Here is a 54,456-nt window from a genome sequence, read left to right on the forward strand (position 1 = left end):
AAGTTCAAGGCGGTAAACCACTCAGCAAAGCCGAGATTGCCAGTCGCCTAGACGAACTTTTGGGCGAGCTCCAAATTAGCCATCTGCGTAACAACCCAGCCCTCTCGCTCTCCGGAGGGGAGCGTAGACGGGTGGAGATTGCTAGAGCCCTGGCATCCCAGCCAAAATTTATCTTGCTAGACGAACCTTTTGCTGGTGTTGACCCTATTGCCGTTGGGGAAATTCAGAGGATTGTGCGCTTCCTGAGAGACCGCCAGATTGGCGTCCTCATTACTGACCACAACGTCCGAGAAACCCTAGGCATCTGTGACCATGCCTACATCATCAGCGAAGGTAGCGTATTAGCCGAAGGGAAACCAGATCAGATTATTCAAAACGATGCCGTTAGAAGAGTCTATCTGGGCGAAAACTTCCGGATGTAAGCTGGGTAAGGCTTCCCGCTTTTAAAGTAATAAAAATGCATTTCCCTCTTGGTTTTCAGCAAATTCGCTGATACGCTGGAGGCTCATGGTTTATTTTTCCAAAAAAAACAGCACAAAAAAATTTCAGGGGCTTGCTGCGCACCCCGGGCATGACTATGCGCACGCATCTATAGCATCTATAAAAGGAGTCGCTAATGAATTTGAAAATTAATAGCCGTCATGTGGAAGTTACCCCTGCCATGCGCTCTCATCTCGAGGCGGGCCTAGCCAAAATTCGTAAGCACTTCGATCACGTCATTGATGCCTCAGCTTTTTTAGTGGTTGATAAAGCCAAAGAAAAGGATTTACGCCAAAGTGCTGAGATCACTATTCACCTGAAAGGTAAGGACTTGTTCGCTGAAGCACATAACGCTGACCTCTACCACGCTATGGACGCGGTGGTGGATAAACTTGAGCGCCAGGTCGTCAAGCACAAAGAAAAGATCCAAGATCATCATCACGAAAAACATTTTGAGTGATCCAGTTCGTCGGGACACCTATAATCAATTCACATGAATGCCCTGACCAATCTTTTTACTCCCGACTGCATTGCATTAGATGTCCCCGCCAAAAGCAGGGCTGATGCATTTGCAGCCGCTGGAGAACTATTCTCCAAACAGACTGGCATTGAAGCAAGCTCTGTAGTTGAGTTCCTCAATGCTCGTGAAAATTTAGGATCTACCGCACTCGGTGCCGGTGTAGCGATTCCGCATGGTCGCGTAAAGGGCTTAAAACAGCCTAGCGCGGCCTTTATGCGCCTGGAAGATCCGATTGAGTTTGCAGCCCCAGATGGCGAAGCAGTATCCATCCTTATTTTCTTGTTGGTACCCGAAAAGGCTACGCAACAACATTTAGAAATTTTGTCTTCAATTGCTCAACTCCTGTCTGATGCAGATGCTCGTCAGACTTTATCGTCTGCAGCGGACTCTGCAACAGTTTCTAAGCTCTTACAACACTGGGGTACAGCAAAATGACTCAGCCCTTACTCCTAGATGGAGTAACTGCTCAGCAGATTTTTGATGACAATGTTTCAGATTTAAAACTATCCTGGATCGGCGGTCTTGAAGGTGCTGACCGCACTTTCCCACCAGAGGCTGTCAAGGCAGCGGCTGCTAGCTCAGACTTGGTAGGCCACTTAAACCTCATCCACCCAAGCCGCATTCAGATCTTTGGCGAGCAAGAGATCGACTATCACGCAGCCCTCGAGCCAAAACAAAGGCAAGAGCAAATTGCCAACCTCATCTCTAAGACGCCGCCTTGCGTCATTGTGGCGGACGGCAAGAGTGCGGATCCAGACTTACAGCTGTTCTGTCAGCGCTCTTCCACACCTCTATTCACTACTGCAATTTCTGCAGCAGAAGTAATCGATCATTTACGCACTTACTTGACCAAAATCGGTGCACCTCAAATTACGATGCACGGTGTCTTTATGGACATCCTTGGTTTGGGAGTGCTCCTCACCGGCGAATCTGGTTTGGGCAAAAGTGAATTAGGTCTTGAGTTGATTTCTCGCGGGCACGGCCTTGTAGCAGATGATGCTGTTGACTTTGCACGCCTTGGGCCTGACTACATAGAAGGCCGCTGCCCCGTGATTCTGCGCAACCTTCTTGAGGTGCGCGGATTGGGCTTACTAGATATTCGTACGATCTTTGGTGAAACGGCAGTACGCCGTAAGCTAAAGCTCCGCCTCATCGTTCAGCTCGTTCGCAGAAATGATGGTGAATTCGAGCGGCTACCCCTAGAAGCCCAGCATATTGATGTTTTGGGCATTCCCATTCGCACTGTCAAAATTCAGGTGGCTGCAGGTCGCAACTTAGCAGTACTGGTTGAAGCTGCTGTACGCAATACTATTTTGCAATTGCGCGGTATCGATACTTTAAAAGAATTTATTGAGCGTCAACGCATTCAAATGAATGCCGAAGCTGATGCAACTAAGTCACAAGGGCGCCTGCTCTAAGTCATGCAAATTAATCTGATTACCGGAATCTCAGGCTCAGGTAAATCAGTGGCCCTGAGGGCTTTTGAAGATGCAGGCTATGACTGTGTAGACAACCTTCCCGTTTCTCTTTTAGAAAACCTCATCTCCACCCTTGAAAAAGAGCAGTGTGAGCGCGTTGCAGTAGCCATAGATGCTCGACGTGGACAATCTATTGCGGAGCTACCCTCCATTCTGGAGAACTTACGCAAACAGCATCAAGTCAGGGTTGTTTTCTTAAACGCAGACACCAATACTTTGGTGCAACGCTTTTCAGAGACACGTCGTCGCCACCCACTATCAACCAATGCCAAGCAATCTCAATCAGCAACCCTGATTGAGGCAATTGATAAAGAACGTAATTTGTTGGAGCCTTTGCGCACTCAGGCTCACAGTATCGATACCAGCAGCCTGCCAGCTCACGCACTGCGCTCCTGGATCCAAGACCTACTTAAAGACAAGCCTGTCGGCCTCACAGTCGTATTTGAATCCTTTGGCTTTAAAAAGGGCGTTCCTAGCGAGGCAGATTTGGTGTTTGATGTGCGCTGCTTACCAAACCCGCACTATGACAAAGTATTGAGGCCGCTCACTGGCAATGACAAACCCGTTAAAGAATTTCTGGAAAAAATTCCTGAAGTGGTGAGCATGGAAACAGACATCACCCAATTTATTAATAAATGGTTACCCCATTACATCGCGGATGGTCGCAGCTATTTAACCGTTGCTATTGGCTGCACTGGTGGACAACATCGCTCCGTCTACTTAGTAAACCGCCTGAGCGAGCACTTTCGCGCCCAGAAGGATCTCATCGATCTGCAGCTGAATTTTTTAGATCGTCACCGCGAGTTAGACTCAATCCCTGCAGCAAAATCTTAATCGGTTGCGGTAGGCCATAGCGCCCCAACTGAGATAAGGGCACCCACTTCAGATCTGGATTTACAAAGCTCAACTCTTTTGGGGAACTTGTCTGCCAAATCTGCATCCATAAGCGGCGATGCGTAAAGACATGCTTTATTTCGTGACTCTGATTGACGGATTTACAGGCCTTATTCAGTGCTGCAAACTTTTCATCTGGCAATGTGGCTGCAAATAATTCCTGTGGGCTTATTTCGACGCCTTTTGTTCTAGATACCCTAGCGGTCCATGACCCTTCAGGCAAAGACCAGAGGCCACCCCAAATGGCTTTGCTTGGGCGCTTTTGCAAAAGAACAGAATTACCCGAGCGCATTAACAATATATTGCAATCGAATTCAGGCGATTTTGTCTTCTTGGTTTTTTGCGGAAGCAAAAGAACTTGATCGCTTAAATTTGCCTGGCAATCTTTCGTAAATGGGCACTTTTTTTCAGAGCCCAAACACACCGGCTTACGGGAGGTGCACCAGGTTGCTCCAAAATCCATCAGGGCTTGGGTATACACAGGCATATCAGCAGGATTGCTTGGCAATAAATCCGTTGCTAACTGCCAAAGCTGATCGTTCACCGCTTTATCCTGAATCGCACCTTCAATCGCAAACAGGCGCGCCAAAATGCGTTTGACATTGGCATCCAAAATGGGCGCTCGCTCATGAAAAGCAAAGGCAGCTATTGCGCCAGCAGTAGATCGTCCAATACCTTTCAATTGCTCGAGCAAAATGGGATCACTTGGAAACTTTCCACCGAACTCCGTCATCACTTGTTTAGCGCAAGCATGTAGATTTCTGGCGCGGGAGTAATAACCCAAACCAGCCCACTCAGCTAAAACCTCATCAACATCAGCAGAGGCTAATTTTTTAACCGTCGGGAAGCGCTTCATGAAGCGCGGATAACGCTCAAGGACCGTAGCCACTTGCGTTTGCTGCAACATGATCTCTGAAACCCACACTGCATAGGCATCCCGGTTACCCTGCCACGGTAAGCCTGAGCGCCCGCTGACGCCATGCCAAGCAATCAACTTTTGCGCAAAAGTTTTGATCAACGTTTTTGACATTGGGGGCAGAAGTAAGTGGAACGTTGACCCTGCACTATTTGACTAATTGGTGTTTTGCAAACCTTACAGGGCAGACCCTTGCGGTCATAAACCTTAGTTTGAACCATGAAGTGGCCAGGATCACCATCGCTATTCACAAAATCTTTCAATGAACTACCACCAGCATCAATGGCTTTTTTCAAAATCGATCTAACCGCTTTTGCCAAACGAGAGCATTGTGGCCGCGTGAGCTTGCCCGCAGCCTTAGCCGGATGAATGCCCGCCTCAAATAAACTTTCTGAGCAATAAATATTGCCAACACCCACTACCGCCTGTCCAGCCAAGAGAAACTGCTTAACAGCAACACTGCGTTTGCGGGAAGTTTGATACAGAATTTCTGTACCGAGCTCACCAGAAAACTCCGGAGAAAATGGCTCTACCCCAAGTTTCTGTAACAGCGTAAATTTTTCAATTGGCCCCTTTGATTTAGGGTGCCATAAGACCGCGCCAAATTTTCTGGGATCGTGCAAGCGCAAACTTAATTTGCCAAACTCCAAGGTCACTCGATCATGGGTCTTGAGGGGGTCCGAACTTGGGAGTACACGCAAGGTACCTGTCATCCCTAAATGAATCAACAAGTAGCCTGTATCCATTTCTAATAAAAGGTACTTACCGCGCCTCTCAATCGTATGCACTTTTTGGCCAGGCAAAGTTTTAGGGAGGCCAACGGGCACAGGCCAACGCAAGCGTCCGTCAATAATTTTCACGGCGCTGACTTTATGCCCCTCCAGATGGGGGGCGATTCCTAATCGAGTGACTTCTACTTCCGGAAGTTCTGGCATAAATGGATTGTAGATTCGCGGATTAGAATGTGCTTATGAGTACATTCAAACTGAAACCTCTGTTAACCGGCTTATTCCTGGCAACCTTGACTGGTGGAGTCATTTCATCGGCTCACGCCCAAATCCAGGCGACTGGATTGCAAACCGGTGAGGCCGTCTTTGAGGTGCTCGCTTCTGAAATCGCCCTGCAGCGAGGTGAAGCTGGCTTGGCCTACAACACCTACCTGGAGATGGCCCGGCAATACAAAGATCCCAGATTGGCTCAAAGGGCCATGGAAATAGCAATTGCAGGGGGCTCTCCAGATTTGGCCATGCAAGCCGCAAAAACCTGGGATGAGCTTTCCCCGGCCGCCGACTCAAAACCAAAAGAAGTCTTGGTAACACTCTTGGTGCTAAGTAATCGCTGGTCCGATGCAGTGAAGCCAGCTATTGCCTTATTACAGCAACAAACTCCTGCGCAACAAGAAAATACTCTTTTGCAATTACAGGCATTGCTTGCTAAAGCAAAAGACGAGTCTGATGCCTTGCGTGCTTTTTATGAAATTGCATCTACTGTCAAGATTGCGCCTAAAGACCCTGGCCTTCTTTACACCTATGCCATGTCTGCTGAAAAAGTGGGTCGCATTGATGTGATGGAAAAAACTTTGCGTGATATTTTGCGCAAGAATCCAAATGATGTGAATTCTTTAAACGCACTCGGCTACTCGCTAGCAGATCGAAATGTGAAGTTGCCAGAGGCATTTGCACTTATTAGCAAGGCACATCAACTCTCACCAAAAGATAGCTTCATTTTGGACAGCTTAGGTTGGGTGAACTTTCGTCTTGGTAAAAATGAGCTTGCTTTAGAACAACTACAGCAAGCATTTGCTATGAAGCCAGAAGCAGATATTGCAGCCCATACCGGTGAAGTGTTGTGGGTTATGAATCGCCGATCCGAAGCGGAAGATATGTGGCGCCAAGGACAAAAGTTGGACGCTAACAATCCGACTCTCAAAGAAACTTTAAAGCGCCTTAAACCTGACTGGACTAGAGATGATCAAGCCGCCAAGGGCTCATGGGATGGACGCTTTGCCGTGAAAGTGATTGGCTTAACAGAGTCACAAAACCAAGGCGGCTCGGGTGGCTTTACCTTGACCCAAGAGGCATTAAAGGATGTCTTAGAGATTCGCAACCCGATGGGTGGATCTATTGCAAAAATTATTATCACGCCAGGCGAAGCTACACTTGAAAGCGATGGCAAAGTAGTAACAGCAGTTGATGCAGACACATTAGTGCAAAACACTTTAGGACTTCCGTTACCTGCACGCGGTTTATCAAATTGGTTAAGAGGTGAAGTACGCCCTGGAAGTGAAGCAAGTATTGATAGAAATTCTAAAGGGCAAGTCATTAAAATTAGTCAAGATGGCTGGGACCTGGTATATACATGGAGCAATACCAATCGTCTTGAAAAACTGATCATGACCCGCAGCTCAAATATTGGATCGATTGATATTCGTCTCGTATTTGATCGCCCGAATGAATAAACAATGCAACGATGGCGAACTCTGAACAATTAACGCTTCGTTCGCCCGCTAAGCTCAATCTCTTTCTGCATATCGTTGGTCGCAGAGACGATGGCTACCATCTTCTTCAGTCTGTTTTCCAACTCATTGATTGGTGCGACACACTTTATTTAAAACGAATTTCTGAAAATGCAGTGCGCAGAATTAATCCAATTCCGGGAGTTCCCCCTGAACAAGATTTAGTTGTGCGTGCAGCAAACTTACTGAAAGATTTTTGCAAGGTTGATGTAGGCGTAGAAATTGATCTTAAGAAAGAAATTCCGATGGGCGCCGGCATGGGAGGTGGGTCTTCCGACGCAGCAACGACATTAATCGGCCTGAATGCTCTTTGGGATCTCAAACTTTCCAAGGAAACGCTCTGCACCCTCGGATTAAAGCTTGGAGCAGATGTTCCCTTCTTCATTTTTGGCCAAAATGCTTTTGTTGAAGGAATTGGAGAGAAAATTCAGAAAATTTCTCTCCAAACCCCTGATTTTTTGGTGATCTTCCCCAACCAGGGCATCGCAACCGTTAGCATTTTTCAAGACCCGGAATTGACCCGAGATCACGCTCAGATTACAATTGATGGCTTTCTTGCATCGCCATTGTTGTACCAATCGAATGATTGTCAGGCTATAGCGATGCGGATTTGCCCAGAAGTGAAGCAAGCTTTGGATTGGATTACCCAGGCAGTACCGGGCTCACAGCCCCGAATGTCTGGCTCTGGAAGTAGCGTTTTTGCTGTCTTAGACCCTAAGACGGATACCGCAAAACTAGAAAATCTTCTTCAAAATCTTCCTAAAGGGTGGGTAGGTCGGGTTGTTCGGGGGCTAAATAAAAATCCCGCTTACAATTTGATTTCTTCAGATTGACCTGTAGGGGAATCGCCAAGCTGGTTAAGGCACTGGATTTTGATTCCAGCATGCGAAGGTTCGAATCCTTCTTCCCCTGCCAAATACTGTAGAAACGACAAAAAAACCTTTTGACCTCACAAAACCCTTAAGACTATGTCCTCCATAAACGCAGATTTATTGACTCTTTTCACAGGCAACGCAAATCCCGTTTTGGCTGAGGCAGTAGCCAAAGAACTCAATCTCCCGATGGGAAAAGCCTTTGTTGGCCGCTTCTCTGATGGTGAGATCCAAGTAGAAATTCAAGAAAACGTCCGCGGCAAAAATGTTGTGGTGATCCAATCAACCTGTGCGCCTACAAACGACAGCTTGATGGAACTCATGATCATGATTGATGCCCTCAAGCGCGCATCTGCAAGCCGCATAACCGCAGTGATCCCTTACTTCGGTTACGCTCGCCAAGACCGTCGCCCCCGTTCTGCACGCGTTGCAATCTCTGCTCGCATTGTGGCCAATATGCTTCAGTCAGTTGCTGGCATTGAGCGCGTTTTGACAATGGACCTTCATGCCGATCAAATTCAGGGTTTCTTTGACATTCCGGTAGACAACATCTATGCCTCACCAGTCCTATTGGCTGACCTTCAGGCACAGAAGACCCAAAAAGACCTCATCATCGTATCTCCAGATATCGGCGGCGTTGTGCGTGCCCGTGCGATGGCCAAGCAATTAGGTACCGATTTGGCGATTATTGATAAACGTCGTCCAAAAGCAAACGTCTCTGAGGTGATGCACCTCATTGGCGAAGTAGAAGGCCGTCACTGCGTCATCATGGATGACATCATCGATACCGGTGGAACCCTCTGTAAAGCCGCTGAAGCGCTTAAAGAGCGTGGCGCTAAGGGTGTTACCGCCTACTGTACTCACGCCGTGCTATCAGGCGGTGCTGTAGCCCGTATTGCGGCCTCTGAATTGGATGAGTTGGTTGTTACCGACACCATCCCCCTGACCCCAGAAGCAATGAAAGTATCCAAAATTCGCCAATTGAGCGTTGCTCCGATCCTCGCTGAAACCCTTTCCCGTATTAGCAAAGGTGATTCAGTGATGTCGATGTTTGCTGAATAAGCCAAAAATCACTGTTTACCCCGGTTTTTGGCAGTTTTAAGCCTTATGTAGGCAAAAAACTCCTTTCCCACGATATAATCGAAGGCTTTTCTGTTTGGTCGCGAACGGAAATTAACCTTAACTAGGAAAATCATTATGAAAGTAGTTGCCTTTGAAAGAAGCGTACAGGGAACGGGTGCGAGCCGCCGTCTGCGCAATTCCGGAAAAACTCCAGGAATCGTTTACGGTAGTAAAGATCCAGCCTTGGTCATCGAGTTAGACCACAACGCGTTGTTCCATGCTCTCCGCAAGGAAGCATTCCACTCATCCATTTTGGATTTGGAAATTGGTGGCAAGACACAGAAAGTGTTGTTGCGCGATTACCAAATGCATCCATTCAAGCCATTGGTATTGCATATTGACTTCCAGCGCGTATCCGCATCTGAGAAAGTACATATGCGCGTTCCATTGCACTTCACCAATGCTGACACTTCAGCTGCTGTGAAATTGCAAGGTGCCGTTATTAGCCACATCCTTACTGAACTCGAAGTTTCTTGCTTGCCAGCAGACTTGCCAGAGTTCATCGAAGTGGACTTGGCAAAAATTGAAGTTGGTCACGGTATTCATGCTAAAGATCTCGCATTGCCAAAAGGCGTTACCTTGGTATTGCATGTTGAGCAAGAAAACCCAGTGCTTGCTAACGCACGTATCCCAGCAGTTAAAGCTGCTGAGCCTACAGATGCGCCTGCTGCACCAGCAGCGGCAGCTCCTGCAGCTGAAGCAAAGGATAAAGCTTAATCACTTAGCTTAATCGCTTGTACAAGAAGGCCTGCGCAAGCGGGTCTTTTTTTATTGCCCTAAGTTTTCATTCTTTTTTTTGGCTAAATACTTTTATATCTTTAAACTCTCAACATGACTAAATTAATTGTTGGCCTAGGCAACCCTGGGGATGAGCACGAAGAAGATCGGCACAATGCTGGCTTCTGGTTTGTTGACGCCTTAGCAAAACAATTAAACGTACGCTTTGAATCCGAAAAACGCTTTCATGGAAAAGTAGCGAAAGCAAAATGGGATGGTGAAGATCTTTACCTTCTGAAGCCAAACACTTATATGAATCTGAGCGGTCAATCGGTTGGCGCACTGTGTCGCTTTCATAAAATTACGCCGGCAGATATTTTGGTAGTGCAAGATGAGTTAGATCTCAAACCAGGCACTGCACGCTTAAAACTTGGTGGAGGCACTGGCGGCCACAATGGCCTTAAAGATATCCAGGCGCATTTAAGTACCCCTGACTACTGGCGCTTGCGCCTCGGCATTGGTCACCCCAGAGACTTGGCAGGCGATGGACGCCCTATGGATGTTGCAGATTATGTTTTACATAGGCCGCAACTCGCCGAACAGAAGCTGATTGATACCAGCATCGAAAATGGCTTGCAGATTTTGTTGTTTTTTTTAAAGGGCGATACCCAAACCGCCATGATGGAGCTGCACTCCAAAGGTTAAGAAGCTTAAGTTGAGCTGGCTTTTTTGGCAGCAGTCAAAATATTGAACTTCACCATCAATTGCTCTTGGGTTTCGGTGTGCTCAGGGTTAAATGGAATGCAATCTACTGGGCATACCTGGCGACACTGAGGAGCATCGTAGTGGCCTACGCATTCAGTACATTTATCGGGATTGATTTCATAAATCTCTAGACCCATATAAATCGCATCATTCGGACATTCTGGCTCGCATACATCGCAGTTGATGCATTCGTCCGTAATCATTAAGGCCATGATTTACTCAGCGATCTCACCCTTGTCACTCTTTATTCTGAGTGCCAGAAGCAATTTTTTTGACTAGCCATTTTTCTACCGATGGGAATACAAACTTACTTACATCACCGCCCATCGAGGCAATTTCACGCACAAAGGTGCCAGAGATAAATTGATATTGATCGGATGGAGTTAGGAACAAGGTTTCAACATCGGGCAACAGATAGCGATTCATGCCTGCCATTTGGAACTCATACTCAAAATCGGATACCGCACGTAAACCGCGCACAATGACACGCGCTTGATGCTCGCGTGCAAAATCTTTTAATAAACCTGTAAAGCCAACGACCTTTACGTTCGGGTAGTGGCCAAGCACTTCCTTGGCAATATCAATGCGCTCTTGCAAAGTAAAGAATGGGCGCTTGCTACGACTATCAGCAACGCCCACAATCAACTCTGTAAAAATGCTGGATGCGCGGCGCACCAAGTCCTCGTGACCACGAGTAAATGGATCAAATGTTCCAGGGTATACAGCTACAGTCATAAGGTTCCTAAGGCTTTATCGGCTACAGGCAAGAGTTTAGCCTCTTCCACCCCGAAATAGACAAGCTTTTACCTGTCCGGCCTCTAAGTATTTTCCACAATGCCAGTCTGGCAGCAGGGCCTCTAGCTCCTCACGCTGACGGCTAGAGGGAAATTCGACATAAATACCACCACCAGCGGAGTCATCACACACCCGACCGGCTTCAATAACTGCGCGATCCAATAGATTTGAGTCCTGAAATGGCGGATCAATAAAAATTAAATTACTAGAGCGATCTGCCTGCTGTTTCATAAATTCAAGACTATCTCGCTGCAAGATTTCTAATACTCCAGTAGCGGGAGATGACTGCAATAAAGCAAAATTTGCCAATAAATTTGTGCAAGCCTTTTTATCTTTTTCTAGCAAGATAACCAGTGCAGCACCTCTTGAGGCGGCCTCAAAACCCAAAGCACCAGTACCAGCAAAAAGATCTAAGCAACGTAAACCGGTTAAGTCTTGTCCAAGCCAATTAAATAGCGTTTCGCGAATACGATCTGTTGTCGGGCGTAAGCCAGGCAGATCTAGGACCGTCAACAAGCGACTACGCCAGTTGCCTCCAATGATCCGAACCTTCTTCGGCGGCTCAGTCTTTAGAGGCTTGCTTGCTTTATTGGGCTTATTTATTTTTTGCTCCCAGCACAACAATCTTCATGCGATCCATCGCAAGGTATTTTTGGAACGCTGCTTTTACTTGATCCAAGGTAACCGCATCAACTTGTTTAGTCCAGACATCCATCGTGTCGAGCGGCAAGTCATTCCATGCAATGGAAGATACGTTGTCTAATAATTTACGGTTGTTATCAATACGCAGAGGATAACCATTCACCAAATTTGCTTTGGCCGCAACCAACTCAGATGAAGTAGGTCCGTCAGAAATAAATTGACCAATCGTTGAACTCATTACCTCCAAGGCCTGAGAAGCTTGATCATTTTTGGTTTGTAGGCCCGCCTGAAAAATGCCATTCTCTTTTCCGGGGGCAAAATAACTAAACACGCTATAGGCAAGGCCGCGCTTTTCGCGAACCTCAGACATCAAGCGAGATACAAAACCACCGCCACCCAAAATGTAATTACCCACGAGCAAAGGGAAGTAATCTGGGTTGCTACGCGCTACAGCTGTCATCCCCATTGCAATATGAGCCTGCTGTGAATCAAATGGAATTTGAATTTCTCTTTGCGTTAAGGGTTCTACGGGAGAGCGTTGTAATTCAGGCAACTTCGCAATTGACGGACCTGATTGTGGAATCTGCTTTAACAAAGACTGGACAATTTCATTGGCTTCTGCACGGTCAACATCACCAACAATACTCACAATCATGCGATCGCCACGATAAAACTGTTGATGAAATTGCTTCAAATCGGAAGAGCTTATGGTTGCTACTGATTTCACGGTAGGCGAATCAGCCAAGGGGTAGTCACCATAAACTGATTTCTTAAAACGACGCTCAAGGAGATACTCAGGCTTAGTTTCGGCCTCTTGCAAACTCGTGATGGTTCTTTGTTTCTCGCGCTCCACTATTTTTGGATCGTAAGTTGGCGCACTTAACATCGCCGCTGCCAATTTCACAGCCCTGTCCCGCAAGTCTTTTCTACTTAGACTACGAATTCTCAAGATGGCGCGCTCACCACCCACTGACAGGCCAATATTGGCACCCAAATCTGCAATCTCATCAGCAATTTGAGCCTCAGTAAGAACGCCTTTATCGCCCTTTACCCCATAATTCATAAGGCCCGCGGTCATATCTGCTAGGCCACTCTTGCCACCAGGGTCATAACGATCGCCAGCATCAATGCTGACCTCGATATCCACCATCGGCAAAGCTTTTGTTTGCACTAAATAGGCTTTGGCACCCTTATAAGAATCTAGCTTGTCGATAGGCAAAATGGCATTCGCATTGCCAAGCAAGCCAAAGGTAAAGAGGCAAATAGAAACACTTCTTATAAAGAGATTCATTACTTAACCTCCTTCTCTGCAGATTGACGAGCCTGTGGATCCAATACTGCAATCGTCAAACCCTCATCAACCAGATATTTTTTAGCGACCGCTTGAACTTGCTCGGGCGTAATGGTTTGCATTTTCTCCAGCATGTAATCAATGTCTTTCCAGGAGAAGCCAGCCATCTCCGTACTGCCAATTTCCATTGCCTGGCCAAAGATAGAATCACGCTTATAGATTTGCTCCGACAAAATACGTACCTTAATTCTCTTAAGCTCAGACTCTAGAATTCCTTTTTGTTTTAGCTCATCAAGCGCTTTCCGAATGCTTGTCTGTGCCTGCGCAACCGTCTTACCCTTAGCCATTGTTGTGCTAATCAGAAACAGCTCTGGTCCACGCGAGATCATGTCGTACCCCACGCCGACATCATTCACTACTTTTTCCTGCTTAACGAGAACCCGATTTAAACGGGCATTGTCATAACCATCGAGCACAGCCGTGAGGAGCTCCAAGGCATAAGGCTCAGGGTCATCCAGCTTGCAAGGCTCTAATCGAGGTACCTTCCAAGCCATAGTCAACTGTGCGCTATCTGCCGGGGCTTTGACCTGAACCTGCTTGATGCCTTTTTGAACAGTTTCAATTTGAGGCTTACGCACTGGCAACTGATGCGTAGCTGCTAAGCCGTAATACCGCTCGACCATAGCCAGTACTTTTTTTGTATCCACATCGCCCGCAATCACAACTGTTGCATTATTAGGCGCATACCAACTGCGATACCAATCACGCGCGTCAGAGGCTTTCATATTCTGCAAGTCATTCATCCAACCAACCACAGGATGACGATAAGGAGAGCTCATATAAGCAGTCGCCATTAATGACTCATTTAGCAAGCTACTTGGATTGTCTTCTGTACGTAAGCGACGCTCTTCCATTACCACTTGGATTTCTTTCAAGAACTCTGCGTCATCAAAATTGAGATTTGACATGCGATCCGCCTCAAGCTTAATGACATCTTCCAGCTTTGATTTCTCCACTTGCTGAAAGTAAGCGGTGTAATCACGTGAAGTGAATGCATTTTCGCGCCCGCCTACAGCAGCCACCAAGCGAGAGAATTCCCCTGCCTTCACCTTGTCAGTACCTTTAAACATCATGTGCTCCAACACATGAGCAACACCTGTCTTGCCGTTGACCTCATCCATTGAGCCGGCTCGATACCAAACCATGTGAGCCACCGTTGGCGCACGATGATCCTCCCTCACAATCAGCTTCAGGCCATTACTTAACTGATATTCATTTGTATCTGCTGATTCAGGACCCGCAGCCCAACTAAGCTGAGCAAATATGATGAATAGAAAGGAAATTCGAAGTAAATTAGAAAGCATCTGCTAAATCACCATACCCTAAGAATTAAATTGATAAGATGCATGTTTTAAATTGTATCGATTATGTTCGGCTTACGTAAAACCCTCGGATCTCTTTTCAAATCAAGCAAAGTTGATGAATCTTGGTTTGAAACTTTAGAAGAGTCACTCATTCAAAGTGATGTGGGTCTACCTACGACCGAACAACTCATCAGCAAACTCCGTAAAGCAGCTAAATCAGAAAAAGCTTCTAGCCCAGAGGAGTTACAAGTCCTTCTCATCCAAGAAGTCAGCGCATTACTGACTGCCATTGAGCCCTCACCAAATCCACTATTTACAAGTGATAAGCCTAACACTCCAGAGGTATGGCTAGTTGTAGGGGTAAATGGCGCAGGAAAGACTACGACTATTGGCAAGCTTTGCCGGCTCTTCCAGTCTCAAGGCAAATCGGTTCTCTTAGCCGCTGGAGACACCTTTAGAGCGGCTGCCCGCAACCAACTTCAAGAATGGGGCGGACGCAATCAGGTGGATGTCATTACTCAAGAGGGCGGCGATGCAGCTGCCGTCGCTCATGATGCTATTCATGCAGCCATCTCTCGCAAGAATGACATTCTGATTATTGATACTGCAGGTCGCCTTGCCACTCAGGATAATCTGATGGAAGAGTTGAAAAAAGTGAAGCGCGTCATTGGCAAAGCCCTACTGGGAGCGCCTCACCACACCCTGCTCGTCTTAGATGGCAATACTGGACAGAATGGCTTAAGCCAGGTCAAAGCCTTTCATGCTGCTCTAGGCCTTACCGGAATCATCGTCACGAAACTGGATGGCACTGCCAAGGGTGGAGTGATCTGCGCGCTAGCCCATACCCTACAAGACGGCCCAAAACCCGCTGTATTAGCCCTAGGCAAGGGTGAAGGAATCGATGATTTAGCCCCCTTCACAGCAGGGCAATATTCATCCGAATTATTCAATTAAATCAATAGCTTATAAGGCATTAAAACTGCCTAAAAACCATTAGCACTCTCTTGACAAGAGTGCTAAAATAGACTTCTATTAACACCTCATATTTATAAGAAAAAATGGTTCAAAAGAAATCTGACAAACCGAATTTGCAAACACTGCCAGTCGCGCAGACTGCGGCGGCGTCTGCTTTTCCAATACTGCCAACACTTGGGGTTGGCACTCTCGATTCTTACATTGCGTACGTTAATCGCGTACCTATGCTTAGCGCTGCGGATGAGTTACATCTTGCGCAGGAATTTCGTCGCACAGAAAATGTCGATGCTGCTAAAACTTTAGTGCTCTCACATTTGCGCTTAGTTGTTTCTGTTGCTCGTCAATATCTTGGCTATGGGATTCCACATGCTGACTTAATTCAAGAAGGCAATATTGGCTTGATGAAAGCGGTGAAACGCTACGACCCAAACAATGGCGCACGTCTTGTGTCTTATGCAATCCACTGGATCAAAGCAGAGATTCATGAGTACATTCTCAAAAATTGGCGTTTAGTTAAAACCGCAACTACAAAAGCACAACGCAAACTGTTCTTTAACTTACGCAGTAATAAACCAACTTTAAGCGCCCTTACTCCTAGCGAAGTAGATGCCTTGGCTAAAGCACTTGATGTCAAAGGCTCTGACGTTAAAGAAATGGAAATGCGTCTTGCTGGTGGAGATGTTGCCTTAGAAGGTGATGACAGTGATGATGAGTCCGCTTACGCACCGATTCAATGGCTTGCAGACAACTCTCAAGAGCCTACTGCACGCATTGCCAGCGCTGAAGCAGATGCACTTCAAGGCCCTAAGCTAGATCAAGCACTCATGGCTTTAGACGAGCGTAGTCGCAATATCGTGCAATCTCGTTGGTTGGCAATGGATGCTGAAGGTAATGGCACAAAGACATTACATGATCTTGCAGATGAATATGGCATCTCTGCGGAACGCGTTCGCCAAATTGAAACGGCTGCCCTTAAAAAGATGCGTGGACTACTCCAGGCAGCCTAAATAAAAAAGGGTTCGATTAAGAACCCTTTTCATTTTTTACTTCAGCAGTTCTTTCAAGTCATGCGCCAAGGTCTCTGGACCTTGAGCGTGTTTAATATATAAACGCAAACGACCCTCAGGATCAAAGGCATAGCTTCCTGCTGTGTGATCCATCGTATAAGAGCCCGGCTTGGTACCTGGCACTTTCTTGTAATAGATCTTAAAGTCCTTAGTCACTTTTTCTAAAGCAGCTTCATCCGCAGGGCGCAATCCCAAGAAGCGTGGATCAAATGCAGGCACATATTGCTTGAGAATCTCAGCAGTATCTCGCTCAGGATCGACGGTTACAAAAAGTACCTGAACCTTATCTGACTGGGCGCCCAGCAGGGTCATGACCTGCTGCATCTCTGTTAATGTCGTTGGGCAGATATCTGGGCACTGGGTATAACCAAAGAACATCACTACTACTTTGCCCTTGAAGTCTGCCAAGGTTCTCACCTTGCCGTCAGGATCTACCAAACTAAAGTCTTTGCCAAACGCTGTGCTGCCAGTGATATCAATATTTTTGAATTCCGGTTTAGGGCTGCATGCAGTCAATACGAAACAAAGGATTGCCAAAAAACAGACGCGAAGAAAATTCATATTGATCTTAGAGGAAGTAATGATCTACCAGGAGCGCCGCAAAGAGTAGCGAAAGATAGGTAATTGAAAAGCGGAAAGTTTTCTTAGCCAACGCATCGCTATAAGAAATAAATAGCGCAATCACATAAGCTAAGAACAATAAACCGAGAATGATGGCTGAGATTAAATACACCATACCGCTCATCCCGTAGATGTAAGGCAGCATCGTAGCCGCAATCAAGATCAGGGTGTAGAGCACGATATTAAGCAGCGTAAAGCGCTCTCCGTGAGTTACTGGCAACATCGGCAAGCCAGACTGCACATAGTCATCGCGACGATATAAAGCCAATGCCCAGAAATGCGGGGGTGTCCATACAAAAATGATCAAGACTAAGAGCCATGCTTCTGCAGAAAGCGTGTTGGTTACAGCCGCCCAGCCCAGCGCAGGAGGCATAGCGCCCGATAAACCACCAATCACAATGTTTTGTGGCGTGGCGGGTTTTAGGAGCCAGGTATAGATCACTGCATAGCCAACGAAGGTAGCGAGTGTTAGCCACATTGTTAAAGGATTGCAGAAGTTCCACAAAATAATCATTCCAAGTGAACCCAAAATGATTGAGAAAATAATGATGTGGAAAGGTGTCACCTCCCCCGTTGCCGATGGACGCCAAGCGGTACGTTTCATCTTGGCATCGACTGCTTGTTCGATTAAGCAGTTCACTGCAAATGCCGCGCCCGCCAAAAGCCAGATACCTACAATGCCCCCGAAGAGTACCGGGTAAGGAACCATCCCAGGAGTTGCCAAAAACATTCCGATGACCGCACAAAAAACGGCGAGCTGAGTCACTCTAGGTTTGGTTAAAACCCAATATTGACGCCAACGTGGCATGGCCACTGGTGCGCTTGTTTTAGAGTCGCTCATATTTATACAATTTTCTTTTGAATGAAAGGCTTCCAAGAAGCCCAATAACTCATTCTGACCAAACAGAATACCAAAGCAGCAGAGCCAGCAGTATGTAATAGGGCGGCCAATAAGGGCCACTGAAATACCACATTAGAAATGCCTGTAATCAACTGCAAGAGAAGCAGTCCAAGCAGCAGCTTGGCTACCTGGCCAAGACCCGATAAGACGGGGGTTGCCAGCTGTACACCCCTCCACCCTAAAGTACCTAGCACCACCAATACCAGCATTGCAAAAAGGCGATGTGCCCAATGAATGGTCTGCAATGCAACAGGGGAAATGAATTCTCCCTGGGCATTTAGGCCAAGCTGACGCCATAGCGTAAAGCCTTCGGCCCAATTCGTTTCCGGCCAAGCAGCTCCCATGCAAGTTGGAAAATCGGGGCATGCTAACACAGCGTAATTCGTACTTACCCAAGCACCTAAGAAAACTTGAATAAATAAAACTATGAAAGAAAGAGTAAGCAATTGTGCTGAAAGTGGCCGAATGCGAATGGTTCGAACGGAAGAAGACTTGCTCTCCCATGACTGTTGCGCATAAGCAGTTAAGCATGCCAGCAACACTAAAGCTAACATCAAGTGAACGGTAACAATAATTGGCTGCAACTTCAAAGTAACTGTCCAAGCGCCAAAAGTGCCTTGCATACAGACCAATAAGAGTAATCCCAAGCTACCGAATAAAGGATTTTTTCCTAAGGACTTCAACTTAGTAAAAGCGATTCCTACTTGCACCAAAATCAATGCGCCAACCGTCATTGCCAAGTAGCGATGAATCATCTCGATCCAGGCTTTAATAATAGTAACCGGCCCAGTAGGCCAAGCGCTCTCAGCTTGCTGTATATCCGTTAGCGCGTGAAAAGGATTTGATACTCCATAGCATCCAGGCCAATCGGGGCAACCCAAACCAGAGTCCGTAAGGCGTGTAAACGCACCAAACACAATCAGATCAAAAGTCATAAAGACTAATACCCAATTGAGCTTTTGAAAAAAACTATAGCCTGGTTTTTTCCAAAGATAGAAGAGTGGTAAGCCCGCAAAAATAATGGCAATGGCGGCCAACTCTAGAAACAAAAACACGCTTTGCATTACAAATTCTCACCCTTGTGATTTAACTTCAAGAGTTTTTCCAAGTCTTTTTTCATGCTTGAGAATTCTTTAGGAGAATTTGTTACCGGGAAATACATCATCTTGGCAGGACTTGGATCAATGAGTTGTATCTGTTGACCAGCGCCTTCTTTATTCAACCAGGCATCGAATTGCCCTCTGAGTTTGGGATCAGCCGGGAGCGAAACTACCTTTAGACCCGCTGTCTTTTCGTCATAAATCTTGATCACTTCAGGGTCTACAGGCTTGCCGTCTGTATTGACCCAAATGAGCTGTAAGCGGCCACTTTCCCTGCCCATAGCGACCCTTGTCTGACGCATCAAAAATAAAGCCTCAATACATTTCTCATCCTTGATTTGGCACTCGCCAGCTGGACGAGCAATCAAAAGGGTCCACTTGCCTTTTATTGGCGCCTCAAGCCATGCGGTATCGAAGTCTTGCGCTGGATAAACGAGCGTTCCCAGATTCGTTTTACCGCCTGCGGGCTTAATCACGTAGTAAGCAAAATAGGAAGCAATCACTGGAGATGCGCAAGCTAGCAATAGGAGCAGCATCTGAATACGACCGCGACGAGTACGCGCATTAATCGCTGCAGAATCTACCTGTGATGCCGGAATTAATAACTCTTTATCACTCACCCTTGATCCCCATTCATCAATCTTTGACCCTTACTTTTACCTATGCCCTGACTTTTATATTGCCGTAGACCGCTTAATAACCAAAATACAAATCCAGCAAAAGCCAATGCAAACCACTGGAATGCATAAGCATAATGGCGATCGACACCGCTTGTCAGCGGCGCCCAGTCACGCAATAGACCGTCTTCAGCCCCTGCCTCAGTTTCGCGCAATATAAAAGGACGTTGATTCCAATCGCGCAGCTTTCCTTCGGCCACCAAATCAAAGTTTTGCTCGATTCTAGGTTTGCTGATGTCAGCAGAGTTCTTACCGCTCCCCAACTCATAGACTTTGCCTGGATGAGCAAATACGATACCCTCAATATTGACCGTCTTATTAAGCGTTTTAACAGGCGGTAGCGTCTCGCGATTTTCATTGTTACGCGGTGCCCAACCTCGGTTGATCCACAGCACCTCATCCCTACCCTCAAGCTTCAAAGGCATCATTAGATAGAAGCCAGACTGTGCGTTAGTAGCGCCAGCCGGAGGAATAGGTCTTGGCCGGTTATCCAGCCAGATGGCTGCCTCAGGAATATATTGCCCGCGAGCTATCATGCGTCGCTCACTTGCCTCCTCTAAGGTCCAAGAACCTATATTCGCGTTCAAGATAGGCATTTGTTGTCGAGCCAGCAAATTAGCTGCCAAGGCAATCTTGGTATCGGCCCTACCCAGCTGCCAAATACCAGCGCCACAGCCGATCGCAATCACCAGCAAGGCTGATACAGTAGCAACTATGCGCTTAGCGATGAGGGCAGTTAAAAGACTATTCAAAAGAATTAAATATAAGGATTTGAGATGAAGTGGCTTATTCCGATTGTCCTACTAATGATTGTTTTTAGCTTAGGATCAGCCTTGTATTACATGATGAAAGATAGGGGCAATAGCTCGCGCATGGTTTATTCGCTCATGCTGCGTATTGGCTTATCTATCGCCTTATTCCTGGGTATTCTTCTGGCCCACTACTTTGGCCTGATTGAAGCCACCGGAATTAAAGTGGGCACCAACTAATTAGAGCCTCAATAAACAGGCTACTAAAAACAAATCGGGGCTTTAGGCCCCGATTTTTATTCTTACTTACATCCAGTAAACAGCGATGTACAGACCGAGCCAGACAACGTCAACGAAGTGCCAGTACCAGGCAGCACCTTCAAAGGCAAAGTGATGCTTAGAGGTAAAGTCGCCGCGAATCATGCGACGCAACACAATCGCCAACATAGTGCCGCCAAGGAACACGTGGAAGCCATGGAAACCAGTCAACATGAAGAAAGTGGAGCCATAGATACCTGAAGTCAATTTCAAGTTCAACTCATGGTATGCATGGTAGTACTCGTAGCCTTGGAAGCACAAGAAGATAAAGCCTAAGCCAACCGTTGCAGCCAAGCCAATGATGGCTTTTTTCATGTGGTTCTCTACTAATGCATGGTGAGCAATAGTAATCGTCACTCCAGAGCTCAACAACAACAATGTGTTGATGGTTGGAATTGGCCAAGGACCCATGGTGGTGAACTTCTCTACCAAACCAGCAGGACCATCATTTGGCCATACGGCCTGAAAATTAGGCCATAGTAATTTGCTCTCGACATCACCCATCCAAGGCATTGCAATATTGCGTGCATAGAAAAGGGCAGCAAAGAATGCGCCGAAGAACATAATTTCAGAGAAGATGAACCATGCCATTGACCAGCGATAAGAGATATCTACGTTGATACCATTCTTGCCTGCATTTGATTCTGCAATCGTGTCACCAAACCAGTTATAGAGCACATAGAGAACGAAAGCTACGCCAGTAAGGCAGAGGGGGCCGCCCCATGAAGCATGATTTACCCACCCAGAGATACCGAAGGCAAAAGCAATTAAGCCAAATGCGGCCATTGCTGGATGTCTAGATAGTCCAGGGACGAAATAGTATGGGGTTGAATTGGATGACATCTTATTCTCTCTATTCAATCAAAAAATAATCAATGGGACACAACTGCTTTCACTATCAAGAGCAGGACAGCCATAAAAATTAAGGCCCCAACAACACCCGCAATGATAATGTGCACAAAACTTAATGACGCTACATCTTCCTGCAAACCTGATTTTTTACGCACCCCTAAAAAGCCCCACATCACGGCTTTCATAGACTGCATAAAACTACTTTTCTTTTTCATGAAGCCATCCTTGTTTTTGGGGCTGGAGGAGTGCCGCCTAAGCCCAGTTCAAAGAAGGTATATGACAAAGTAATTGTTTTTACATCATCCGGTAAACCTGCATCAATCACAAAGACTACCGGCATCTTTTTTGTTTCATTTGCTGCTAGCGTTTGTTCCTGAAAACAAAAGCACTCTAATTTCGTAAAAAACTCTGTTGCACTTTTAGGTGCATAACTTGGGATTGCCTGTGCTCTTACTGAGCGGTTCTGATTGTTTGTTACCTCATAAACAATCTCGGTCATTTCACCAGGGTGCACTTCTAAAAAATTCTTTACTGGCTTAAACGTAAACGGGCCACGGCTATTCGAATCAAACTCAATCGTTACTGTGCGAGCATAGTTAACCTGGGTATTGCCAACCCTATTAGGGCTAAAGGCTCTAACGCCGTAATCATTCTTGCTCGTCACTACATTAATTCCAGTGACCTCACACAAGGCCTTGTACATTGGAACCAAAGCGTAACCAAAACCAAACATCATTACTGCTGCAATTAAGAGCTTTAATAAAATTTGGCGATTGAGTGATTGAGTTGAAACCATTGTCAGCGACGGGATTAACCCAACATACTCCGTTTAATCACAATACCAATAAAAAAAGTTACTACAACGCTCAAGAGAATGAAGCCCATCCTGCGATTATTCGCAGTAAGGGCTTGCTTCTCTGAAGACTTAAATTCCGGCTTCACGCATTTGCTCTGCACTAGGCGGAGTTTCAAAAGTGTGGTGTGGTGCTGGTGAGGGTACTGTCCACTCAAGACCTTTGGCGCCATCCCATGGCTTCATCGGTGCTTTTTCACCTTGGCCACGGTATGCAGGAAGCACAACGAAGAACAAGAAATAAACCTGCGACAAGCCAAAGCCCAATGCGCCGATTGAAGCAACCATATTGAAATCAGCGAACTGCGTTGGGTAGTCAGCGTAACGACGTGGCATACCTGCCAAGCCCAAGAAGTGCATGGGGAAGAAGGTCACGTTAAAGAAAATCATGGAAGTCCAGAAATGGATCTTGCCGCGAGTTTCATTGGCCATGCGACCAGTCCACTTAGGACACCAGTAGTAGAAGCCAGCAAACATCGCAAACAATGAACCTGCTACTAATACATAGTGGAAGTGAGCAACAACGTAGTAAGTATCCTGAACGCCGATGTCAATTGGAGCCATCGCTAAGATCAAACCAGTAAAGCCACCCATAGTGAAAACGAAGATGAAACCAATAGCCCACAACATTGGAGTTTCAAAGGTCATGGAACCTTTCCACATGGTTGCGACCCAGTTAAAAATCTTCACACCAGTTGGAACAGCAATCAACATGGTTGCGTACATGAAGAACAATTGACCAGTTACTGGCATACCAGTTGCAAACATGTGGTGAGCCCAAACGATGAATGACAAAATCGCAATCGATGCGGTTGCATAAACCATTGAGCTGTAGCCAAACAATGTTTTTCTGGAGAAAGCAGGAACGATTTCACTGATGATTCCGAACGCTGGAAGAATCATGATGTAAACCTCTGGATGACCAAAGAACCAGAAAATATGCTGGAACATAATTGGGTCACCGCCGCCAACAGCGGAGAAGAATGAAGTACCGAAATGACGATCAGTCAGCACCATGGTGATTGCGCCGGCCAATACAGGCATCACAGCAATCAACAAGTAAGCAGTAATCAACCAAGTCCAGCAGAACATTGGCATCTTCATCAATGTCATGCCAGGAGCGCGCATATTCAAGATAGTCACGATGATGTTGATCGAACCCATGATGGATGAAGCACCCAACAAGTGAAGAGCAAAAATCGCCATGTCCATGCCAGGGCCCATTTGTGAAGTCAATGGAGCATAGATAGTCCAGCCACCTGATGGAGCACCACCAGGAACTAGGAATGAGCTGAGCAACAATGTCGCTGCTACTGGAAGAATCCAGAAGCTAAAGTTGTTCATACGTGCGAATGCCATATCGGAGGCACCGATTTGCAATGGCACCATCCAGTTAGCAAAACCAACGAAGGCTGGCATGATCGCACCGAACACCATCACCAAACCGTGCATGGTAGTCAATTGATTGAAGAACTCTGGGCGCAAGAACTGCAAACCAGGCTGGAACAACTCTAGACGAATTCCCAGGGCCATCGTGCCGCCAGCTAATAAGCTAACAAACGAGAATATCAAATACATCGTGCCGATGTCTTTGTGGTTAGTTGCAAACAACCAACGACGCCAGCCGTGTGGCGTGTGATCATCATGCGCGTGATCGTGTGCGTGGTCGTGGGTAGTAGAGACTGTGCTCATGGATTACTCCGGTTTCGTTTTATCTGTATTAGTTAATCTGAATTACTGGCCGCGTGCAGTAATAATTTCCTGCGTCTGAATCACTTCGCCCGTTTTATTACCCCATGAATTACGGGTATAGGTAATCACGGCTGCAATATCTCCATCGGAAAGTACGCCTGCCCACTTCGGCATTGCATTTTTACCATTCAGCAAAATATTGAACTGGCCAGCTTTAGGTCCGTTAACCACTTTGCTGCCGTCCAATGCTGGGAATGCACCGGCACCTTTACCATTAGGCTGGTGACATGCTGCGCAATTAGCTGCATATACTTTCGCACCGCGCTCCTTTTGCTCTTCCAAGGTGTAAACCTTAGATGGATCATCGCCGCCAGCACCCATTGCTTTTTTCTTCTCAGCAACCCAAGCGGTGTAATCCTCTTGTGAAACTACTCTTACAACGATAGGCATGAAGGCATGCTCTGCACCGCAAAGCTCAGAACACTGACCGCGGAATGTACCAATCCTGTCCGCTCTAAACCATGTGTCACGAACGAAGCCTGGGATTGCATCTTGCTTAACGCCAAACGCTGGGATAGTCCAAGCGTGAATAACGTCATTAGCTGTAGTGATCAAACGAATTTTCTTGCCGACCGGTACAACCATTTCATTGTCAACTTCCATCAAATACGTATTTGATTTAGGTGCCAAGTTATTGATTGCTTCGCGGGAAGTGGACAAGGTAGACAAGAAACTAATGCCTTCGCCTTCGCCTTTGATGTAGTCGTAACCCCACTTCCACTGGTAACCAGTGGTCTTAATAGTGATGTCAGAATTAGTAGTGTCTTTCATTGCCACAACAGTTTTTGTTGCAGGCAATGCCATACCGATAACGATGAGCAATGGAATTACTGTCCAAATAATCTCAACAGTAGTGCTCTCGTGGAAAGAAGCTGATTTATGACCTAATGATTTACGGTGTTTCAAAATGGAATAGAACATCACTCCAAAAACACCGATAAAAATCAATGCGCAAATAACCAACATCATCCAATGCAACCAATGAATCTCTTGCATGATTTTGGTAGCAGGAGGCGCAAAATTCAGCTGATTAACAGCTGGGCCACCAGGCATATTCTCTGCTGCATGAGCAAAAGCAGTGCCAAAAGCTACTGCGAAATAGAGCGAAGCCCTAGTGACTTTTCCAAATAAATTCATCTTATTCTCTGTTTATTGTCGTGAGCAAAGCAGCAAAAATGCCACAAAATGCCCAAAAAACGGTCTCAAGCCAATACATCCTGCCGTGATTATAGGGTTAATTAGGCGCAACAACAAACCGGGATAACCCAGCCTGATCCAATCTTGGCGAAGGTTTAAATGATAGTAAGCACTTACACTTAAGCAGAATCTGGCCTAGTCTTGCGTCCAATTTGATTTAGATCAATATAAGCAACGTTGTCCTGGGCCTTTGCAAGGTCCTTTCCGAGGGCCCACGCGTGCCCATAAACTACTTCTAGGGTCATTTTTTGAGGCAAAACATCTATTTGGGGGATTTCAAGAGAGTCCAAATGGGCCAATTTCAGGGCGCGGATATCAGCCAGCAATAGAGCCTGTTTTTCATAGTCCAGAGTTAGGTACTCCATGTCCATTACCGGGTCAGAAAAGCGTTCAGCCACTAAAGCATCCCCCATGTCGTGCATATCCCAAGGACTCATTAAATTCTGCAGCCTTAGTTCAGGAAGACCTAAAGGGCGCAATTCTTTTCCAGTATCGGGCCCAAGATAACTAAATGAGATTAAGCCGCCCTCGCGCAGAACGCGCCAACACTCTTGTAAAAAATGTTTTGGGTCTTCCAGGTCCTGCAATAGGAGATCGCTAATCACCAAATCAACAGAATTATCAGGAATACCAAATCTTCCTGATGGGGTGCAATCAGATAAGGCGCCTGTTTTGCCAGAGAATAAAGATCGCCAATTACTCATAGCTTTGGCACGCCACATCTGAAATCCTGAAACACCTTCTTCAGGAATGCTAAAAATATGCGCCTTTGGATAACGCTGAGCAAGCAACCCTAGATGTTTGCCGGGAAAATCAGGAACGATCAAGACATCTTTTACATCGAGCTTAACGATGTCTAATTTCTGCAGCATACGATCTGCAATTTCGTCTTGTAACCATCTGATGGGCTGGGTCATTGGCTCAGTATACTCAGCGCCCCATGCGATTTCCAGAGAAGATTTTTCAAACTATTTGCGAGCATCTCTTGCCAACTGCCTGCATTACTTGTCAAGAGTTTCAAAAATTCTCAATATGTAATGAGTGTCTCAATTCATTGAAGGGCAATGCTCTATTGAATTACCAATGCTGTTATCAATGCGGGATTGCGCTTCAGGCCCCCGAATTAAATGAGCAGCGATGCGCCCCCTGCCAAAGCACTCAACCCTACTTTGATGAAACCTATTGCTTAGATCGCTATGAAGGAGTGCTTCAAACCCCTCTGCATGAATTGAAATACCAAAAACGAATTGCTTTTGCGAATGCGCTTGGCAATACGTGGAACTTGCTCATGGCTGAGGAGTTAGAAAATACGCCTGCAGATTACTTGCTACCTGTTCCGCTGAGTACTCAAAAGCTAGCGCAGCGTGGTTTTAATCAAAGTTGGGAATTAGCCAAACGCATTGAGTGCAGCAGGCACATCCAAAAATCACCCCACATACTTCAGCGCCACCATTATTCCGGTCACCAAGCAGGAAGCTCGCTGGATAGTCGTCGCTCAGCCATTCAGGACATGTTTTATATCGAGGCAAAATACATTGAAAGTCTTAGAGGTCAGACTGTTGTTATTTTTGATGACGTAATGACTAGCGGAGCCACGCTCAATGAAATTGCGCGCGTTCTGAAGCACAATGGCGTATCTCGCGTAATTAATTGGGTAGTACTCAGAGCTGCGCGACCAATTTAAAGAGTGGCACATGTTTAATATTGTTTTATTCGAACCAGAAATTCCACCAAATACCGGGAACATCATTCGCCTGTGTGCGAATACCGGAGCCAAGCTTCATCTCATTGAGCCGCTTGGATTTCCGATGGAGGATGCCAAGTTACGCAGAGCAGGCTTGGACTATCACGAGTTTGCCAGAGTCAAGGTTCACAAAAATTGGGCGCAATTTTTAAAAGATGAAGAGCCTGATCCTCAGCACCTTTTTGCATTGACCACCAAAGGCTCAGGTAAGTTTCATGAAGGCCAGTATTCACCCAACGATTACTTTATTTTTGGATCTGAGACCAAAGGCATCACTGATGAAGTGAGGGATTCCATTCCAGCGGCTAATCGCATGCGTCTTGCAATGCAAGACAGTAGTCGGAGTCTGAACTTATCCAATACCGTAGCAATTGTTGTGTATGAAGCTTGGCGCCAAAATGGCCTTGAAGGCGGTCAGTAAGAAGCCGCCGTATATCACTTTTTTACGACTCGATTTTTGGGTCGCGCCCCATGAGCTTCTTAACCGCATCATGCGGTTTCAACTTTCCAGATAAGACTTCACCCATCATGGCAGTAATCGGCATCTCAACACCTAAACGTTTTGCCAAATCGCCCACTGCTGCCGCACAAAGCACGCCCTCAGCAACGTGACCGAGACTTGCCAAAATCTCTGGCAAAGATTTACCAGCAGCAAGCTCAAGACCCACTCGACGATTGCGAGAGAGATCCCCAGTAGCTGTCAAGATTAAATCTCCAACACCGGTTAGCCCCATACAAGTTTCAGATTTACCGCCAGCCGCTTTAACCAGGCGCATCATCTCTGCCAAGCCTCGCGTAAGAACTGCAGCGCGGGCATTAAGACCCAAGTCAAGACCATCGCCAATACCTGCAGCGATCGCCAAGACATTCTTAATTGCCCCACCCAATTCAACACCGATGAGGTCATCGCTTGAATACACACGCATATTGCCGTGGTGAAACGCGACCTGAACCGTCTCACACAGTTTTGTAGATTTGCTGACAACTGTTAAAGCACACGGCATCCCTGCGCCAACCTCACGAGCAAAGCTTGGGCCAGATAAAGCGCCATACGAATGGGCTAAGCCATGAGAATGAATCTTGCTTTCGCGCTCCACAACTTGATGGGGCAATAAAGCGGTATTGGGCTCAAGACCCTTGCACAACCAAATGATGTTGAGTGGATGCTCGGCAATCTTTAAGGCTTGAGCAATTGTTTCGGAAAGGCCCGACATTGGTGTAGCGATAACCAAGAGGTCATCGCTAGAGAGTCTTTTGATTGCAGTAGAAAAATCACTCTCAAACTTCAGGCCTTTAGGCAACTTAATCCCCGAAAGATAAGTCTGATTTTCACTACTTTTTTGAATATCTTCTAATTGCTGTTTGCTGCGCGACCACAAACAAACGTCACCCTCTTGGAGGTGGCGAGCGGCTTGTGCCGCCATCGCCGTTCCCCAAGCGCCAGCACCAAGCAGTGTCACTTTCATGATCTGTGGGCTCGCTCGTTGAGCTTAGTGAGGCTTGCTCTCTGAGGCTGCCCCATCCCTAGCGGCAGCTTCTTGTTGAGCCTGCATCAAGCGATGCTCATACATACCGTGGAAGTTAATCTCATTCAAATGAATTGGCTGGAAGCCTGCACGACTAATAATGTCGGCGATGTTTGAGCGCAGGTAAGGATACAAAATCGTTGGGCAACCAATACCGAGCATTGGATCCATTTGCTCAACAGGGATATTGCTTAGCTCAAAAATGCCAGCTTGTTTTGCCTCAACCAAGAACAATACTTTTGAATCAACCTTAGCGGTAACCGTTGAACTCAATGCAACCTCAAAGATTCCTTCGCTCAGCGGAGCAACAGCAATGTCAATCTCAACTTGTACTTGCGGCTCAGAAGCAACCAACAAAATCTGCGGAGAGTTTGGCTGCTCAAGGGATACATCTTTTAAGTAAATTCTCTGAATACGAAATCCAGGCTCTTTAGATTGCTCAGGGCTTGCTTGAGGTGCAGAAGTTTGTTCGGTCATTGCTAACTTTCTTTAGGTGTTTATCTTTTAAGTTAATAAAGGATCGAGTTTTCCAGCGCGATCCAATGCCACTAAATCGTCATAGCCGCCCACATGGGTATCACCAATGTAAATCTGAGGAACTGTACGGCGACCAGTACGTGTCATCATGATTTCACGTTGGGATGGGTCGCGATCAATCAAAATCTTTTCTAAATTGGCCACGCCTTTTTTAAGCAATAGCTTTTCAGCCATAACGCAGTATGGGCATACCTGAGTGCTATACATCGTTACTGGAGGCATTGATTTCTCCTTACTTCACCAAAGGTAGTGCAGCAGCTTTCCAAGCCTGAACACCGCCATCTAAGGCACCTACTTCGGCAAAGCCCAGTTTTTGGGCTTCTACAACGAGTTTGCGTGATTGGGCACCAGTTTCGCAAACCAAGACTACTGGGTGCTTACGGTCTAACTTAAGCTTTTCAATGGCTGCAGTTAAACCGGCAGCATTAACGAATTTGGCACCAGGCAAATGGCCCGCTCTGAAGGCTTCTTCAGAGCGCAAGTCCAAGACATGTGCTTTGCGTCGATTAATCCAAATCGTCGCTTCGGTAGGCGATAAGCCTTTTCCGCCAATAAGCGTAGATAATGTAGGTAGGAAAAGCGCTACGCCTGAAACCAACAGAAGGGCGATAAGCGCTAAATTATCAATTTGCGTGAGAAAGTTCATCATCGGATTATAGAATGGCTCTATGAAACAACTTGTCCTTATTCGTCATGGCGAATCCGCCTGGAACCTTGAAAACCGCTTCACTGGCTGGGCGGACGTTGACTTAACCCCTAAAGGCGCAGAACAAGCCCTGGCAGCAGGTGAAAACCTACGTAAAGCCGGCTATGAATTTGATGTCGCATACACCTCCGTTTTAAGGCGTGCCATTCGTACTCTTTGGCATGTGCAAGACACCATGGATTTAATGTGGCTTCCTGTTGTGCATAGCTGGCGCCTCAATGAGCGTCACTATGGCGCGCTAACTGGACTCAATAAAGCAGAAACTGCAACCAAATATGGCGATGAGCAAGTTCACATTTGGCGTCGCTCATACGATGTGCGTCCACCTTTACTTGAAAACGAAGATGAGCGAAATCCTAAGAATGATCCTCGTTACTCAAAACTGAATCCTTCTGATATTCCATTGGGTGAGTGTTTAAAAGATAACGTTGAGCGCGTATTACCGTTGTGGAATGAATCCATTGCACCTGCACTCAAAGCTGGAAAGCGTGTTTTGTTAGTTGCACACGGCAATAGCATTCGCTCATTAATTAAGTATCTAGATCAAATGTCAGATGAAGCCATCATGGAAGTAAACGTTCCAAATGGTGTGCCACTAGTTTATGAGTTAGATGACAACCTCAAACCTATTCAACACTTTTACTTGGATTAAAGCAAAAGAGATATGCGCCAATTTCTAAAGAATTTTGCCCTGATTGCCGTTGGTCTTATCGCTGGTGTGGCGGCCACTATCCAGCTCTCCGCGACCGCCCAGCAAGGCGCGCAGCTACCACTGGACGAGCTACGCACTCTATCTAATGTTTTTGCGCAAATTAAGCGTGAATATGTTGAACCTATTGAAGATAAGCAGTTATTGACTGATGCTGTGAAGGGAATGGTCAGCAGCCTGGATCCGCACTCCACCTTCCTCGACAAAAAAGATTTTGCAGAAATGCAAGAGATGACTTCCGGAAAATTTGCCGGCCTTGGAATTGAAATCACTTCCGAAGATGGCGTAGTAAAAGTATTAAACCCTATTGAGGATAGCCCTGCTGCTCGTGCTGGCCTACAAGCAGGAGATTTAATTACTCGCTTGGATGACAAACCAGTACGCGGCATGTCATTAGATAAAGCTGTTCGCACTATGCGCGGCACACCTGGAACCAAAATTACTTTGACTGTATTTCGTAAAAGTGAAGAGCGCAGCTTTCCAGTAACCATCACCCGCGCTGAAATTAAAGTTCAATCAGTAAAAACCAAAATTCTTGATAACGATATTGCCTGGGTGCGAATCACTAGCTTTCAAGAACGTACCGTTCCAGATCTAGCCAAAAAACTCACTGAAATTGCGAACCAAGATCCAAAGCTCAAAGGCATCATTCTTGACTTGCGAAACAATGGCGGTGGTTTATTACAAGGCGCCGTAGGAGTTGCTGCTGCATTCCTGCCAGCCGATGCAATCATTGTCTCTACCAAAGGCCAATCCCCTGACTCAAAACAGGTATTCAATGCCACGCCAGCGATGTACCGCCTAAATGAGCCTGGCGACCCCTTGGCGGGCGTGCCAGCCATCTTTAAAAAGCTTCCGATGGTAGTTTTGGTAAACGCTTACTCTGCATCTGCTTCTGAGATTGTGGCTGGCGCACTTCAGGACTACAAACGCGCAACCATTATTGGAAAAACAACTTTTGGTAAAGGTTCCGTACAAACTGTTCGTCCCCTCACCAATGATTCGGCACTCAAGATCACCACTGCTTACTACTACACGCCAAGTGGTAAGTCGATTCAGGCCTTTGGAGTTAAGCCGGATATTCCTGTCGATCAAAATAAAGATGGCGATCCAGATGACGTACTAATTACCCGCGAAATTGATAGCGAGAAACACCTGCGCAATAAGCAATCCGCCGAAGACAAACTCATTAAAGATCGTGAGCAACGTCGCCTTGAAGAGTTACAACGCATTGAAGAAAAAAATGCTAAGAAGACTCCCGAGGAAAAAGAGAAAGAGAAAAATAAAAAGCCTCCTGAGCTGGGTAGCGCAGATGACTTCATGCTTTCTCAAGCGGTGGCCTTTATTAATGGTCAGCCTGTGAAGCGCTCCTCATCTAAGCTCGAATAATCCTAAACACTGCAGCCGGCATATGAATGACGAGCAGTTACTTCGATACTCCAGGCATTTATTGCTTGAAGAAATTGATGTTGCCGGCCAAGAGCAGCTTCTCAAGTCACACGTATTAGTTATCGGGGCTGGTGGCCTAGGGAGCGCAGCAGCGCCCTACCTTGCTGCTGCAGGTGTTGGCCATCTCACCTTGGTAGATCATGATGAAGTGGAGCTTACCAATTTACAGCGCCAAATCATGCACACTGAAAGCAGTATTGGTAAAAGCAAAGTGGCTTCTGGAAAAGAATTTCTGCAGCAGCTTAATTCCAGTATTCAGATTGAAACCATTCAAGCTAAAGCCACGACTTCATTGTTAGATGAGTTATTGCCAAGCGTTGATATTGTTTTGGATTGCACGGATAACTTTTTAACCAGACACCTGATTAATACCGCCTGCGTTAAGCATAAGGTTCCATTGGTTTCGGGATCAGCCCTCAAGTTCGATGGTCAAGTGAGCGTCTTTAATCCATGTAATTCCAACTCCCCTTGCTATGCGTGCATCTTTTCTCCAGATGAGCAATTTGAAGAAGTCAGCTGCTCTAGTATGGGCATCTTCTCGCCTCTAGTGGGCATCATTGGTGCCATGCAAGCAGCCCAAGCACTACAAGTATTAATTGGTTTTGGAGAGCCTTTAGTGGGGCGAATGTTGCTTTGGAACGGGCGCACTACCCAAATTGACGAAATACGTATTAGCCGTAATGCCGAGTGCTCAGTATGTGGCTCGGCCCACTAAAAACTCACCAAGCAATTAAGACAGCAGTCGCTCTAAAGCCTTTGCTTGCTCCTCAGGCTCGTATGCTCTCAAGACTCTGGCCACACGGGCTTTTAATAAACCTACATTAGCTTGCAGGATCTCGCGCTTGACTAACAGTAGCTGACTAAAGTGCATTGAAAAGTCAGTTAATCCTAACGCCAGTAATAACCTAGTTAGCGCAGGATCACCCGCCATCTCCCCGCAAACAGCAACAGGCACATTTGCGCGCTTAGCTTGCTCAATAATGTTTGCCAACAAATTTAATATCGCGGGATGCAGAGGGTCATACAGATGTGCAACTGCGTGATCTGCTCGATCAATCGCTAATGTGTACTGAATTAAGTCATTCGTTCCAATGGAAAGAAAATCGAAGCGATTGATAAACAAAGGCAAGACCAAAGCGGCGGCCGGAATTTCAATCATGGCACCAACTTGAATATTCGGGTTAAAGGCTTTGCCACGTTGATGTAATTGCTGCTTCGCTTTTTCAATCAATCTAAATGTTTCATCGATTTCTTTAGCATGTGCCAACATGGGGATCATGATGCGTGCCTGACCATGGGCAGAAGCACGCAAGATTGCCCTGAGCTGAGTTAAAAAGATTTCAGGTTCAGTTAAAGACCAGCGAATCGCGCGCAATCCCAATGGCGATGTGCCTGTTTGTGAAATATCGCCACCACCGCCCAGCGCCTTATCCGCGCCAACGTCAATCGTTCTGATGTTCACAGGCAAGCCATGCATCAAATCTACTACACGACGATATTCCTGATACTGCTGCTCTTCATCGGGTAAGGCCTGCTTGCGGTCCATAAATAAAAACTCGGAGCGGAATAAACCAACGCCGACAGCGCCGAGCTTAACCGCCTGAATGGCATCTTCCGGCAACTCAATATTGGCAAATAATTCAATCTCAACACGATCAGCTGTTTCAGTTTTGGCGTGCTTTAACTGCTGAAGCTTACGAGCCTCTTTTAGGACTTGAGTTTGCAGCTTTCGGTATTCGGCTAGCAGCTGCTCATCCGGAGCAACCACCACAACTCCTCGCTCACCATCCAACACCAACCAATCGCCATGACGAATCATTTCGCTTGCATGTCGCACGCCTACTACCGCAGGAATCTCCATGCTGCGAGCCACAATAGCGGTATGGGAGGTCTTGCCTCCAAGGTCTGTTACAAAACCAGTAAAGGCATGCTCTTTAAAACGTAGCATGTCGTGCGGAGCAATATCGTGAGCAACAATAATTGACTCAACTCCGATATCGCTCGTAGGTAAAAAATCAGAGTCGTTTAAAGGATCTTTTTTCTGCGCATTTAAGGCTTTAATGACACGCTCAGCAACCTGCCGAATATCATTGGCACGCTCTTTTAAATATGCATCCTCAATATCGGCAAATTGCTCTAAGAGATCGTTGAGCTCAGTTGTTAAGGCCCAAGCTGCATTTAACCGTTGCGTCCGAATTAATTTAATCGGCTTCTCAGCCAACGCTGGATCAGCCAAGATCATGCCATGCACATCCAAGAAGGCCGCCATCTCTTGTGGCGCATCCTTTGGCAACCCTTGGCGCAACTGCTCAAGCTCTAAACGAACCTGACCAAACGCATCTAATAACTTTTGAGTTTCTACCTCTTCTTTGCCTGGCTCAACCAAATAGTGACTAACTTCTAATGCAGCACGCGAAATCAGTACGGCTTTGCCAATGGCAATGCCTTTTGATACTGGGATTCCGTGCAACGCAAAGGTCATGCTATTTACTCGCCTTCACCAAAGCGATCATTAATTAATGCGGTAAGAGCCTCCATTGCTTCATCCGCTTTCTCTCCTACCGTTTCCAGAGTTACAGTGCTGCCTATTCCCGCGGCTAGCATCATTACACCCATAATGCTCTTAGCATTAATTTGACGCCCATTTCGTGACAAGAATATTTCACAAGGAAACTGCGCAGCCAACTGAGAAAGCTTTGCAGATGCACGGGCATGCAAACCTAATTTATTAATAATTTCAATTTCTGCAGAAGGCATTGTCTTCTAACCCTTAGTTATTCTTGGTTTACTTTACTACCTAGGCGCAAGATGCCATTCTGCCCACCAGCAAGTGCTTTTTGCGCCAACTCCTCTAGACCCTCTCCGCGATGAGAGATGCAACGCATCAACATTGGTAGATTTAATCCCGCCAAAACGATCACAGGTGCATTCAGGCCGGATAAGGGGCCTAAGGCTTCCAGCTTAGAAGCCACATTAGCAGGGGTGGCCCCCATTACGTCAGTTAATATAAGAACACCATTACCTGTATTTACGCCATATGCAGCCTTGAGGACTCGATCAAAGCTTGCCTTAGTATCTTCATGCGGCGGAATATCAACAGCTCGAACCCGCTCAGGCACTACGCCAAATGTATGTTCAGCAAAACCCAGCATTGCGCTAGCAACTGGTGTATGAGCAACGATGACAATTCCAACCATTTTTATGCCAATGCTTTCTCTAGTGCTGCCAACCAAAATTGCGGGACATTGAAGTCAGTTTGATTGGTGATTTCAACAAAACAAGTTGGGCTCGTCACATTAATTTCGGTGAGATAACCGCCAATTAAATCGAGTCCAACCAAGAATAATCCACGCTGGTTTAGAACGGGGGCTAATTGTTCAGCAACCTTCTTTTCTGTATCAGTTAAAGGCATAGCAACACCTTTGCCGCCAGCCGCCAAATTTCCCCGAATTTCACTGCCCTGCGGAATACGCGCCAGAGCAAACGGCACGACCTCTCCACCAATTAACAGTACCCGCTTATCGCCCTGAGCAATTTCAGGCAAGAAGCGCTGAACCATAAGTGTTCTTGCGCCATTCTCGCCAAGTGTTTCAACGATGCTAGCAAGATTGAGGCCGTCAGGTCCCACCCTAAACACACCCATACCACCCATGCCATCCAGGGGCTTAATCACAATATCGTGATGGATTTGATGAAAACGCTCTACCGCAGCCAGTTCACGGGTGACTAAGGTAGGAGGAATGAGTTCTGGGAATTCTGTGATCGATAGTTTTTCAGAGTGATCGCGAACTGCGCCGGGCTCGTTAAATACTTTAGCTCCCTGACGTACTGCAGCTGATAGCAACCAAGTGGTATTGAGGTATTCAATATCAAATGGCGGATCAGTACGCATCAGCACAGCAGAAAAAGATTTAAGTGACCGAGACTCCGTATCGCCTAACTCAAACCAAGTTGTAGAACTCGGCTTAATTACTAAAGACTGACAATCAGCAACTACCAGATCATCTTTCCATAAAACATTTTTGCTTTGACAAAACCACAAATGATGTCCCGCCTCTTGAGCTACTCGCATCATCGCGAACGTGGAATCTTTTTGAATCTTGAAAGACTCAAGGGGGTCTGCAATAAAAAGAAGGTCCATTTTTCTATTGAGCGATAAGCAATTTATTTATGCAACTTCTGCATTGGGGTCGGTACGCTCTAACTCTAGTGATGCGGCAAGCAGGGCTAAACGAGCAACCACGCCATAAAGGTAGAACCGGTTAGGAGCAGCGCTGCCTGGCTTAGCCCCTAGATCGGGCATGGAGTTTTGCTCAAAGGCCAAAGGCACAAAGTGCATCCCTGGTGCATTCAGATTCTCATCAGGACCACGATCAGTATGAACGCGATAGAAGCCACCAATGACATAGCGGTCAATCATATACACCACTGGCTCAGCAACCGCTTCATTTACCTTCTCAAAGGTATAGACGCCTTCTTGAATTAATACATCACTAACTTCAAGACCTTCCTTGACCACACTCATCTTGTTGCGGTCTTTACGATTCAAACCCTTAAGCTGCGCGGGATCATTTACGACCATCACACCCATGCCGTAAGTACCTGCATCGGCCTTTACAACAACATATGGTTTTTCTTTAATGCCATACTCGCGATATTTTTTCGCAGTCTTCTTTAAGACTTGCTCTACTGCGGTTTGCAGCTCATCCTCACCTTTACGCTCATGGAAATTAATATTCGAGCAACTGGTGAAGTAGGGGTTGATCATCCATGGGTCGATATCAACCACTTTAGCAAACTTCTTAGCCACTTCTTCATAAGCGGCAAAGTGATTTGATTTGCGGCGTACATGCCAACCAGCGTGCAAGCCAGGCAACAAGTACTGCTCATAGATATTTTCCAGAATCGGCGGTATACCTGCAGACAAGTCGTTATTTAATAAGATTGAGCAAGGGTCAAAGTCTTTTAAACCTAAACGCTGCTTTTTTAAACCCAATCGTGAAAGCGGCTCCATTAGCAATCGGTTTCCATCTGGTAGCTCAATCCAGGTTGGCTTTTTAATTTCTTCAGAGAAAGTGCCTAAGCGAACATTCAAGCCTGCCTGACGCAATATTGAAGACAGGCGTGCAATATTCTGCAAATAAAAAGTATTGCGAGTATGGCGCTCTGGAATCAACAATAAGTTTTTAGCTTCAGGACAAATCTTCTCAATGGCAGCCATCGCTGCTTGAACAGCAAGCGGCAACATTTGCGGTGAAAGATTATTGAATCCCCCAGGAAAGAGGTTTGTATCAACCGGGGCCAACTTAAAGCCGGAGTTACGTAAATCGACCGAACAGTAAAAAGGTGGCGTGTGCTCTTGCCATTCCAACCTGAACCAACGCTCAATGGTTGGGGTCGCTTCTAGAACCTTTGACTCTAATTCGAACAAAGGGCCGCTGAGTGCAGTAATGAGATGTGGAACCATTCCACCATTGTAAGATTATTAAAAGAAAGACGCGGGATCCGAGGATCCCGCGCTTAAAACTAGGCAGCCAACCAGAGCCGCCCAGTGAGGGGTAAATCTACTGATTAAGACTCGTAAGCAGTCTCACCGTGTGAGCTGATATCCAAGCCTTCGCGCTCTTCTTCTTCCTTAACACGCAAACCAATCACGATATCGATCAATTTGAAGGCAACGAAAGAAACTACGCCAGACCAAATTACAGTAGTAATCACGCCTTGAGCCTGGATCCACAATTGGCTAGCAATAGAGTAGTCAGGAGCAACCGCATTAGCTACATAATCCCAAATACCAGAGCCGCCCAATGCTGGATCAGCAAATACACCGGTCAACAATGCGCCAGTAATACCACCTACGCCGTGAACACCGAATACGTCCAAGCTGTCGTCTGAACCCAAAATCTTCTTGAGACCAGTAACACCCCAGAGGCAAACTACACCAGCAATTAAGCCAATAATGATTGAACCCATTGGGCCAGCAAATCCAGCCGCAGGGGTAATGGCAACTAAACCTGCTACGCAACCAGATGCAGCACCCAACATAGATGGCTTACCTTTGAGAACCCACTCAGCGACTGACCAGCCTAATACAGCAGCAGCGGTAGCTAAATAAGTATTCACGAATGCCAAGCCAGCAGTACCGTTTGCTTCAAGTGCTGAGCCAGCATTGAAACCAAACCAACCGAACCACAGGAGAGCAGCGCCAGCCATTACATAAACTAAGTTATGTGGCTTCATTGCCTCTTTGCCGTAGCCCAAACGCTTGCCGATAACAAAGGAACCAACCAAACCAGCGATCGCAGCATTGATATGCACAACAGTACCGCCAGCAAAGTCGAGAACACCTTTTTGCCACAACCAACCAGCACGCGCAGTAATTGCCTCGAGTGATGCAGCATCTTTGATGTCATCTGGACCAGGCCAGAACCAAACCATGTGAGCGATTGGCAAGTAGCTCAAAGTGAACCAAATCACCATGAATACCAAGATTGCAGAGAACTTAGCGCGCTCAGCAAAAGAGCCAATGATCAAACAGCAAGTGATAGTTGCGAACACAGCTTGGAAAGCCATAAATACATATTCAGGAATCACAACACCTTTACTAAATGTTGCTGCTACTGATTCTGGATTCATACCACCCAAGAACAGACGATCAAGTCCACCGATAAATGCTCCGCCTTCCGTGAATGCAAAGCTGTAGCCATAAATAGCCCAGAGCACTGTAATCAAAGAGAAGACCATGAAACATTGCATGCAGATAGACAGGATGTTCTTGCTGCGAGTTAAACCGCCGTAGAACAAAGCCAAGCCAGGAAGAGTCATCAACAGCACTAATGCTGTACAAACCATCATCCAAGCGATATCTGCTTTATTGCACTTTTCAGAGCAAAGCACAGGAGCAGGTTCTGCAGCTGCTGGAGTAGCGGCAGGTGCAGTAACTGCTGGTTTTTTAACTTCATCAGCATGTGCTGGCGAAGTAACTATTACACCAGTTGCGCCAATGGCCAAGGCCATAGCACCACCAGCAACGAGTCGTTTCATCCAAGTTAACATTTTGAACCTCTCTTTAAAGTGCTGACGCGCCGGTTTCACCGGTACGAATACGAATGACGTGCTCAACTGGTGAGACAAAAATCTTGCCATCGCCAATCTTGCCTGTACGTGCAGATTTTTCAATTGCTTCAATCGCACGCTCCAAGATGCCATCTTCAACAGCAGCTTCAATTTTTACTTTAGGTAAAAAGTCGACAACATACTCAGCACCGCGATACAACTCGGTGTGACCCTTTTGACGACCAAAGCCTTTAACTTCAGTGACGGTAATGCCCGAAACTCCCACTTCTGAGAGAGCTTCGCGCACTTCGTCAAGCTTGAAGGGCTTGATGATTGCGGTAATTAATTTCATGTGTTTCTCCGTTCAGAGTGGAAATTAGAAAGTTTTTGTCAAGGCTACAACTGCGTTACCGCGTCCGGCATTGCCACCGTTAGGTGTTGAGTAAACATACGTATTGCCAACCTTTTGCGCGCTTGTGCCTGTGTAGTAAGCAGTACCTGACAAGCCGCCGCCGAAGTCTTTAGTTAAACCAAGTTTCCAGTCAGCATAGCTGGCATTCCATGTTCCACCGTTACCAGCTCCAGCGATTGCGGATGTAGTAACAATATTATTCGGCACATACTGATATCCAACGTGTGCATTAACTGTAATTCCATAGAAACCAGTGTCATAGTTTGCTGTCAAGTCAGGATAAAGAGCGCCAGAAGACTGTTGTAGTCCAAACAAAGTTGTTACAGCATAAGAGACTTTTCCGAAACCAGTTACGGGACCAAAAGTGAAGTTTTGTGCAGCATATAACTCTGTTGTATTAGGCGTTGTACCAGAAGCTTGGCGTGATGCTGGGTTAGCAGCAACCCAAGCATTAGATTGGCTTGATGGCATTCCTGAAGTTGGGTAGTAGTACTGCAATACACCGATGTCGGTTGCAAAACCTTCGCCAATGAACTCTTTCTTAAAACCAGCGTAGAAGTCCATCTCAACAGGAGCAGAAACAGAATGACCGCCTTGGCCGGCACCAGGATAACTGTCGCTAATCCAAGTAATGGAAGAGTTCCAGTTACCAATGTAAAAACCGCTCTCATGCGCGTAATCAAAGCCGCCTTGAATTGCTGGCTTGTTATTCGTTTGTGTCAAACCACGATAGATATAGTTGCTTGCAACAGTTACGTTTGCAGTAATTGGGCTTACTTCTGGTGCTGCTGGTTCGTCAGCTGCAAATGCTGATGTTGAAAGACCTGCCAACAAAGCTACTGCTGCTGCAGAGATTGCCGTCTTTTGAATGGTTTTCATGTGCTACTCCTTACTGGTTGTAATAAAAAATGGGTTGAATGCTTATTGCATGGGGTGATATTGAATCCCCAGGGCTTTGTGGCTTTGGCCAAATTCCCCTAATTAAGGCTTTTGCACTTTTTTGGTGCTTAATATTGCACCTGATGGGTGAATTTAGGGCTTTTTTCGGGTTTAAACCCCTTTTTGGGCATTTTTTCCCATACAACTTAAAATATGAATGTGTATCTTTTCTGCAACTCTAAATAGAACTGCGAATCCTCATCATGCAAAAACCAGGCGAAATCCTCGAACAAATCCAACGTATTGCTAACGATATGCAGAACAAAGTTGGTGATGCAATCCGCAATTCGCCAGCTCAAGAAATTGAGAAGAATGTTCGCGCCATGATGAATCAAGGGTTTCAGAAGATGGACTTGGTGACACGCGAAGAGTTTGAACTTCAAACTAAAGTGCTTGCTAAGACACGTGAAAAATTAGAGGTGCTTGAAGCAAAAGTGGCTGCGCTTGAAAAACAGTAACGACTAGTTACTGCCACCCATTAAAAAACCTCTTTAATTTTTTGCTCTTTATTTTTATTCTGGAGAGAAGTCAGTAAAGAAGTTTTCATACTCTTCTTTAGATAAAAAAGTTTTCGCATTATCAGTGCCTGCATTCGTATGCAGCACCGAGATCTGATAAATCCAACTATCGCCATTAGGCGCTATACGATTAATCCAACGAACGCGCATGAGTTGTTGGGATTTACCGTTTGATTTCAAATCAATAAAATAATCTTTGGTTGGTAAACGTTGCTTATCGGCTGTTTTATAAAAAGCATCCTCAATAGCGACATCGCCACCCGATGCTTTTGCTCTCTCCAATAAATTATTTTGCAGCTGAGAGATCAACTTACTGAGCGAGCTACTTTGATTTGCCGGCAACTGAATAGTGCTTACCGAGTAAATGTCATCGTCAATCTTTACCGCCTCGAGAGCCTGCAAAAGTTCTTGATCAGCATAAGGAATACGGCGCTCTAATTTGTCTGGCTTACCAGGAAATAATGCCGCGTATCTTTCTTGAGGAGATTGGACTGTGCGCCAATCCAGCTTTGGACTACATGCTGCCAGAAGAAACAATGCCGCCAATACAGTAGCGGCTTTTGAAATTCTTCTAAACAACCCCTGCTCCATGGGCTTGCTGATCTGCGTGATAGCTTGAACGCACCATGGCGCCCACAGCAGCATGGGAGAAGCCCATTTCATAGGCTTTTTCTTCAAACATCTTAAAGACATCGGGATGTACATAGCGCGTAACAGGCAAATGATGTCCTGATGGAGCTAAGTATTGGCCAATAGTGAGCATATCGATATTGTGCTCACGCATATCGCGCATCACTTCCAAAATCTCTTCGTCGGTTTCGCCAAGACCAACCATCAAGCCACTCTTAGTAGGAATATTTGGGAAACGCTCTTTGAAGTCTTTCAAGAGCTTTAAAGAATGTAAATAATCAGCGCCAGGTCTAGCTTGTTTATACAAACGCGGAACAGTTTCTAGGTTGTGATTCATCACATCCGGCAATCCATTAGGCGCATACTCAGCAAATATATCCAAGGCCTTATCTAGGCGCCCACGAAAATCTGGAACCAACACCTCAATGCGAGTATTAGGCGAAAGAGTGCGCGATTGAGAAATGCAATCCACATAATGCATTGCGCCACCATCACGCAGATCATCGCGATCTACACTCGTGATCACGACATAGTTCAGCTTAAGCGCGGCAATTGTGCGGGCTAAATTAGCAGGCTCTTTCACATCAAGGGGATCTGGTCTGCCGTGACCCACATCACAAAATGGGCAACGACGTGTGCACTTATCACCCATGATCATGAAGGTGGCAGTACCCTTACCAAAACATTCGCCAATATTGGGACAGCTAGCTTCTTCACAAACAGTCACTAACTCGTTCTCGCGCAAAATCTTTTTGATTTCAGAAAAACGCGAATTATTAGAGGCGGCCTTTACCCTAATCCAATCCGGCTTTTTTAATACCTCTTGAAGAGGGATAATTTTGATCGGAATACGCGCAGTCTTCTCGCTCGATTTTTGCTTGCGTGAAGCATCGTAATTAAGGTCTTGGCGCGCCTCAATAGCTGGGTTAGTGTCTGGCTTATTCGTGGTCATGATGGCATCAGTTGCTTTTGTAAATGCTGCAAAAGCCTTTGGCTAATAGTGTCTATATTGTCCTTGATCCCAAGGGTTTGCATATCAACCGTCTTTAAACCCTCATACCCACAAGGGTGGATGCGCTGAAAAGCCTCTAGATCAGTAGCCACATTCAAGGCAAGACCATGATATGAGCAGCTTTTGGAGACTTTAAGCCCCAAGGCAGCAATCTTGGCGCCAACCCACTCGGGGGGCACTCCTGCCTGCTGAGAGACGTAAATCCCTGGCGCGCCTGGATGTCTTTCAGCCTCAATTCCAAAGTCAGCCAGCGTATCAATCACTGCTTGCTCTATCCGCGAGACTAATTCTTTTACAAAAATCCCCAAGCGCCGCAGATCTAATAAAAGATATACGACGATTTGACCGGGTCCGTGATACGTAATCTCCCCGCCTCGATCAACCTGAAAGAGTGGAATTTGATTGCTAGGCGAATGTAAGTTCCCTGCATCTCCAGCGAGACCTAAAGTAAAAACAGGTGGGTGCTCTAAAACCCAAATCTCATCAGAGGTATCGCTAGTGCGCTCTTTAGTAAATACCTGCATTGCCTCATACGTTGATGGGTAATCTGCTAATCCAAGGTGTTTTACTAAGGCTGACATGCGTCTAATTACAAAACCACACTAACCAATGGATGAGTAGACAGTGTTCTATACAACTCATCTAATTGCTCACGACTAGTCGCGGTAATTGGCAAAGTAATTCCTAAATAATTTCCATCTTTGGAGGGTCGCTGCTCAACCTTGCTCTCATCGAACGTAGGATCAAACTGTTTAGCAATGTGCACTATCGCAGGAAGATATTCTGGGTTCGTTTTTCCCATAACCTTAATCGGAAACATTGATGGGTACTCAATTAATGATTTTTCTTCAGCCATAATTTCTTTCTTTTTTTATCTTCTTTTTTTATCTTCTTTTTTATCTTTTTCAAATTACTTGCGGTGATCTGGCATACCCAACCATGCGCCAGTAATAATGTTGCGGATGCAATGTAAGCGACGATGGAAGAAATGATCGGCGCCAGGAACTACTTGAACAGTGAGCTCTTGCGGGCGCGCCCAATCTAAAACATCAATCAAGGGAATGGTCTCATCCAACTCACCATGAATCAGAATCGTATCAGCAGGCACTTGAGCTAGCGTCCATTTGCCAGCGGCGCTACCCACCATCACAAGGCGCTCAGCCGGACGCCCCAAGTCAGCAAGCCTTTGCACTAAATGACTACCAACAAAACTTCCAAAAGAAAATCCTGAAACTACCAAAGGCAAGGTATTGGCACCTGTAACCCAGGACTGATTTGTAGTTGCCTCAAACGCACTCCAACTTGATGGTGTTTGCATCCAATCAGTGACATGGAGTAAGTCATCTAATTCTCCTACGCCATCATCATGAACACCCTCAGTACCACCTACACCACGGAAGTTTGGACGAACACTAACGTAACCCAATTGATTAAAAGCACGCGCCATAGTTTGGGCGACTTTGTTATCCATCGTTCCGCCCATCAATGGGTGGGGGTGAGCTACAAGAGCCAAACCACGAACAGCAAATGTAGGATCATTTTTTAATTCATCAGGTAGATCAATGGACATCTCCATGGATCCAACAATTCCTTGAATATGAATTACTTTTGTGCGGCTATTCATAAAAACTTTCGATTCTTTAAATTTACTAAGTCAACTGCAAACGCTCTACTGGGCGCCCTGCAATCAAATGAGATTGGATAATTTCTTCAACATCATCTGTATCGACAAAGGTATACCAAATACCCTCTGGATAGATCACCATAACAGGTCCATCAGAGCATCGATCCAAGCACCCGGCTTTATTCACGCGAATCTTTCCAGGACCAGCAAGGCCGAGTTCTTTCACCCTCTTTTTTGCATAGTCAAATAAAGCAAAGGCATTGTGCTGATCACAACACTCTTCACCATTGCTGCGCTGATTTAAACAAAAGAATAGGTGGTGTGAAAAAGTCATAGAAAAATTATATTCATCAATGTTTGGGTTTAAGGTCTATGGCGCTCCGCATCATCCAAATGAGAGCGAGAGGTAACCATACTACTGAAACCCACTGCATTAGCTCATTAAAGTGCAATAAGCGTCCTTGATACCAATGTCTGAGCGTCAATATGAAGTAAGGGTTGTCAGGTAAAACATTGACTGCGATTGTGGTGCCAATCAAGCAAATCAAGGCTAACCAGAACTTAGCTCTTGAATCAAAGCGCAATGCCCCCCTTAAAAAGAGACTCCCCAATACCATTCCCCATAGTGCGCCTGCCGTTAGCCAGATCAGACTGAACTCGGCGCCAAACTGCAGCGCGGTAAACAGAGTCTTGATTAGCACTGTCAGACCAAGCAGTCCATTGAGAATGTGCCACTGTGGAGCCTTGGCACGCATTCCTAATGAAAGTAACAATGCAATTCCAAGCCAACACAAGGATGTGATGATCGTCTCTTGAATAACGTGATTAATTACTAAGGTACCCCAATCTACGGAGCCAAATATGGCATGACCCCACACACCCGTGCCAAGCCAAGAACTTTGAGGATAAATCTGCGACCAAGGAAATAATAAGAACAAGGCGCATGCCGCCCAATTGAGGCCAAACCATTGATCAAAACGCCGACGGATTGCACTTCCAGACAGCCACTGTGGCCCAAGAGGAATAGCCAACAACCCTCCCAATAAGCCGCCCAGAATATTAGCCCACCAATCCATCTGACTGGGTATACGAGTGGGCAACCAGGATTGCAAAGTCTCTACACCCAGCGCCAAAACAGCACTTAAGCCCAGGGCGATGCCAAGCGCAATGTAATTGCGCCACCTTGGATAAGCGGCAAACATCACTAAGAATCCAAATGGGATGTATGCCAGGATATTGACCGATACATCAAACAGAGTAATAAACCGGGGCAAAGGGGCGTCTAACCAGGCCCAAGCGGCTATGCCATTCTGGAAATCAAAATCAAAGGGGTTCAGACTCACATACAGAATTAAGAGCGCATAACTGAGGCTCATAGCCCGAGCCAATGGCATAGCCTGCAGTGGCCATACCAACTTTCGGGGTCGCTGATCTTTTTGATCCATCCCACAATTCTAGGTCAGACCTTTCTACAATGGCGGAATGACTGCAAATTGCATCCTTGAGCGAGTAACCGAGACCAAATCAACCAATGATGATTTATTGGCACGCTGGCGTACTGGCGAACTGATCGACCCCGTGGCTCGTATTGCCCACAAGCAAACTGCCGGCAAAGGCAGGGCGGGTCGAGCATGGCTAGCCAACCCAGAAGACTCGCTATGCTTTTCTCTGGCATTTCCATTCAAAAGAACACCCTCTGAGCTGAGCGGACTGAGTTTACTAGTTGGCTTAGCAGTTGTATCCGGTATTGCACAGGCTTGCAATCTGAGCGAGGTGCAACTTCAAGCAGCAGGTCTGCGCCTCAAATGGCCCAATGACTTATTGCTTAATAACAGCAAACTCGGCGGCATTCTCATTGAGGGAGGACAGGCCAAAACGGGTGACCCCACTTGGATGATTATTGGTATTGGCATTAATCTGCGCAATGCAGAAGCGATTGAAGCTAATCTCGATGGTGGACTCAAAGTGAGTGCACTTACTCAACTTACAAAATCGGTGCCCGATGTCGAGTACCTTTGGCTCAAATTAATAGCCTCACTTGAATACCATCTTGCGGAATTTGACCTACATGGATTTAAGCCTTGCCAAGATCGTTGGATGCAGTGGGATGCTTATCGAGATCAGGCTGTGTGCATTTCTGGTACTGGTAAAGATCCCATTTATGGCACTGCTAACGGCGTAGATGAAACTGGGGCATTACTATTGCAGCAAGATAACAAAACATACGCCATTCATGCTGGCGATGTTTCATTGCGGATTCAATCATGAGCCTTTATTTATTTTTCGATGTTGGTAACACGCGTCTCAAATGGGCGGCCGTTGAATCCACTCAAAATCCAAGCGTGCAACAAAAAAAATTATGGGCTTACTCTGGATCTATTGGCAGCAAGTCTTTGCAGACTCCAGAACATCGGGCTGAGTTGGCAGACTATATTGCCAAAACACTGCCAATGCCTGCAGCCATTGGGTTTTGTTGTGTAGCTGGACAAGAGGCAATTACGAATCTCAAATCATTATTTCCACAATGGAACGATGTGCAGTGGTATGAATTAAAGGGTGATAGCGTTTACACAGGGATGCGCAGCCAGTATCAAAATCCAAGTAAGCTCGGCGCCGATCGTTGGGCGGCTCTGATAGGCGCCCGCGCCCTATCAAAGAAAAATACGTTGATTGTGAATGCTGGCACAGCTACCACTATTGATCTTCTTGGATCAAATGGAATGCATTACGGTGGATGGATTTTGCCTGGACTTGGATTAATGCAGACTAGCTTGGCAAACAATACTGCGCAGCTCGATTTAGCCACACGATCTGATCATAAGGGTTTTGGCACCTGCACGAATGATGCAATCATTGGAGGCTGTGACGCCGCGCAAGTAGGTGCAATCCTTTATGGCATACAACAGGCAAAAGAAATTAATATTCCCATCGAAAAAATTTGGGTTGATGGTGGCAATGCCAAATTCCTAGCCAAGGAAATCACACAAAGCAATTTACCTGCTAAGGATGTGCTGGAAACAACAGAAGGATTGGTGCTGCGAGGTATTTGGGCGTGGTTACTTCAGAATCCTTAAGAGCGAATCTTGCCTAATAGGCTTGTAGTTGAGCGCTCGTATAAAAACGGTATCGCAACTGCCGTACCGCCCCAACTTCTTACTAAATGTGTTTCGGCCAGAGTATCAATCTCATAATCGCCGCCCTTGACGTAAATATCAGGCCGAATTTTTTCAATTAGATTGACTGGCGTTTGTTCGGTAAACAACACAGCCATATCGACGCTCTCGAGCGCAGCCAATAGAGCTTGACGATCAGCTTCAGAATTAATGGGCCTGTCGTCACCTTTACCCAACATCTTCACTGAAGCGTCTGAATTCACACCAACTACCAAGCTAGCGCCTAAAGCACGTGCCTGAGCCAAATAACTAGCATGTCCTCGATGCAAGATATCAAAGACCCCATTCGTAAATACCAACGGCCTAGGAAGCTTCGCTAAATGCTCGGCAAGCTGTGCTGGTGGGCAGACTTTGGCTTCGAAAGAGGGTGATGGCAATTGAGTCATGACTCAATATTAAAGGCAATCATGGAAGGCCAGCGATATTACCCAGAATGTCTTAGACTTGGCCTCTATTCAGTGAAATTTAAAGGTGCAATATGCCCCGCTATTTAATGACTTGCCTATTTGGGCTATTCGCTCTTCTGCCAGGGCTTCAGCCTGCCTTAGCTGCGCCTAGCTGCAGCCCCCTGCTTTCACATACCTTTCCCCGCCTTCAGGACGAGGCGCCACAAAATCTCTGTCAATATCAAGGCAAAGTGATCTTGGTTGTGAATACGGCAAGCTTCTGTGGCTTTACAAGTCAATATGAAGGTCTTGAGAAGCTCTATGCCAAATACAAAGATCAAGGCTTTGTAGTTTTAGGTTTTCCCTCCAACGACTTTGGGCAACAGGAGCCTGGCAGCAATAAAGAGATTGCCGATTTCTGCAAAAACACTTACGACGTGAAATTTCCGATGTTCGCTAAAAGCGTGGTTTCAGGCAACAACCCTAACCCATTATTTAAGATGTTGATTGCTAAAACAGGCACAACTCCTAAATGGAATTTTTACAAATATTTAATCGATCGCAATGGCAATGTAGTTGATTCATTTGGCAGCATGACCAAACCAAGCAGCAGCAGTATTACAGGCCAAATTGAAAAGCTATTAGGAGAAAAAGCGCAGTGAGTAAAAAACGCATAGCTATTGTTGGCGCAGGCATCTCTGGACTAGGCTGCGCATATGCCTTAAGACAGCACCCTGAATTTGAAGTTACCTTATATGAAGCGGGCAATCACATTGGTGGCCATAGCAATACGGTAGACATCACTTGCAGTATTAATGGAAAAGAAATCACCCATGGTGTAGATACTGGTTTTCTAGTCTTTAATCGCAAGACCTATCCACGTCTCGTTAGATTATTTGAAGAAATTCAAGCGCCAGTAGCGCCTTCAGAAATGTCTTTTTCTGTCTCCATTGATACCCCCGGAAAATCTGGGGAAAGGAAAAAGATTGAATGGGCAGGCAATGACATTAATTCTTTTTTTGGCCAACGCTCCAATCTTCTCTCTCCATCCTTTTGGAGAATGGCTTATGACATCTTGCGCTTTAACCGTCTCGCTACCCAGTTAGCACAGCAACAAATTGAAGCCGGTCATTTATATAAAGAGCCTGACGAAAAAATTGCAGACTTTTTAAAGCGCCATCGCTTTAGTCAAAGTTTTAAAGAGAATTATTTTCTGCCGATGATTGGCGCTATCTGGTCATGCTCGGTCGAGCAGATGCTGGAGTTTCCAATACAAACTATGGTGCGTTTTTGTCATAACCATGGCCTGCTGCAAATTCAAAATCGCCCACAATGGCTAACCATTAAGGGTGGTTCACGTGAGTATGTCAAGCGCATCGTTGCAGCACTTGAAAAACATCATATAACTATTAAGCGTGAATGCGTCTTACGCGTGAATACAAACCAGAACAGCGAACCAGTTGAGGTTGTTAGCCAGTCTGGTTCAGCTTACTTTGACGAAGTCATCATGGCTTGCCATAGCGACCAATCACTAGATTTAGTTCATGGTATTGATCAACAGGCCAGAAATATTCTTGCGGCAGTTCCTTACCAGAAGAATCGGGCAATTTTGCACACTGACATGCGCTTCTTGCCGGAGGCAAAGCGCTGCTGGGCTGCATGGAACTACACTGCTAAATCTGGCGTCAAACCAAATGCAAAACAGCACGTCAGCGTTAACTACCTCATTAATCGCCTGCAACCGCTACCAGATGAACTGCAAGCTACGCAAATTATTGTGAGCTTAAATCCCTCGGAAGAGCCAGATCCAAAACTGGTACATCAAGAAATTCATTATTCCCATCCAGTTTTTGATATGAGTGCAATTCAAGCCCAGAAGGAGCTACCCCTAATTCAGGGTGGCGCATCCATTTGGTATTGCGGCGCATGGACAGGGTTCGGATTTCATGAGGATGGTTTGCGCTCTGGCGAATTAGTGGCTGAAGCGTTGATTGAAAGCATTCGTCAACCCATTAAAGCAAAGCAAGATGTGTAATTAATGTCAGCCGCCAAGATTAACTTTGGAGTAGTAAAGCACCGGCGTTTTCGACCTGCTAAGAATGCATTTGGCTATGGTGTTTTTACTGTCTCCATTCCCATGCGCGCCCGTGATACAACCCCGAATCTACTCAATCAAAATGGATTAAGTGATAACCGCTGGGGCCTTTGCGCATTCTATGACAAAGATCATGGTCTAGGAGAAGTAAACAGCCTTGCCTGGATTGAAAAGATTCTTGCTGAAAATAATGTGCTCCATGTTGATGGTGAGATCTGGCTTCAAACTTTTCCAAGGGTACTGGGATATGTATTTAATCCAGTGAGCTTTTGGATCTGTACTCGTGCCGATGGTAAGGTTCAAGCAGTGCTTGCTGAGGTTAACAATACCTTTGGTGAGCGTCATTGCTATTTGCTACATAAAGATTCTGGTGAAGAACTCCACTCTGGTGAAACACTCACAAGTAAAAAAGTTTTTCATGTCTCACCTTTTTGCGCAATACGAGGTGACTATCACTTTCGCTTTTTATTCCCTAAAGACAGTAGCAGCGGGAAAAATAATGTCTGTCGCATTGAACTACATGAAGACGGTCTACCCCTAATCAACACAAGCATTAGCGGTATCAGTCGCCCCCTGAGCAAAGCAAATATCTTTCTGGCGCTACTACGCTATCCCTTAATGAGCCTTGGAGTGATTTTCCGCATCCATTGGCAGGCATTGAAATTGTGGGTAAAAGGTGTACCCTTTCACTCAAAACCTAAACCACCAGAACTTGAAGTCAGCAGATGAACCGCCCCGGACAATCCCTTCTCTCTAGATTGAACTTTTCTCGACCACAAGAGCGAGTAAGCGCTTCGCCGCAATATCAAATCAGCACCAAAACTCTTCTAACACTGCTCACTCAACTCAGCAGCGGTTACCTGAAGCTTATCCTGCCAAATGGTGAAAAGCATGAGTTTGGTAATCTCAGTGATGAGTTACATGCAGAGATTCACATTCTGGAATGGGCGGTATTTAAAGAGATCATGTCACATGGTGATATTGGTTTTGCCGAGAGCTACATTCAAGGCAAATGGAATACCCCAGATCTCAAAGCTCTCCTTGAGCTAGCGATACGTAATCGCACTATTTTAGAAAAAGCTATCTACGGCAATTGGTATGGGTCAATTTTCTATCGCCTTAAACATTGGCTGCGAGATAACAGTAAGGCGGGTAGTCGCAAAAATATTCACGCACATTACGACTTAGGAAACGCTTTCTATACTCTTTGGCTTGATCCCACGATGAGCTACTCTAGTGCCTGGTTTTCAGAAGGCGATAAGCAAGTCTTAGCGGATGCACAGCGAGCAAAAATTGGGCGCATCCTTGACTCCTTGAAAACTGCGCCAGGGGCTCATATCCTAGAAATTGGCTGCGGCTGGGGTGGAGTGATGGAGGAATCGCTTCGTAGCAATAGAGCGATTACTGGCCTAACGTTGTCCACAGAACAAAAAGCATTTGCAGAAAAACGTTTGGTCGCAGCACAGACTCAAATACCGAATCCTCCTGCATTTGAAGTTCGCCTACAAGATTATCGTGACTGCCAAGAAAAATTTGATGGCATCGCCTCAGTCGAAATGTTTGAAGCGGTTGGTGAGAAACATTGGCCCGAGTATTTTGAAACCATTGCTCATTGTCTAAAAGCAGGCGGCAAAGCCTGTATTCAAACTATTGTGATTGCGGAAGATCTATTTGATCGCTACCGTCGCAACACTGACTTTATTCAACAGTATGTTTTTCCTGGTGGTATGCTCCCATCAAGAGCAAGCTTTAAAGCGAGCGCTGCCAAAGCTGGACTACAAATTGAAGATGAATTTGCGTTTGGCCCAGATTATGCAAAAACCCTATGCATGTGGCGCGACAGTTTTAATCACAAGCTTCAAGAAGTGCGTCAGCTAGGATTTGATGAGGCCTTCATTCGCCTGTGGAATTTCTACCTCATGTATTGTGCTGCTGGCTTTACTGAACGGAATATCGACGTGGTGCAATTCACATTGAGCCATCAATCCTCATCAGCATCATCTGAATCGCCAAACACATGAAACAACTGGGCATCGAAAACTTTTCCGGAAAAAGAGTCTGGGTTATTGGTGCATCGAGCGGCATTGGTGAAGCCTGTGCAAATGCACTACTACTTAAGGGTGCCAAGGTTGCGCTTTCAAGCCGAAGGGCTGAACGATTAAATCAAATTGCTCTGCATGGGGAAAGTGATCAAGCTCTCGTTATTCCATTGGATGTTACAGATGATGCGCAACTAAAGAATGGCTACCAGACTGTTTTGACAGCTTGGGGCGGAATCGATCTTCTGTTATTTGTATCCGGCATGTATGTGCCACTTCGAGCAGATAATTTTGATATCCAGATTGCAGAAAAAACCATTGATGCAAACCTTCTAGGACCAATGAGAGCCGTAGCCTTAGTGGTGCCGGAGATGCTGAAGGCTCAATCCGGACGCATTGCTATTGTTGGCAGTGTTGCGGGCTATAGTGGCCTGCCCAAAGCTTTGGCCTATGGACCAAGCAAAGCTGCCATCATCAATTTTTGTGAGAACCTCTATTACGACTTGCTGCCTACCGGAGTGAGCGTACATATGATCTCCCCTGGATTTGTGGCTACTGAAGCTACCGCACAAAACGATTTTGAAATGCCAGCGCTCATTAGTGCGGAAGAAGCAGCTCAGGAAATTTTGACCGGGATCCAGAAGGGGGAGTTTGATATCCACTTCCCTAAGCGGTTCTCAAGATTCTTAAAGTTTTTAAGAATCTTGCCTTACCCAATCTACTTTTGGATTGTGCGTCGCTTCGTCAAAATTTAAGCGGCGCTAAAGTATTACGCAGTAATCTCTTTTGAAGTTACTGCTTATACTTGTTCTTACGGATTTTCTCTTCTAAATAATCCATTACAGCGATTGCTTTAGCCTTGGATCCAGCAATAGATGGAGAGGTCACGTACTTACCTTGCATCACGATAGTAGGAACTCCATCAATGCGATAAGCTTCTGCGAGTTGTTTGGCTGCGCGTGCTTTTGAAACTACTGCAAATGAGCGATAGGTTGCCAAGAAAGTATTGCGATCGATGCCTTGTGATGCCACCCAATCAGCAATTTCTGGTTCAGTTAATAGGCGCTTATTTTCTTTATGCATTGCATACATGACTTTTTCATTGAGCGCATCGCCTTTACCCATCGCCTCTAAGGCATAGAACAATTGGCTGTGGGGCAAAAAATCATCACGGAAGGCTACGGGGACTCTGCGAAAGACAACATCTTTAGGTTGACGCTTTACCCAGGCACTCAGTTCAGGCTCAAAGTCATAGCAATGAGGGCAGCCGTACCAAAAGAATTCGATAACCTCTACTTTCCCCTTGGTCTCTACTGGCTGAGCTATGGGCAATATTCGGTAGTCAAAACCTTCTTCTATTTTTTGACTTTGTGCGCCAGCAAACCCGCTTAAGGAAAGAAGTGCAAATAAAGTGATGAATCTTTTGCTAAATGAAATCATGATTTACTAGATTTAATTAAAGTTGGTTTAATGCCTATGCTACTCAATTTGTCGCGAACTGAGTTGCTCTCATCAACACTGTTATATGGACCAACACGAACGCGCCAAAGCGTATTGCCATCACTAGTCACTTCGCTTAACTGCGCCTGAATACCTTGGATTGCTAAATTTGCCTTTTGTGCATCGGCATCAGCACGCTTAGTGAACGCACCCACTTGCAAGAAATAGATAGAGTCTGATTTGGCTGCAGGAGATACATCCACCGGCTTATCTGCAGATTTTTTGCCATTCACCAAATCACCAATTGGATCCGCTGAAGCAGGGGCAGGTGATTTACCTTGAAGTGGTTTATTTAAATCAACAGGGTCTGCTGGGGCAGCCGTATCACCTTCCGCTGGGGCTGCTGATGGCTTAATAGTCAGCGGCAAGCTAGGGGCACGCATGCCTGGTCTTTCTTGGGGGGTATTTTTGGAAAGATAAAAAGCGATCACAAAGGCAATGCCAAGACCAGCTCCAAGGCCCAAAATAAAGCCGAGGATAGTGCCGCCATATTGGCCATTGTTACTATCGATGGGGCTAGTTTGTTGATTCGGTGTTTTCATCATTTCCTCATCTTACATCCACACTTCATACCCCGCCATTACATCTTTGCTGGCGCAGATACCCCGAGTACTTTTAGGCCATTTTGCAATACTTGGCGAGTTGCTAAAAGCAAAGCAAGGCGGGCCTGTTTTAGATTCTGATCATCCACCAATACGCGATCGGCGTTATAGAAAGCATGGAAATCACCCGCTAAGTCACGCAGGTAAAAAGCCAATGCATGCGGAGCCAATTCTTCTGCAGCGGCAGTCAATACCTCTGGATATTCTGCTAAACGACGTAGTAAATGATCGGAAGCTTTGCTTTGCAAGAGTGATAGATCGGCCTTAGCTAAATCGGATGTCTGTCCACCCCACTGCTGCAAGATTGAGCTAATTCGTGCATGCGCATATTGGACGTAGAACACTGGGTTCTCATCGTTTTGCTGC

General features: G+C 46.0%; 68 protein-coding genes and 1 tRNA gene (2 of these 69 only partly in view). 27 read left to right on the forward strand and 42 right to left on the reverse strand.

Annotated elements, in window-relative coordinates; all coding sequences use genetic code 11:
- The 5 genes from lptB to rapZ form a co-directional block, all read left to right on the forward strand.
- Positions 1-422, forward strand: partial view of an LPS export ABC transporter ATP-binding protein gene (lptB, locus tag ICN18_RS01710; RefSeq protein ID WP_216188815.1) — the 3' portion only. The gene continues 346 nt to the left of window position 1, outside the view; 422 of the gene's 768 nt are visible here — the last part of the coding sequence; its start codon lies off the left edge, out of view; it ends in the stop codon at positions 420-422.
- Between the two features lie 194 nt (positions 423-616).
- The gene (gene hpf / locus ICN18_RS01715) at positions 617-940 is read left to right on the forward strand and encodes a ribosome hibernation-promoting factor, HPF/YfiA family (protein ID WP_012358449.1); all 324 of its coding nucleotides are present in this window, start codon (positions 617-619) and stop codon (positions 938-940) included.
- Between the two features lie 33 nt (positions 941-973).
- A complete protein-coding gene (locus ICN18_RS01720; protein ID WP_216188816.1) occupies positions 974-1,435 on the forward strand; it encodes a PTS sugar transporter subunit IIA in 462 nt (153 codons plus the stop codon).
- Positions 1,432-2,418 (forward strand): HPr(Ser) kinase/phosphatase, encoded by a 987-nt coding sequence (gene hprK / locus ICN18_RS01725; protein ID WP_216188817.1) that lies wholly within the window; start codon positions 1,432-1,434, stop codon positions 2,416-2,418. The genes ICN18_RS01720 and hprK overlap by 4 nt, the downstream gene beginning before the upstream one ends.
- A gap of 3 nt (positions 2,419-2,421) precedes the next feature.
- Positions 2,422-3,312, forward strand: a complete 891-nt coding sequence (gene rapZ / locus ICN18_RS01730) for an RNase adapter RapZ (RefSeq protein WP_216188818.1) — start codon at positions 2,422-2,424, stop codon at positions 3,310-3,312.
- Here rapZ and mutY read toward each other — a convergent pair.
- Both mutY and mutM read right to left on the reverse strand, forming a co-directional pair.
- Positions 3,242-4,402 (reverse strand): A/G-specific adenine glycosylase, encoded by a 1,161-nt coding sequence (gene mutY / locus ICN18_RS01735; protein WP_216188819.1) that lies wholly within the window; start codon positions 4,400-4,402, stop codon positions 3,242-3,244. The genes rapZ and mutY overlap by 71 nt on opposite strands.
- The gene (gene mutM / locus ICN18_RS01740) at positions 4,387-5,223 is read right to left on the reverse strand and encodes a bifunctional DNA-formamidopyrimidine glycosylase/DNA-(apurinic or apyrimidinic site) lyase (RefSeq protein WP_216188820.1); all 837 of its coding nucleotides are present in this window, start codon (positions 5,221-5,223) and stop codon (positions 4,387-4,389) included. Before mutM ends, mutY begins: the two co-directional genes overlap by 16 nt.
- A gap of 35 nt (positions 5,224-5,258) precedes the next feature.
- Between mutM and ICN18_RS01745 the strand changes: the two genes are divergently transcribed.
- From ICN18_RS01745 to pth, 6 genes are all read left to right on the forward strand, one after another.
- Positions 5,259-6,746: a lipoprotein insertase outer membrane protein LolB gene (locus tag ICN18_RS01745; protein WP_216188821.1), complete on the forward strand. Its 1,488-nt coding sequence runs from the start codon at positions 5,259-5,261 to the stop codon at positions 6,744-6,746.
- An 11-nt stretch (positions 6,747-6,757) separates the two neighbouring features.
- Entirely contained in the window at positions 6,758-7,636 is an 879-nt protein-coding gene (ispE, locus tag ICN18_RS01750) for a 4-(cytidine 5'-diphospho)-2-C-methyl-D-erythritol kinase (RefSeq protein ID WP_216188822.1), read from the forward strand.
- Positions 7,637-7,641: 5 nt separating this feature from the next.
- A tRNA-Gln gene (locus ICN18_RS01755) sits at positions 7,642-7,718 on the forward strand.
- Between the two features lie 53 nt (positions 7,719-7,771).
- Positions 7,772-8,737, forward strand: a complete 966-nt coding sequence (locus ICN18_RS01760) for a ribose-phosphate pyrophosphokinase (protein WP_216859958.1) — start codon at positions 7,772-7,774, stop codon at positions 8,735-8,737.
- 135 nt (positions 8,738-8,872) lie between these two features.
- Complete coding sequence (locus ICN18_RS01765; RefSeq protein ID WP_216188823.1) at positions 8,873-9,514, forward strand: 50S ribosomal protein L25/general stress protein Ctc; 642 nt, start codon at positions 8,873-8,875, stop codon at positions 9,512-9,514.
- Positions 9,515-9,628: 114 nt separating this feature from the next.
- A complete protein-coding gene (gene pth / locus ICN18_RS01770; RefSeq protein WP_216188824.1) occupies positions 9,629-10,219 on the forward strand; it encodes an aminoacyl-tRNA hydrolase in 591 nt (196 codons plus the stop codon).
- A gap of 5 nt (positions 10,220-10,224) precedes the next feature.
- Here pth and ICN18_RS01775 read toward each other — a convergent pair whose 3' ends face one another.
- The 5 genes from ICN18_RS01775 to ICN18_RS01795 are packed head-to-tail and all read right to left on the reverse strand — an operon-like array spanning position 10,225 to position 14,371.
- Positions 10,225-10,491: a YfhL family 4Fe-4S dicluster ferredoxin gene (locus tag ICN18_RS01775; RefSeq protein ID WP_216188825.1), complete on the reverse strand. Its 267-nt coding sequence runs from the start codon at positions 10,489-10,491 to the stop codon at positions 10,225-10,227.
- A 25-nt stretch (positions 10,492-10,516) separates the two neighbouring features.
- Positions 10,517-11,014, reverse strand: coding sequence for a pantetheine-phosphate adenylyltransferase (coaD, locus tag ICN18_RS01780; protein ID WP_216188826.1), 498 nt, complete (start codon positions 11,012-11,014; stop codon positions 10,517-10,519).
- 36 nt (positions 11,015-11,050) lie between these two features.
- Complete coding sequence (rsmD, locus tag ICN18_RS01785) at positions 11,051-11,695, reverse strand: 16S rRNA (guanine(966)-N(2))-methyltransferase RsmD (RefSeq protein ID WP_216859959.1); 645 nt, start codon at positions 11,693-11,695, stop codon at positions 11,051-11,053.
- A complete protein-coding gene (locus tag ICN18_RS01790) occupies positions 11,670-13,007 on the reverse strand; it encodes a M16 family metallopeptidase (protein ID WP_216188827.1) in 1,338 nt (445 codons plus the stop codon). Before ICN18_RS01790 ends, rsmD begins: the two co-directional genes overlap by 26 nt.
- The gene (locus ICN18_RS01795; protein ID WP_216188828.1) at positions 13,007-14,371 is read right to left on the reverse strand and encodes a M16 family metallopeptidase; all 1,365 of its coding nucleotides are present in this window, start codon (positions 14,369-14,371) and stop codon (positions 13,007-13,009) included. The genes ICN18_RS01790 and ICN18_RS01795 overlap by 1 nt, the downstream gene beginning before the upstream one ends.
- Positions 14,372-14,434: 63 nt before the next feature.
- Here ICN18_RS01795 and ftsY point away from each other — a divergent pair, with 63 nt between their 5' ends.
- Complete coding sequence (gene ftsY, locus ICN18_RS01800; protein WP_216188829.1) at positions 14,435-15,325, forward strand: signal recognition particle-docking protein FtsY; 891 nt, start codon at positions 14,435-14,437, stop codon at positions 15,323-15,325.
- A gap of 104 nt (positions 15,326-15,429) precedes the next feature.
- Complete coding sequence (rpoH, locus tag ICN18_RS01805) at positions 15,430-16,353, forward strand: RNA polymerase sigma factor RpoH (RefSeq protein ID WP_216188830.1); 924 nt, start codon at positions 15,430-15,432, stop codon at positions 16,351-16,353.
- Positions 16,354-16,389: 36 nt separating this feature from the next.
- On the opposite strand, the gene ICN18_RS01810 is transcribed toward rpoH, so the two are convergent.
- Genes ICN18_RS01810 through ICN18_RS01830 form a run of 5 tightly spaced genes read right to left on the reverse strand, consistent with a single transcriptional unit; the run spans position 16,390 to position 20,464 of the window.
- Positions 16,390-16,974, reverse strand: coding sequence for an SCO family protein (locus ICN18_RS01810; protein WP_216188831.1), 585 nt, complete (start codon positions 16,972-16,974; stop codon positions 16,390-16,392).
- A 7-nt stretch (positions 16,975-16,981) separates the two neighbouring features.
- Positions 16,982-17,875, reverse strand: coding sequence for a heme o synthase (gene cyoE / locus ICN18_RS01815; protein ID WP_216188832.1), 894 nt, complete (start codon positions 17,873-17,875; stop codon positions 16,982-16,984).
- Positions 17,876-17,877: 2 nt separating this feature from the next.
- On the reverse strand, positions 17,878-18,999 hold the full coding sequence (locus ICN18_RS01820) for a COX15/CtaA family protein (RefSeq protein ID WP_216188833.1): 1,122 nt from the start codon (positions 18,997-18,999) through the stop codon (positions 17,878-17,880).
- A complete protein-coding gene (locus ICN18_RS01825; RefSeq protein ID WP_216188834.1) occupies positions 18,999-19,655 on the reverse strand; it encodes a redox-active disulfide-containing membrane protein in 657 nt (218 codons plus the stop codon). Before ICN18_RS01825 ends, ICN18_RS01820 begins: the two co-directional genes overlap by 1 nt.
- The gene (locus ICN18_RS01830; RefSeq protein ID WP_255532037.1) at positions 19,652-20,464 is read right to left on the reverse strand and encodes an SURF1 family protein; all 813 of its coding nucleotides are present in this window, start codon (positions 20,462-20,464) and stop codon (positions 19,652-19,654) included. Before ICN18_RS01830 ends, ICN18_RS01825 begins: the two co-directional genes overlap by 4 nt.
- 24 nt (positions 20,465-20,488) lie before the next feature.
- Between ICN18_RS01830 and ICN18_RS01835 the strand changes: the two genes are divergently transcribed.
- Positions 20,489-20,701: a twin transmembrane helix small protein gene (locus ICN18_RS01835; protein WP_216188835.1), complete on the forward strand. Its 213-nt coding sequence runs from the start codon at positions 20,489-20,491 to the stop codon at positions 20,699-20,701.
- A 66-nt stretch (positions 20,702-20,767) separates the two neighbouring features.
- Here ICN18_RS01835 and ICN18_RS01840 read toward each other — a convergent pair whose 3' ends face one another.
- From ICN18_RS01840 to ICN18_RS01870, 7 genes are all read right to left on the reverse strand, one after another.
- Positions 20,768-21,622 carry a cytochrome c oxidase subunit 3 gene (locus tag ICN18_RS01840; RefSeq protein WP_216188836.1) on the reverse strand — a complete coding sequence of 285 codons (855 nt, stop codon included), beginning with the start codon at positions 21,620-21,622 and terminating at the stop codon, positions 20,768-20,770.
- Between the two features lie 29 nt (positions 21,623-21,651).
- Positions 21,652-21,846 carry a DUF2970 domain-containing protein gene (locus tag ICN18_RS01845; RefSeq protein WP_216188837.1) on the reverse strand — a complete coding sequence of 65 codons (195 nt, stop codon included), beginning with the start codon at positions 21,844-21,846 and terminating at the stop codon, positions 21,652-21,654.
- Positions 21,843-22,427 (reverse strand): cytochrome c oxidase assembly protein, encoded by a 585-nt coding sequence (locus ICN18_RS01850; protein WP_216188838.1) that lies wholly within the window; start codon positions 22,425-22,427, stop codon positions 21,843-21,845. Before ICN18_RS01850 ends, ICN18_RS01845 begins: the two co-directional genes overlap by 4 nt.
- Before the next feature lie 14 nt (positions 22,428-22,441).
- Positions 22,442-22,573, reverse strand: a complete 132-nt coding sequence (locus tag ICN18_RS10485) for a cytochrome oxidase small assembly protein (RefSeq protein WP_216188839.1) — start codon at positions 22,571-22,573, stop codon at positions 22,442-22,444.
- A complete protein-coding gene (gene ctaD / locus ICN18_RS01860; RefSeq protein ID WP_216188840.1) occupies positions 22,557-24,176 on the reverse strand; it encodes a cytochrome c oxidase subunit I in 1,620 nt (539 codons plus the stop codon). Before ctaD ends, ICN18_RS10485 begins: the two co-directional genes overlap by 17 nt.
- Before the next feature lie 42 nt (positions 24,177-24,218).
- Entirely contained in the window at positions 24,219-25,289 is a 1,071-nt protein-coding gene (gene coxB / locus ICN18_RS01865; protein ID WP_439650813.1) for a cytochrome c oxidase subunit II, read from the reverse strand.
- A gap of 263 nt (positions 25,290-25,552) precedes the next feature.
- Positions 25,553-26,350, reverse strand: a complete 798-nt coding sequence (locus ICN18_RS01870) for a class I SAM-dependent methyltransferase (RefSeq protein WP_216188842.1) — start codon at positions 26,348-26,350, stop codon at positions 25,553-25,555.
- Positions 26,351-26,637: 287 nt separating this feature from the next.
- Here ICN18_RS01870 and ICN18_RS10490 point away from each other — a divergent pair, with 287 nt between their 5' ends.
- Together ICN18_RS10490 and trmL are read left to right on the forward strand one after the other, a co-directional pair.
- Complete coding sequence (locus tag ICN18_RS10490) at positions 26,638-27,117, forward strand: ComF family protein (RefSeq protein ID WP_369411848.1); 480 nt, start codon at positions 26,638-26,640, stop codon at positions 27,115-27,117.
- Positions 27,118-27,127: 10 nt separating this feature from the next.
- Positions 27,128-27,598, forward strand: coding sequence for a tRNA (uridine(34)/cytosine(34)/5-carboxymethylaminomethyluridine(34)-2'-O)-methyltransferase TrmL (gene trmL, locus ICN18_RS01880; protein ID WP_216188844.1), 471 nt, complete (start codon positions 27,128-27,130; stop codon positions 27,596-27,598).
- A gap of 22 nt (positions 27,599-27,620) precedes the next feature.
- On the opposite strand, the gene ICN18_RS01885 is transcribed toward trmL, so the two are convergent.
- Genes ICN18_RS01885 through ICN18_RS01900 form a run of 4 tightly spaced genes read right to left on the reverse strand, consistent with a single transcriptional unit; the run spans position 27,621 to position 29,889 of the window.
- Complete coding sequence (locus ICN18_RS01885; RefSeq protein ID WP_216188845.1) at positions 27,621-28,643, reverse strand: NAD(P)H-dependent glycerol-3-phosphate dehydrogenase; 1,023 nt, start codon at positions 28,641-28,643, stop codon at positions 27,621-27,623.
- Between the two features lie 24 nt (positions 28,644-28,667).
- A complete protein-coding gene (secB, locus tag ICN18_RS01890) occupies positions 28,668-29,180 on the reverse strand; it encodes a protein-export chaperone SecB (RefSeq protein ID WP_216188846.1) in 513 nt (170 codons plus the stop codon).
- A gap of 27 nt (positions 29,181-29,207) precedes the next feature.
- On the reverse strand, positions 29,208-29,462 hold the full coding sequence (grxC, locus tag ICN18_RS01895; protein WP_216188847.1) for a glutaredoxin 3: 255 nt from the start codon (positions 29,460-29,462) through the stop codon (positions 29,208-29,210).
- Positions 29,463-29,472: 10 nt separating this feature from the next.
- Positions 29,473-29,889: a rhodanese-like domain-containing protein gene (locus tag ICN18_RS01900; protein ID WP_255532039.1), complete on the reverse strand. Its 417-nt coding sequence runs from the start codon at positions 29,887-29,889 to the stop codon at positions 29,473-29,475.
- A 19-nt stretch (positions 29,890-29,908) separates the two neighbouring features.
- On the opposite strand from ICN18_RS01900, the gene gpmA reads away from it, so the two are divergent.
- From gpmA to ICN18_RS01915, 3 genes are read left to right on the forward strand one after another with little or no spacing between them, the layout of a single operon-like run.
- Positions 29,909-30,598 carry a 2,3-diphosphoglycerate-dependent phosphoglycerate mutase gene (gene gpmA / locus ICN18_RS01905; RefSeq protein ID WP_216188848.1) on the forward strand — a complete coding sequence of 230 codons (690 nt, stop codon included), beginning with the start codon at positions 29,909-29,911 and terminating at the stop codon, positions 30,596-30,598.
- A 12-nt stretch (positions 30,599-30,610) separates the two neighbouring features.
- Positions 30,611-32,044: a S41 family peptidase gene (locus ICN18_RS01910; protein WP_216188849.1), complete on the forward strand. Its 1,434-nt coding sequence runs from the start codon at positions 30,611-30,613 to the stop codon at positions 32,042-32,044.
- Between the two features lie 22 nt (positions 32,045-32,066).
- Positions 32,067-32,819: a HesA/MoeB/ThiF family protein gene (locus tag ICN18_RS01915; RefSeq protein WP_216188850.1), complete on the forward strand. Its 753-nt coding sequence runs from the start codon at positions 32,067-32,069 to the stop codon at positions 32,817-32,819.
- 15 nt (positions 32,820-32,834) lie between these two features.
- On the opposite strand, the gene ptsP is transcribed toward ICN18_RS01915, so the two are convergent.
- The 8 genes from ptsP to ICN18_RS01955 form a co-directional block, all read right to left on the reverse strand.
- Positions 32,835-34,586 carry a phosphoenolpyruvate--protein phosphotransferase gene (gene ptsP, locus ICN18_RS01920; protein ID WP_216188851.1) on the reverse strand — a complete coding sequence of 584 codons (1,752 nt, stop codon included), beginning with the start codon at positions 34,584-34,586 and terminating at the stop codon, positions 32,835-32,837.
- Between the two features lie 5 nt (positions 34,587-34,591).
- Positions 34,592-34,861: an HPr family phosphocarrier protein gene (locus ICN18_RS01925; RefSeq protein ID WP_216188852.1), complete on the reverse strand. Its 270-nt coding sequence runs from the start codon at positions 34,859-34,861 to the stop codon at positions 34,592-34,594.
- 17 nt (positions 34,862-34,878) lie between these two features.
- The gene (locus ICN18_RS01930) at positions 34,879-35,301 is read right to left on the reverse strand and encodes a PTS sugar transporter subunit IIA (RefSeq protein WP_216188853.1); all 423 of its coding nucleotides are present in this window, start codon (positions 35,299-35,301) and stop codon (positions 34,879-34,881) included.
- A 2-nt stretch (positions 35,302-35,303) separates the two neighbouring features.
- Positions 35,304-36,245, reverse strand: a complete 942-nt coding sequence (gene gshB, locus ICN18_RS01935; RefSeq protein ID WP_216188854.1) for a glutathione synthase — start codon at positions 36,243-36,245, stop codon at positions 35,304-35,306.
- A 27-nt stretch (positions 36,246-36,272) separates the two neighbouring features.
- A complete protein-coding gene (gshA, locus tag ICN18_RS01940; RefSeq protein ID WP_216188855.1) occupies positions 36,273-37,571 on the reverse strand; it encodes a glutamate--cysteine ligase in 1,299 nt (432 codons plus the stop codon).
- 104 nt (positions 37,572-37,675) lie between these two features.
- Entirely contained in the window at positions 37,676-39,160 is a 1,485-nt protein-coding gene (locus ICN18_RS01945; protein ID WP_216188856.1) for an ammonium transporter, read from the reverse strand.
- A gap of 13 nt (positions 39,161-39,173) precedes the next feature.
- Positions 39,174-39,512 carry a P-II family nitrogen regulator gene (locus ICN18_RS01950; protein WP_011903792.1) on the reverse strand — a complete coding sequence of 113 codons (339 nt, stop codon included), beginning with the start codon at positions 39,510-39,512 and terminating at the stop codon, positions 39,174-39,176.
- A 24-nt stretch (positions 39,513-39,536) separates the two neighbouring features.
- On the reverse strand, positions 39,537-40,451 hold the full coding sequence (locus ICN18_RS01955; protein WP_216188857.1) for a TorF family putative porin: 915 nt from the start codon (positions 40,449-40,451) through the stop codon (positions 39,537-39,539).
- A 263-nt stretch (positions 40,452-40,714) separates the two neighbouring features.
- Here ICN18_RS01955 and ICN18_RS01960 point away from each other — a divergent pair, with 263 nt between their 5' ends.
- Positions 40,715-40,969 (forward strand): accessory factor UbiK family protein, encoded by a 255-nt coding sequence (locus ICN18_RS01960; protein ID WP_216188859.1) that lies wholly within the window; start codon positions 40,715-40,717, stop codon positions 40,967-40,969.
- A 54-nt stretch (positions 40,970-41,023) separates the two neighbouring features.
- Here ICN18_RS01960 and ICN18_RS01965 read toward each other — a convergent pair whose 3' ends face one another.
- From ICN18_RS01965 to ICN18_RS01995, 7 genes are read right to left on the reverse strand one after another with little or no spacing between them, the layout of a single operon-like run.
- A complete protein-coding gene (locus ICN18_RS01965; protein WP_255532040.1) occupies positions 41,024-41,608 on the reverse strand; it encodes a hypothetical protein in 585 nt (194 codons plus the stop codon).
- Positions 41,601-42,611, reverse strand: a complete 1,011-nt coding sequence (gene lipA, locus ICN18_RS01970) for a lipoyl synthase (protein WP_216188860.1) — start codon at positions 42,609-42,611, stop codon at positions 41,601-41,603. Before lipA ends, ICN18_RS01965 begins: the two co-directional genes overlap by 8 nt.
- The gene (lipB, locus tag ICN18_RS01975; protein ID WP_216188862.1) at positions 42,608-43,252 is read right to left on the reverse strand and encodes a lipoyl(octanoyl) transferase LipB; all 645 of its coding nucleotides are present in this window, start codon (positions 43,250-43,252) and stop codon (positions 42,608-42,610) included. The genes lipA and lipB overlap by 4 nt, the downstream gene beginning before the upstream one ends.
- 8 nt (positions 43,253-43,260) lie before the next feature.
- Positions 43,261-43,527 carry a DUF493 family protein gene (locus ICN18_RS01980; protein ID WP_216188863.1) on the reverse strand — a complete coding sequence of 89 codons (267 nt, stop codon included), beginning with the start codon at positions 43,525-43,527 and terminating at the stop codon, positions 43,261-43,263.
- Positions 43,528-43,581: 54 nt separating this feature from the next.
- Positions 43,582-44,295 (reverse strand): alpha/beta hydrolase, encoded by a 714-nt coding sequence (locus tag ICN18_RS01985; RefSeq protein ID WP_216188865.1) that lies wholly within the window; start codon positions 44,293-44,295, stop codon positions 43,582-43,584.
- A 25-nt stretch (positions 44,296-44,320) separates the two neighbouring features.
- Positions 44,321-44,629, reverse strand: a complete 309-nt coding sequence (locus tag ICN18_RS01990; RefSeq protein WP_216188867.1) for a (2Fe-2S) ferredoxin domain-containing protein — start codon at positions 44,627-44,629, stop codon at positions 44,321-44,323.
- Positions 44,630-44,645: 16 nt separating this feature from the next.
- Positions 44,646-45,740 (reverse strand): VanZ family protein, encoded by a 1,095-nt coding sequence (locus tag ICN18_RS01995; protein ID WP_216188869.1) that lies wholly within the window; start codon positions 45,738-45,740, stop codon positions 44,646-44,648.
- Positions 45,741-45,777: 37 nt separating this feature from the next.
- On the opposite strand from ICN18_RS01995, the gene ICN18_RS02000 reads away from it, so the two are divergent.
- Both ICN18_RS02000 and ICN18_RS02005 read left to right on the forward strand, forming a co-directional pair.
- Complete coding sequence (locus ICN18_RS02000) at positions 45,778-46,563, forward strand: biotin--[acetyl-CoA-carboxylase] ligase (RefSeq protein ID WP_216188871.1); 786 nt, start codon at positions 45,778-45,780, stop codon at positions 46,561-46,563.
- Complete coding sequence (locus ICN18_RS02005) at positions 46,560-47,369, forward strand: type III pantothenate kinase (protein ID WP_216188872.1); 810 nt, start codon at positions 46,560-46,562, stop codon at positions 47,367-47,369. The genes ICN18_RS02000 and ICN18_RS02005 overlap by 4 nt, the downstream gene beginning before the upstream one ends.
- Here ICN18_RS02005 and rfaE2 read toward each other — a convergent pair.
- On the reverse strand, positions 47,366-47,854 hold the full coding sequence (gene rfaE2 / locus ICN18_RS02010) for a D-glycero-beta-D-manno-heptose 1-phosphate adenylyltransferase (RefSeq protein WP_216188873.1): 489 nt from the start codon (positions 47,852-47,854) through the stop codon (positions 47,366-47,368). The two genes, ICN18_RS02005 and rfaE2, sit on opposite strands and share 4 nt — an antisense overlap.
- 92 nt (positions 47,855-47,946) lie before the next feature.
- Between rfaE2 and ICN18_RS02015 the strand changes: the two genes are divergently transcribed.
- From ICN18_RS02015 to ICN18_RS02035, 5 genes are read left to right on the forward strand one after another with little or no spacing between them, the layout of a single operon-like run.
- A complete protein-coding gene (locus ICN18_RS02015) occupies positions 47,947-48,516 on the forward strand; it encodes a glutathione peroxidase (protein WP_216188875.1) in 570 nt (189 codons plus the stop codon).
- Positions 48,513-49,889: an NAD(P)/FAD-dependent oxidoreductase gene (locus ICN18_RS02020; RefSeq protein WP_216188876.1), complete on the forward strand. Its 1,377-nt coding sequence runs from the start codon at positions 48,513-48,515 to the stop codon at positions 49,887-49,889. Before ICN18_RS02015 ends, ICN18_RS02020 begins: the two co-directional genes overlap by 4 nt.
- A gap of 3 nt (positions 49,890-49,892) precedes the next feature.
- Complete coding sequence (locus tag ICN18_RS02025) at positions 49,893-50,678, forward strand: DUF1365 domain-containing protein (protein ID WP_216188878.1); 786 nt, start codon at positions 49,893-49,895, stop codon at positions 50,676-50,678.
- The gene (locus ICN18_RS02030) at positions 50,675-51,970 is read left to right on the forward strand and encodes an SAM-dependent methyltransferase (protein WP_216188879.1); all 1,296 of its coding nucleotides are present in this window, start codon (positions 50,675-50,677) and stop codon (positions 51,968-51,970) included. The genes ICN18_RS02025 and ICN18_RS02030 overlap by 4 nt, the downstream gene beginning before the upstream one ends.
- Complete coding sequence (locus tag ICN18_RS02035) at positions 51,967-52,743, forward strand: SDR family NAD(P)-dependent oxidoreductase (RefSeq protein ID WP_216188881.1); 777 nt, start codon at positions 51,967-51,969, stop codon at positions 52,741-52,743. The genes ICN18_RS02030 and ICN18_RS02035 overlap by 4 nt, the downstream gene beginning before the upstream one ends.
- Positions 52,744-52,780: 37 nt before the next feature.
- On the opposite strand, the gene ICN18_RS02040 is transcribed toward ICN18_RS02035, so the two are convergent.
- The 3 genes in view from ICN18_RS02040 to argS are tightly spaced (at most 35 nt apart) and all read right to left on the reverse strand, a layout consistent with a single transcriptional unit that may run on beyond the window.
- On the reverse strand, positions 52,781-53,428 hold the full coding sequence (locus ICN18_RS02040) for a thiol:disulfide interchange protein DsbA/DsbL (RefSeq protein WP_216188883.1): 648 nt from the start codon (positions 53,426-53,428) through the stop codon (positions 52,781-52,783).
- A complete protein-coding gene (locus ICN18_RS02045) occupies positions 53,425-54,033 on the reverse strand; it encodes an SPOR domain-containing protein (protein ID WP_216188884.1) in 609 nt (202 codons plus the stop codon). Before ICN18_RS02045 ends, ICN18_RS02040 begins: the two co-directional genes overlap by 4 nt.
- Before the next feature lie 35 nt (positions 54,034-54,068).
- On the reverse strand, positions 54,069-54,456 hold the final stretch of the coding sequence (argS, locus tag ICN18_RS02050) for an arginine--tRNA ligase (protein ID WP_216188886.1). 1,340 nt of this gene lie beyond the right edge of the window; only the last 388 of its 1,728 coding nucleotides appear in the window; its start codon lies beyond the right edge, outside the window; its stop codon occupies positions 54,069-54,071.

Source organism: Polynucleobacter parvulilacunae, assembly GCF_018881715.1.
Taxonomy (GTDB): Bacteria; Pseudomonadota; Gammaproteobacteria; order Burkholderiales; family Burkholderiaceae; genus Polynucleobacter; species Polynucleobacter parvulilacunae.

Bases quoted from the DNA above. Each gene is read 5' to 3' on its own strand.
- cyoE (WP_216188832.1), bottom strand. From the start codon at position 17,875: ATGAGCGACTCTAAAACAAGCGCACCAGTGGCCATGCCACGTTGGCGT.
- rapZ (WP_216188818.1), top strand. From the start codon at position 2,422: ATGCAAATTAATCTGATTACCGGAATCTCAGGCTCAGGTAAATCAGTG.
- mutM (WP_216188820.1), bottom strand. From the start codon at position 5,223: ATGCCAGAACTTCCGGAAGTAGAAGTCACTCGATTAGGAATCGCCCCC.
- coxB (WP_439650813.1), bottom strand. From the start codon at position 25,289: ATGCCTGGTGGCCCAGCTGTTAATCAGCTGAATTTTGCGCCTCCTGCT.
- ICN18_RS01945 (WP_216188856.1), bottom strand. From the start codon at position 39,160: ATGTTAACTTGGATGAAACGACTCGTTGCTGGTGGTGCTATGGCCTTG.
- ICN18_RS01810 (WP_216188831.1), bottom strand. From the start codon at position 16,974: ATGAATTTTCTTCGCGTCTGTTTTTTGGCAATCCTTTGTTTCGTATTG.
- ICN18_RS02045 (WP_216188884.1), bottom strand. From the start codon at position 54,033: ATGATGAAAACACCGAATCAACAAACTAGCCCCATCGATAGTAACAAT.
- ICN18_RS01795 (WP_216188828.1), bottom strand. From the start codon at position 14,371: ATGCTTTCTAATTTACTTCGAATTTCCTTTCTATTCATCATATTTGCT.
- ICN18_RS02040 (WP_216188883.1), bottom strand. From the start codon at position 53,428: ATGATTTCATTTAGCAAAAGATTCATCACTTTATTTGCACTTCTTTCC.
- ICN18_RS01915 (WP_216188850.1), top strand. From the start codon at position 32,067: ATGAATGACGAGCAGTTACTTCGATACTCCAGGCATTTATTGCTTGAA.
- lipB (WP_216188862.1), bottom strand. From the start codon at position 43,252: ATGTCAGCCTTAGTAAAACACCTTGGATTAGCAGATTACCCATCAACG.
- ICN18_RS01950 (WP_011903792.1), bottom strand. From the start codon at position 39,512: ATGAAATTAATTACCGCAATCATCAAGCCCTTCAAGCTTGACGAAGTG.
- ICN18_RS01835 (WP_216188835.1), top strand. From the start codon at position 20,489: ATGAAGTGGCTTATTCCGATTGTCCTACTAATGATTGTTTTTAGCTTA.
- ICN18_RS02025 (WP_216188878.1), top strand. From the start codon at position 49,893: ATGTCAGCCGCCAAGATTAACTTTGGAGTAGTAAAGCACCGGCGTTTT.
- grxC (WP_216188847.1), bottom strand. From the start codon at position 29,462: ATGCCTCCAGTAACGATGTATAGCACTCAGGTATGCCCATACTGCGTT.
- ICN18_RS01990 (WP_216188867.1), bottom strand. From the start codon at position 44,629: ATGACTTTTTCACACCACCTATTCTTTTGTTTAAATCAGCGCAGCAAT.
- ICN18_RS01930 (WP_216188853.1), bottom strand. From the start codon at position 35,301: ATGGTTGGAATTGTCATCGTTGCTCATACACCAGTTGCTAGCGCAATG.
- ICN18_RS01850 (WP_216188838.1), bottom strand. From the start codon at position 22,427: ATGGTTTCAACTCAATCACTCAATCGCCAAATTTTATTAAAGCTCTTA.
- secB (WP_216188846.1), bottom strand. From the start codon at position 29,180: ATGACCGAACAAACTTCTGCACCTCAAGCAAGCCCTGAGCAATCTAAA.
- ICN18_RS01760 (WP_216859958.1), top strand. From the start codon at position 7,772: ATGTCCTCCATAAACGCAGATTTATTGACTCTTTTCACAGGCAACGCA.
- ptsP (WP_216188851.1), bottom strand. From the start codon at position 34,586: ATGACCTTTGCGTTGCACGGAATCCCAGTATCAAAAGGCATTGCCATT.
- ICN18_RS01775 (WP_216188825.1), bottom strand. From the start codon at position 10,491: ATGGCCTTAATGATTACGGACGAATGCATCAACTGCGATGTATGCGAG.
- ICN18_RS01820 (WP_216188833.1), bottom strand. From the start codon at position 18,999: ATGCAAAGCGTGTTTTTGTTTCTAGAGTTGGCCGCCATTGCCATTATT.
- ICN18_RS01955 (WP_216188857.1), bottom strand. From the start codon at position 40,451: ATGAAAACCATTCAAAAGACGGCAATCTCTGCAGCAGCAGTAGCTTTG.
- ICN18_RS01985 (WP_216188865.1), bottom strand. From the start codon at position 44,295: ATGAATAGCCGCACAAAAGTAATTCATATTCAAGGAATTGTTGGATCC.
- ICN18_RS01910 (WP_216188849.1), top strand. From the start codon at position 30,611: ATGCGCCAATTTCTAAAGAATTTTGCCCTGATTGCCGTTGGTCTTATC.
- hpf (WP_012358449.1), top strand. From the start codon at position 617: ATGAATTTGAAAATTAATAGCCGTCATGTGGAAGTTACCCCTGCCATG.
- ICN18_RS02035 (WP_216188881.1), top strand. From the start codon at position 51,967: ATGAAACAACTGGGCATCGAAAACTTTTCCGGAAAAAGAGTCTGGGTT.
- ctaD (WP_216188840.1), bottom strand. From the start codon at position 24,176: ATGAGCACAGTCTCTACTACCCACGACCACGCACACGATCACGCGCAT.
- ICN18_RS01900 (WP_255532039.1), bottom strand. From the start codon at position 29,889: ATGATGAACTTTCTCACGCAAATTGATAATTTAGCGCTTATCGCCCTT.
- ispE (WP_216188822.1), top strand. From the start codon at position 6,758: ATGGCGAACTCTGAACAATTAACGCTTCGTTCGCCCGCTAAGCTCAAT.
- ICN18_RS02015 (WP_216188875.1), top strand. From the start codon at position 47,947: ATGCCCCGCTATTTAATGACTTGCCTATTTGGGCTATTCGCTCTTCTG.
- trmL (WP_216188844.1), top strand. From the start codon at position 27,128: ATGTTTAATATTGTTTTATTCGAACCAGAAATTCCACCAAATACCGGG.
- ICN18_RS01995 (WP_216188869.1), bottom strand. From the start codon at position 45,740: ATGGATCAAAAAGATCAGCGACCCCGAAAGTTGGTATGGCCACTGCAG.
- pth (WP_216188824.1), top strand. From the start codon at position 9,629: ATGACTAAATTAATTGTTGGCCTAGGCAACCCTGGGGATGAGCACGAA.
- gpmA (WP_216188848.1), top strand. From the start codon at position 29,909: ATGAAACAACTTGTCCTTATTCGTCATGGCGAATCCGCCTGGAACCTT.
- mutY (WP_216188819.1), bottom strand. From the start codon at position 4,402: ATGTCAAAAACGTTGATCAAAACTTTTGCGCAAAAGTTGATTGCTTGG.
- ICN18_RS01925 (WP_216188852.1), bottom strand. From the start codon at position 34,861: ATGCCTTCTGCAGAAATTGAAATTATTAATAAATTAGGTTTGCATGCC.
- ICN18_RS01845 (WP_216188837.1), bottom strand. From the start codon at position 21,846: ATGAAAAAGAAAAGTAGTTTTATGCAGTCTATGAAAGCCGTGATGTGG.
- ICN18_RS01870 (WP_216188842.1), bottom strand. From the start codon at position 26,350: ATGACCCAGCCCATCAGATGGTTACAAGACGAAATTGCAGATCGTATG.
- ICN18_RS01720 (WP_216188816.1), top strand. From the start codon at position 974: ATGAATGCCCTGACCAATCTTTTTACTCCCGACTGCATTGCATTAGAT.
- ICN18_RS01840 (WP_216188836.1), bottom strand. From the start codon at position 21,622: ATGTCATCCAATTCAACCCCATACTATTTCGTCCCTGGACTATCTAGA.
- coaD (WP_216188826.1), bottom strand. From the start codon at position 11,014: ATGACTGTAGCTGTATACCCTGGAACATTTGATCCATTTACTCGTGGT.
- ICN18_RS01745 (WP_216188821.1), top strand. From the start codon at position 5,259: ATGAGTACATTCAAACTGAAACCTCTGTTAACCGGCTTATTCCTGGCA.
- ICN18_RS02000 (WP_216188871.1), top strand. From the start codon at position 45,778: ATGACTGCAAATTGCATCCTTGAGCGAGTAACCGAGACCAAATCAACC.
- ICN18_RS01765 (WP_216188823.1), top strand. From the start codon at position 8,873: ATGAAAGTAGTTGCCTTTGAAAGAAGCGTACAGGGAACGGGTGCGAGC.
- hprK (WP_216188817.1), top strand. From the start codon at position 1,432: ATGACTCAGCCCTTACTCCTAGATGGAGTAACTGCTCAGCAGATTTTT.
- lipA (WP_216188860.1), bottom strand. From the start codon at position 42,611: ATGACCACGAATAAGCCAGACACTAACCCAGCTATTGAGGCGCGCCAA.
- rpoH (WP_216188830.1), top strand. From the start codon at position 15,430: ATGGTTCAAAAGAAATCTGACAAACCGAATTTGCAAACACTGCCAGTC.
- ICN18_RS01980 (WP_216188863.1), bottom strand. From the start codon at position 43,527: ATGGCTGAAGAAAAATCATTAATTGAGTACCCATCAATGTTTCCGATT.
- gshB (WP_216188854.1), bottom strand. From the start codon at position 36,245: ATGGACCTTCTTTTTATTGCAGACCCCCTTGAGTCTTTCAAGATTCAA.
- ICN18_RS01885 (WP_216188845.1), bottom strand. From the start codon at position 28,643: ATGAAAGTGACACTGCTTGGTGCTGGCGCTTGGGGAACGGCGATGGCG.
- ICN18_RS02030 (WP_216188879.1), top strand. From the start codon at position 50,675: ATGAACCGCCCCGGACAATCCCTTCTCTCTAGATTGAACTTTTCTCGA.
- ICN18_RS02005 (WP_216188872.1), top strand. From the start codon at position 46,560: ATGAGCCTTTATTTATTTTTCGATGTTGGTAACACGCGTCTCAAATGG.
- rfaE2 (WP_216188873.1), bottom strand. From the start codon at position 47,854: ATGACTCAATTGCCATCACCCTCTTTCGAAGCCAAAGTCTGCCCACCA.
- gshA (WP_216188855.1), bottom strand. From the start codon at position 37,571: ATGGTTCCACATCTCATTACTGCACTCAGCGGCCCTTTGTTCGAATTA.
- ftsY (WP_216188829.1), top strand. From the start codon at position 14,435: ATGTTCGGCTTACGTAAAACCCTCGGATCTCTTTTCAAATCAAGCAAA.
- ICN18_RS01960 (WP_216188859.1), top strand. From the start codon at position 40,715: ATGCAAAAACCAGGCGAAATCCTCGAACAAATCCAACGTATTGCTAAC.
- ICN18_RS01790 (WP_216188827.1), bottom strand. From the start codon at position 13,007: ATGAATCTCTTTATAAGAAGTGTTTCTATTTGCCTCTTTACCTTTGGC.